The following is a 57,671-nucleotide window of genomic DNA, read 5'->3' on the forward strand; positions in this document are numbered from 1 at the left end:
GTCAAGCTGAGTTTGCAGGAGGTATGGCATGGCTTATTGCTATAATCACACTTATATCAACAATATTATATTCTGTTTATTTAAAAGGAAAGTTAAGTCAACTTCCAATATTATTTGGACTATTAACCGGCTATTTATCAGCTATTATTATTGGAGGTATAACTGGTATACCTTTCATAACCTTTGATACTGTACAAACTGCTTCGATAATTTCTATTCCAAAATTTACTCTTCCTATTCCAAATTTAGCTGCAGTAATCGCAATTATGCCAATAGCTATTGCTACTATACCAGAATCAACAGCACATATTTATCAATTAGATATTTATGTAAATGATTTAGCAAGAAAGAAAGGCTCTGATAAAAAGTATAACATTGAAGATAAACTTGGATTAAATTTAATAGGTGACGGATTAGGAGACATTATTTCTGGTTTTATTGGTGGACCTGCAGGAACAAATTATGGAGAAAATATTTCAGCAATGGCAATTTCTAAGAACTTCTCAGTATCAGTATTAATTCTAGCAGCTATATTTACGATGATTATTTCTTGCTTTACACCATTAATTAATGTTATATATTCGATTCCTAAATGTGTAATTGGTGGATTATCAATTTATTTATTTGGTGTAATTGCTGCTCAAGGTATTACTATTATGATGGATAAAAAGGTTGATATGTTTAACTCTAAAAACTTAGCTGTTATAGCTGTTATATTAATTGTTGGTCTAGGAGGAAGTTTTGGATTCCCTGGAAGCATGATTCCTATGTTTGGGATTCAAATACCAGCAATTGCTACAGCGGCTATTGTAGGAATTATATTAAATTTATTACTTTCATTAGATAACAAATAAATATATATTATATAGAATGCATTTTATGCTATATGAATTATACGAGACACATTTTATACTATAAGCATTGTAGGGGACGCATTTTATGCGTCCCGTTAAAATTTAGAAAAACCAAATCCATAAACCTCTTGAATAGCCCTTACTGTTACAAAAACATTTGGATCAATATTTTTTAATTCATTTTTTAAAATATAATACTCATTTCTGTCTAGTATAGTAACTATAATGTCTTTACTTTCCTTTGTATAACCACCTTCTGCTTTATAAACTGTTACACCTCTGTCTAATTCTTTAAATATATACTCTTTTATATCTTGAGGATTTTTCGAAATGATTACAACCTCATTTTTAACTGAAAATCCATCTATAAAATAATTTACAACTACTCCATTTAAAAACCATCCAAAAGCACCAATTATGCCAGTTTCAATACCATATGTAAAAAAAGCAAATACTACTACTATAACATCTGCTGCCATTAACCCTTTTCCCATATCTAAATTTAAATATTTATTGAATACTTTTGCTAATATATCTGTTCCACCTGTAGAAGCATTTTGATTAAATACTATAGATAGCCCCATTGCTGATATTACTATTCCGCATATAAGATTTAATAAAACTTCATCAGTGACTGGTTTTGTTGCTGGGTAAATTTGCTCCATTATAGACATGGATATTGAAAGAAAAAATACTGAGAAAATAGTTTTTCCACCGAATTCACGACCTAGTAATATAAAACCTATTATTAATAATATAAAATTTAATATGAAGTTTATAAGGGATATGGGAATTGTTACATAATTATTAATTACTATTGCAAGACCCGAAACACCTCCAGATGCTAAATTCTCAGGTACCATGAAATAATAAACACCTAAAGCAACTATAAAGGTTCCTATTGCAATTAATATATATTCTTTTATTGTTTGTTTATATGACATATTCAAAAGCCTCCAAATCTATATTTATAACATTCTAACTCATTAATATTTTATTATCAAGTATATAAAATAACTCAAATGAAAATAATATTGCTAAAATCTACAGTAATTATAAGAAATTTGATGCTGCAAGTGGTAAATACATAATACAAACTTATTTTTTAACCACAATTCAAGTATATAGCGTGAAATTTCTAAAATTTTAATTTGCAGAGTGTAAAAAATAGTGATATACTCTGAAATGTTATGAAAAAAATAAGGAGGTCTCTTTTGGAAAATATTATTGATCAAATAAGTCAAATTGACTCCTTTGCTTTTGAAAATAAAAAAAGAAATGAGAAAATTTTATTGAAGAAAAAGCAAGAGTATGAAGACATAATTTTAAGTTATAAAAAAGAAAAAATTGAAAATGCTAAAATTAGAGCACAAACAATGACTGAAGAAGCTGAGAAGTTTGTACTTGAAAATGAAAAAAAGCAAGAAGATAAAATTAAGAAAATTTCTTCTGAATTAGAAGTTAAGTATTTTAAAGCAGAAAAAAAATTGACTGAAGAAATATTTAATAAATTATTTGTATTGGAGGGTTAATATGAACCCTAACATGTCATATCACGCTGTAAGAACTAAGATAATTACAAAAAAAGGTCATTTTCTTAATAAAAGCACGTGGGATAATATATTAAAGTGTAATTCTGTTGAGCAACTTAAAAATTATTTGTTAAACAATGTTGAATTTCAAAGACTATTAAATGATGTACGAAATGTTAACATAAATAGAGATAGTTTAGAAGGAATACTTAGAAAAATTAAAAATATGGAAATCATAGATTTACTTCATTATTTTTCTGGTGATTATAAAGATTTCCTTAAAACTATATTGATAGAAGACGAATTAGCAGATTTAAACTTAATTTTAAGAAAAATTGCAAGAGATGAAACACTTGAAGATATAGAGAAAAGGTTTGTTCATTCTGATGAATTCACCAACTTACCCTTTAATGATCTATTAGTATCCAAGGATGTTGTTCAATTTATTGAAAGTTTAAGAGATACTCCATATTATATGGAGTTGAAGAATTTAACTAAAGAAGATGCTGTAAAACGAGAGTTTCATATAGAAATGAAGTTATATGTAATATTTTATAAAACTCTTTTAGCAAAAGCAGAAAAATTGGATAAAGAAGATAAAGAAGTTGTGAAAGAAATAATTGGATATAAAATTGATTTATTAAACATCCAATGGATTTACAGAGCGTTAAGTTACTATAAAATTACACCTGAAGAAATATTAATTTATAGTTTAGAAGGTGGAAAGTCAATTAATTTCAAAACATTAAAAAAATTATGTTATTCAAAATCACTAGTTGATTTTAGACAATTAGTTAATAAAACATTAAAATATAAATACTTTAATGATTATATTACTGATGAAGGTAGAACAATGGACTTTTATCTCTTTGAATATCTTAATAAAAAAAGTAATAAAAATATTGGAATAGCAATTTCATTTATATATATGTTAAATATTATTATTAATGATTTAACAACCATTATTGAAGGAATTAAATATAATATGCCAAAAGAAAAGTTAGAAAGTTACTTGGTATATAAAGTAAAGTGAAGGGAGGATTAAATAATGTCTATTGAGAAAATGGTCCTAGTAAAAATAGTTGGTTCTATGGAAGAAATGCCTACAATCTTAAAAGAATTAATAATTAATGATAATGTGCATTTGAATTTAAATATAGAACACAGTAATGCATATGCGAATTACTATATTATTCATCAATATGAATCAGATTTAGTAAGTTCACATTTATTAGATATGGATCCAGACAATTTTATTCAGAGATGTACTGATTGTTTGGACACAGTTAATGAATTGAGTAAGGGATTAGACATAGAATTAAAAGTAGATAGTAAGATTCTTTTAGATAGAAACTTTAGTTTGGAGGAATCTAAAACTGAATTAAATAAAATAAAATCTTCAATTGGTGATAAGGTTAATAAAATTAATAATTATAGACAGCAAATTGAAGAATTATATATTTTTAAAGATAAAATTGATTGTATTTCTGATAAAACTGTTGACTTGAATAAGGTGGCAGATTTAAATTATTTTGATTATGAAATAGGGACATTGTCAAATGAAAACAAAATACGTATTAAAAGAAACTACGAAAATTTAAGTGCAATAGTATTAAGAATAGGTATAATAAAATCTTCTGTTGAGGATATGTATATGATTATATATCCAAAACAATTTAAAGAGGAAACAAACAATCTTTTGAAATCTCTTAACTGGGATAAGTTAAATGTTCCAGATGGTATTGTAGGAACTCCTTCAGAAATGATTGTTCAAATTAACCAACGTATAGAAACTCTTCAAGAAAAAATTAAAGAATTATCTAATGAAATTGAGGGTGACAAAGAATTAAATACTAAAATATTAAATAAATTGTTTAATATTTTTACTCTCGAGGAAAAAATTGCTGAAATTTCTGAAAATGCTGAATTTGGAGATAATATATTTGCTATTAATCTATGGATTCAGGAAAAAGATTTAAATAAACTTAAAGATTCAATATCTACTGTTTCTAATAAATATCTTTTAACAGAAAAAACTGCTGAAGAAATGGGAAATCAAGTAGTTCCTCCTACAAAATTAAAAAATAATTGGTTCACAAAACCTTTTGAAACAATAGTAAGAATGTATGGATTACCCGCCTATAATGAACTTGATCCGACTCCATTTTTAGCTATAACTTTTTGTTTGGCATTTGGTATTATGTTTGGTGATATAGGTCAAGGTTTAGTATATTTTCTAGCTGGTGTATTACTTCTTAAAAAAATGGAATCAGCGGGTCAAATACTTATGCGTCTTGGAGGAAGTTCTATTTTATTTGGTTTTGTATATGGAAGTTTATTTGGATTAGAAAAACATGAGTTACCTTGGTTGCCTAGTTTAATTAATGGTGGTCCATTAAGCCCGGACAATATACCTAAGATACTAGTAGCAGGAATATTATTTGGAATAGCTGTTCTATCTGTATCTTATGTTTATGGAGTAATAAACTCACTGAAAAATGGAAATATTGAAGAAGGTATTTTTGGTAAAAATGGGGTTACTGGTTATATATTCTTTATAAGTTTTATATTAACTATTGTAACTTTAATAGGTATTATAAATTTACCTTTAAGTATTCCGCTGATTGTTCTTTTATTAAGTCTTGTTATTTTAATAATGAAAGAACCAATTACTAACATTATATTAAAGAAAAAACCATTGTTTCATGATGGAGCAGGTTCATATTTAACTGAAAGTATTTTTGAAGCAGTAGAAACTATTTTAGGCGTACTGAGCAATTCTATATCATTTGTTCGTGTTGGAGCCTTTGCACTGAATCATGCAGGATTATTTTTGGCATTTCTGGTAATATCAGAAATGGTAACTAATCCATTGTTGAAAGTTTTAATACTTATTATCGGAAATATATTAATTTTAACACTTGAAGGTTTAATAGTATTTATTCAAGGTCTTCGTCTTCAATATTATGAATTATTCAGCAAGTATTTTAAAGGCGATGGAATAGAGTTTAAACCATTAAATGTAAATAATAAGTAAAATAGTGAAAGAAAAAATTAACTAAATAATTAAAATCAGAAAGGAAGTAAAATAAATGCAAATTATATTAATTTTATTAGCAGCATCAATTGCTGTAGGAACTATAATCTATGGATATAAAGCTATGAAAAATGGTAAAAAGGGAAGTATTAAAAAAGCTATATTAACAACAGTATCTGCATTTGGACTAGTAATGGTTGGAGCTATAATTTCAACAATTTTTGGTGGAAATGTATTCGCAGAAACTGAAGCAGTTGCTTCAGAAGCAGTTGCAGCTGGAAGTTCATTAGGAGATGGGTTAAAGTATTTTTCAGCAGCATTATCAACAGGTATAGCAACAATAGGAACAGGATTAGCAGTTGGTTCAGTTGGTTCATCAGCAGTAGGTGCTATATCAGAGGATTCTTCTATTCTTGGTAAAACTTTAATTTTTGTTGGTATGGCCGAAGGTATTGCAATTTATGGTATGATTATTTCAATTTTAATTTTATTTGTTTAATAAAATCGAAATGAAAAGAGAATGATATGAAATCTTTTTTAATATGTGATAGTAGAGATACATGGGTAGGATTGAGGTTAGCTGGCATTGATGGTGTCATTGTACATGACAGAGCCAACGCTTTGAGTACAATGAAAAAGGTGTTACAGAATAGGGAAATTGGTATATTGATACTTACAGAAAAAATAGCTGATATGATTAGCGAAGAAGTAATGGAATATAAGATTAAGTCAAAAGTACCACTAATAATTGAAATTCCTGATAGACATGGTAGTATTCGAACATATGATGCTATAGAAAAATATATCAGTGATTCAGTTGGAATTCGTATATGAGGTGAATTATGGTTACTATAGAACAAAAATTATTACTTTTTTCTAAATTGCTCAATCAATCTATGGATAAAAAGTTCAATGAAGACTTTAAGGAAATTGAGAAACAAAATGAATTAAGAATACAAAAAAATAAAGAAGAAGTAGATAGAGAAGCAAAAGAAATTGAAGAGAAAGCTAAGAAAAAAGCTGAAACTAAACGTATTGAAAGCTTGAGTAAATCAAAAGTAATTATAAAAAGAGAGATTATTGTATTAAAAGAAAATTATTACAATATTTTTATGGAAAATTTCAAAAATAAATTACAAGAATTTATTAAGTCAAAAATATATAAAACATTTTTAGAAAAAGAAATATTAGAATTTCAAAAATATATAAAAAGTAGTGAAGATTGTAATTTAATTATTTATTTGACAAAAAAAGATAATGATAATTATAGTAGTTTTTTAAAAGAAGAATTTAAAAAGTATCCGAAAATTGAAAACATATCTTTTATAATAAGGGAAGATATATTAGGTGGTTTAATAATTGAAATAGTAGATAAAAATGTTAAAGTAGATTTATCAATAGATGCTATTTTAGAAGAAAATAAATCTTATATAATGCAAACAATATTTGAAGCTTTAGAGGCAGGTGATTACAATGATTAATATTGAGGGAATTGTAAGTGACATAAACGGACCTGTTGTAAAGGGACTAAATATGGGCTCTTTTAAGGTTAATGAAATGGTTACAGTTGGTAATCAAAAACTTATAGGAGAAGTTGTTTCTATTGAAGGGACTATTGCTACTGTTCAAGTGTATGAGGAAACTGAAGGATTAAAAGCTGGAGAAAAAATCTTTTCAACTGGATCACCTTTATCAGTCTCTTTAGGGCCAGGAATGATAGGCAATATTTTTGATGGCATTCAAAGGCCTCTTAATAGAATACAAAATATGTCCCAAGATTTTATTCCTGAAGGTATAGGATTGTTATCTCTTGATGAAAAAAAGAAATGGGATGTTAAAATATTAGTAAAAAAAGGCGACAAGCTTAAAACAGGTGATGTTTATGCAACAGTACAGGAAACTGAAAGAATCCTGCATAAGCTTATAATTCCATACAATGTTAATGGAACAGTTAATGATGTAAAACCAGATGGAAAATATACTTTGAATGATACTGTAGTTGTATTAGAAAATGAAAATAAAAGAAATTTAAATCTTACATTATGTTTTAAATGGCCAGTAAGAAAGGCAAGACCTATAGAAGGAAGATTGCCTATTTACAAGCCACTTATAACTGGACAAAGGGTTATTGATAGTTTTTTTCCAATTGCAAAGGGTGGTACCATAGCTCTTCCTGGTGGATTTGGTACAGGTAAAACCGTAACACAACATCAATTAGCAAAGTGGAGTGATGCAGATATTATTGTATATATTGGTTGTGGTGAACGAGGAAATGAAATGACAGATGTATTGGAAGAATTCCCAAAGCTAATTGACCCTAGAACTAATAGACCATTAATGGAAAGAACAATTTTAATTGCAAATACGTCAAACATGCCAGTTGCTGCTCGTGAAGCAAGTATATATACAGGTATAACAATGGCAGAATATTATCGAGATATGGGCTATGATGTTGCAATAATGGCAGATTCTACTTCTAGATGGGCAGAAGCATTGAGAGAGATATCTGGTCGTTTGGAAGAAATGCCAGCAGAAGAAGGTTATCCTGCATACTTACCATCAAGACTTGCTGAATTTTATGAGAGAGCCGGTTGCGTAGAAAATCTAAGCAAAGAAGAAGCTTCAATAACGATAATTGGTGCTGTTTCACCTCCCGGAGGTGACTTTTCTGAACCTGTTACAGAAAATACAAAAAGATTTGTTACAGCATTTTTAGCATTAGATAAAAAATTAGCATATGCAAGACATTATCCTGCTATCAACTATTTAACTAGTTATAGCGGTTATGTAAGTATGCTTGGAGACTGGTATGAAGAAAATATAGCATCAGATATGTTTAAATTGAGACAAAAAATGATATCTTTATTGCAAGAGGAAGAAAAATTGAACGAAATTGTTCAACTTGTTGGAGAAGATGTACTCCCTAATGACCAAGCATTAGTATTGGAAACAGCAAGAATTATTAAAAAGGGATTCCTACAGCAAAATGCCCTTCATCCACAGGATTCCTTTGTTGTATTGAAAAAGCAATATTTGATGTTACAAGTAATAGATATATTTTACGAAAATGCTATGGAATGTGTTAAAATGGGAATACCTATTTCTGTAATTCGTAAGGAAGATGTTATACAAGATATTTTGAAAATGAAATATGATGTTCCAAATGATAAGTTAGAGATGTTAGATGATTTAATGAAAAAAATAATTGAAACATTCAAAAACTTAAAACAAAAGTATGAATAGGGAGTGTTAAAATGAGAAAAGAATATTTAAAATTACAAAAGATTGATGGTCCTTTAATAGTTCTTTCTGGTATTGAAGATGCTGCCTATGGAGAAACGGTAAATATAAAAATTGACAATGAAGAAATAAGAAAAGGTAAAATTATAAAAATTGAAGGTGACAAAGTTATTGTTCAGGTCTTTGAAGGTACAACAGGAATATCTACTGACAATACTTCAATAAAATTTATGGGCGAAGCCTTAACTATTCCTTTGTCTAAGGAAATGATGGGAAGAACCTTTAATGGAGTAGGTGAGCCTATTGATAAAGCTTATCAAGTTATATCTACTAATAGGCAAAATATAAATGGTAGGCCAATTAACCCTGTTGCTAGAAGATATCCTAGGAACTTTATTCAAACAGGTATATCATCAATAGATGCTCTAATGACATTAATAAGAGGACAAAAATTACCTATTTTTTCTGGTAATGGTATGGCTCATAATGAATTAGCTGCTCAAATTGTAAAGCAAGCTAAAATTAAAGGTGCTACAAAGGATAATTTTGCAGTTGTTTTTGGAGCAATGGGAGTTAGGCATGATGATGCTGACTACTTTAGAAGAAGTTTTGAATCAGCAGGGGTATTAGATCATGTTGTTATGTATATAAATACAGCTGACGATCCAATTATCGAGAGAATTTCTACTCCAAGATGCGCTTTAACAGCAGCAGAATATTTAGCATTTGAGCAAAATATGCATGTTCTAGTAATATTAACAGATATGACTAGCTATGCTGAAGCATTACGTGAAATTTCATCAGCAAAAGAAGAAGTTCCTTCACGTAAAGGATATCCTGGCTATTTGTATAGTGACCTTTCAACTATTTATGAAAGAGCAGGTATGCTTAAAAGCAGTGAGGGTTCTATAACATTAATTCCAATACTTACAATGCCTAATGATGATATTACTCATCCCATACCTGATTTGACAGGTTTTATAACGGAAGGGCAGATTGTTTTAAATAGAGAATTAAATCAAAATGGAATATATCCGCCAATAGACATATTACCATCTTTGTCAAGATTAATGAAAGATGGTATTGGAGCTGATTATACAAGAGAAGATCATGCTGACTTACAAAGTCAATTATTTGCTTCTTACTCTAAAGTTCAAGATATTAGAAGTTTATCACAAATAATTGGTGAAGATGATTTAACTGATGTAGAAAAATTATATATGATATTTGGTCGTGAATTAGAAAACAAATTCATAGCACAAGAAAAAAATGAAAACAGAAGTATTAATGAAACTTTAGATTTAGGATGGTATGTATTATCAATTCTACCAAAAACTGAACTGGATCGTATAGAATCAGAAATAGTAGAAAAATACTATGTTAGCAATAGGGAGCGATAGTTATGGCTGTATTAGTTGCACCTACTAAATCAAACCTTATTAAAGCTAAATCTTCTCTTGAACTGTCAAAAAAGGGATTCGAATTATTAGATAAGAAGAGAAATATTCTTATTAAAGAGATTATGTCTTATGTCGATAAAGCAAGGACAATGCATAACGAAATATATGATGTTTTAAAAGAGGCATATGAGTCTATACAAGAAGCTAATATAACATTAGGGGTTAAAACAGTAGAAGACATGTCATACAGTGTGCCAGTTAATGAGCAATACGATATCATATTAAAAAGTGTGATGGGAGTCGATATTCCTTCTATAAAGTATATAGAAGACGATGGATATACACCAACATATGGATTTTATAGAACAAATGACGCATTAGATAAAGCAAGACAAAAATTTAATGAAGTTAAATATAAAATTTATGAAATAACTGAGTTAGAAAGTTCAATATTTAAACTTGCTAAAGAGATAGAAAAAGTTAAAAAAAGAACTAATGCATTAGAACATGTTCAAATACCAAAATTTGAAGCACAAGTTAAATATATTCAAAATGTATTAGAAGAAAAAGAAAGAGAAGACTTTTTTAGATTAAAAAGATTAAAGAACAAAAAATAAAAGTAGAGTGTGCCTTTAGTGCATACTCTACTTTATAATTTAATCATTTGAATTTAAATTAGTAGTCATTAAATCATAACCAGCTACAGTATTAGAAAATATATTTTTAGCAACATTTATAAATTCTTCTGGATTTTTTAAAGATGGACTATAATGAGTTAGCCATAATTCAGTTACATTAGCATCAAGGGCAATTTTTGCTGCTTCAGAAAATAACATATGTTTTTTTTCAACAGCATTATCGTATTGTTCATCATTACCATACATACCTTCACAAATAAATAAATCAGAATCTTTTACTATTTCTTTTATATGTTTAGTAGGTCTAGTATCTGTTACATATGATATTTTAATACTTTTTCTAGGTATTCCTAAAACCATTTCTGGTGTTATTTTATTATTATTAACTTGAACGCTATTACCATTATGAAGAATACTCCATAATTTTACAGGAATATTTAATTTTTTTGCCTTTTCAGGTTGAAAACGAGGCTTTAATTGTAATTTTAAACTATAACCTAAACAATTTATATGATGCTTTAATGGTATCGAAGTTATTTTAAGTCCTATTTGTTCAAATGTTTGAGGCTTTGTTTCGTGTAATTCTGTAATTATTACTTCATATGGAAGAAACCCACAAACTACTAATAATGTATTAATAATTTTATAACCACCTCTTGGTACTATAATATAAAGGGGCTCAATTCGTCCATTATTGCCTATACTCAATAAAAGCCCAGGAAGTCCTGTTATATGATCAGCATGACAATGGGTTATTAAAATTGTTTCTATTTTTCTTATACTGAATTTACCTTTACTTAAAGAAACCTGAGTACCTTCACCACAATCAATCAATATGGATTTTCCATTATATTCAATTAAACAGGATGATAAAAATCTATTAGGTAAAGGAATCATCCCTCCTGTACCTATTAAAGTTACATCTATCATAATATCTCCTAAATACAATTAATATACAATCATTTATCTACTGTTTTTCTATTATTGATATTATACTTTTTTTTACAATTTTTATCAATATGTATATTTAAATTATAATTAACATTAATGTACAAATAAAAGCAGATATGATACCAAAAATAAACTTACCTTTTAAGTACTTTTTAATATTAAAGTTGAATTCTGAAGTAATTGCAATTGTTTGAAATGTTACAGATATACCAGAAAAACTTATTAGAAAATTTATTATAATTAACTTAACTTCTAAAGGAAGTATCGATGAAGAAATTATACTACAACCATTTGTAATTTCCAATATTCCTACAATAATAGCAAATATTAAGTCTCTAATATTTGTACCTAGTGACATAAATCCCTCAAAAGAAGATAATATATTTGTTAAAAATTGAGAAAATATAGAGAAAATTACAATAACACCTCCAACAGATAATATACTTATTACTGATTTATATATTGATGAACTAAACACTTCATTAAATTGTATTGGTTTATAATCTAATTTTTTATTAGTAGGTAAAACTATTTCATGGTTTTTATATAGAAAGCTTAGGATTATTGCTCCTAAAAAATGTGGAAAAGCAATATACATATATAAGTTAAAATTTCCAAGCATTGAAAAAGCAACTGCACCAGCAATAAATTGAAAACTGCAATTATTTGTGAATATAAGTAGATAATTAGCTTCTCTTTTGCTAATTCTTTTATTTTCAAAGAGTATATTAGTTACCAAACCTCCTGAAGGATAACCTGATATAAAGCTTATAAAATAAGGTATAAAAGCAAATTTGCTTTTAAATATTATTTTTGAAATAAATGAAAATCTTTCAAGAAGGCTATACATAAAATTATATTGAAGTAATATATTAGATAAAATAGACATAGGAAATAAATAAGGAATAATATTATTAACCCATATATTTAATCCAATAAAGGCACCTTCAGACACGGTTTTTGGCTGCATAAGAAATGCTAAAATTATTAATATTATAAAAATCGGTATGATATTTCTTTTAAACATAAAAAACCCTCCATATGATATTTTATTGTACAAGGGTTTTTTATATGCTTGATTTTTTATTTTACATAAATTGCATTTAAGTAATATTCTTCGTTAACTTTTGCATTGTTAAATGGGATATAATAAATATTAGTTGATTTATCTGTTAATTTGAAACAAGTAGAATTTTTAGTATTTATATTACTTTTTTTATAGTCAGCGTAGCGATTGATTATGTAAGTTCCATTATTTTTTGCTTCTTTTATTATTTTTCTACCAATATCATTAAATGCAAGGACTTTAATATAATTAATTTTATTGTTATTATACAAATCTTGAGATATAAGACTTTTAATATCGCTTTTTTGAATTCCCAATAATATATTTAAAAGAATTCTTCTTAATTTAGAATAAGTATATCTTTTAGACTTCAATGACTTAATAAAATCATCAACAGTGACATATTTTAATACATTAGAAAATATCTTATTATTTAATCCTTCTGACACTTCATAAATATTGTTTAATCCTTCTAACCCTAATATTAAAATTGTATAATATATATAATTTAAATAGTTATCAAGACTATTAAATTTACCATACATTTCATAAAATTTATGTAAAGTCTCTATACTTACATCAGTCAAAGAATTAAGGTCTGTTTTCTTTTCATCCATAAGAATACTGCGTCTAATAGCTGAAGCACTATCATAATATCCAGTTATATTTAAATCATTATAACCTTTACCTATACGTTTTATTGGAGCAATTTCGCAGTTTAGGTTTATTTTTATGCAACTTTTAATATATTCAATGCCAAGGATATTATTTGGAGATTTAATTATATTATTAATTTTCTCACCTAATAAGTGGTTTATTGCATTAGTAACAGCTGTAGGGTAGGAAATTCCTTTTGAAATTTCTTTTTTTAAAATTTGATTATACATTTTATTATTCATTTGAGTTTTTGCTATTTCTACTAATAATTTTGTATCATCATTTTCACATCCAAAGCTTAACGTTGAAATAGAAAGTTTCTTTAACTCAGAAATTGCACCTAAAGCAAATAGTTCAGCATTTTGGCATGAATAGGGCATGGGAAGTTCAATTACTAAATCAGCTCCACCATAGATTGCAGCTTCAGCTCTTTTGTATTTATCAATAATTGCTGGTTCACCTCTTTGAACGTAATTGCCACTCATTACAACGGCTATTCCTTCGCATTTTGACTTTTCTCTGGCCTTACTTAATTGATATTCATGTCCTTTATGAAATGGATTATATTCTGCAACAATACCTGTAATATTCATTATTACTCTCCTTGCAATTTAATATAATTTTGATGATTTTCAATAAATATATATGATTTTCATTTTGGTAATTGATTTTTTCTTAATTAATGATATAATAAATAAGGTTAAATGTAAATAAATATGATGTAAAGAGATGAAAAAATGAGTGTAACTTTTGTAATAGGCGGTTCTAGAAGTGGAAAAAGTACTTTTGCAGAAAACAAAGCAAGAGAATATGGACATAAGGTTCTATACATAGCAACAGCTGTAGTAACAGACAAAGCAATGGCTGATCGTGTTAAAAAACATCAAGAGCAAAGGCCAGCAGAATGGCAAACAATTGAGATGTATTCTAATTTCAACACCCTTATTAATTATAATGAATTTAATGAATCTGAAGTAATTCTAATAGACTGTATAACAACTATGATAGGTAATTTCATGGTTGACAGTAAAATTGATTTTGATAATTGCAATATTGAAGAAGTAAATAATTTAGAAAAAAAAATAATTAAGGAAGTACTTTCATTAATTAATATTTGTAATGATAAAAATAAAAAACTTATTATAGTTTCAAATGAAACTGGAATGGGAGTTGTTCCTTCATATTATATGGGAAATTACTTTAGAGATATAAGCGGTAGAATCAATAATAGAATTGGGAAAAAGTCTGACTTTATGTATTTTATCTTTTCAGGAATTCCAATCAAACTTAAACATAGAGGAGAAATGGTTAAATGGCCTCAGGATTTTTAGTTCTTTTATCTTTTTTTACGCAGATTCCTATAGGTAAAAAAATTGAATATAATGAAGAAAATCTTAAAAAGGCTTTGGGCTTATATTCCTTAATGGGAGCAGTAATTGGAATTATCTTGTTTATTATTGCATATATAAGTAATTTAGTTTTTGCAGACTATGTGAAAGGAATTGTATTAACGATTGGATATCTTATTGTAACAGGTGGAATTCATTTAGATGGATCTGCTGACTCTGCTGATGGATTATTTTCAGGAAGGACAGGTAATAGAATTTTTGAAATAATGAGTGATTCTCATATAGGAGCTTTTGGTGTTTTGTGTTTGATAATTATAGTATTAACACAATCTATTTTGTTTTCCAATATTGATATTTTTACAATATTTTTAATGCCGATAGTAGGACGAACATCAGTTATTGTAAGTTCTTTTGATAAAAAGTATGCAAAAAAAACAAAGGGTATGGGTACTGTATTTATTGAAGGAATAACTACTGAAGTTTTTTTGATTAATCTTCTAATTTTAGCCATTTGTTGTATCATTGTTCCTAATCGCTTGGTTGTTTTAATTTCGTCTTTTATTACATTGTTTATTGCGTATTTAATTTCTAATTGGATTGAAAACAAAATAGGCGGAATGACAGGAGATACTTGTGGATTTATTACGGAAATAAGCCAACTGATATTTATGGTTATTGTGCTATTTATGAAAGGTTTGTTATGGTATATTTAGTTCGACATGGAGAATCAACGGCTAATTTAAATAAAAGGTTTAGTGGAATAACTGACGTAGAGCTTTCGTCTTTAGGTAAAAAGCAAGCTCTAGTTGCAGGACTGAATTTAAAAGAATGTAATGTATCAAAGATATATTCTAGTCCATTGATACGTGCATTTGATACGGCTAAAATTATATCAAAAGAAATCTACTATGATATTAATACAATAGACATAGTAGATAATCTTATAGAAGTCAATTTTGGAATATTTGAAAATATGACTTGGGATGAAATGATTGTTGACTATAAAGAAGAAACTGACCAATGGATTAAGGATGGAAATCGGTATAGGTTTCCTAAAGGCGAATCCTATGAGGATATCATTCAACGTATAGCACAATTTATGGACAAAGTGTCAGATGATTCAGTTATAGTTACTCATTTTGGTGTTATACAATCAATACTACTATATTATAAGATAACCGATTATACTAACTTATGGAAGTTTAATATTTCAAATTGTGATATTGTAGTAATAAAAGACCAAAAATTTGAAAGAATAATAAAATGTGAAATTTAGTAATGATAACACGACTAATATTCATTAAAAATAATTATAAGTGAATATTAGTTGATATAAAATTTTAAAAACCTATGGAGGAAAAATATGAATGTATTAATAATTAACTGTGGAAGTTCATCATTGAAATATCAATTAATAAATATGGATGATGAAAGCGTATTAGCAAAAGGATTAGCTGAAAGAATAGGTATCGAAGGCAGTGTTGTAAAACATGAAAAAACTGGACAAGATAAAGTAATAATTAACGATTCAATGGCTAATCACAAGGATGCAATTAATATAGTTTTAAAAGCTTTAGTTGATTCAAAATATGGTGCAGTAAAATCATTAAAGGAAATTGATGCAGTAGGACATAGAGTTGTTCACGGTGGAGAAAAATTTGCAGGTTCAGTAGTAATTACTGATGAAGTTGTAAATACTATGAAAGAATGTACTGATTTAGCTCCATTGCACAATCCTCCAAATATTATTGGAATTGAAGCTTGTAAAGAATTATTGCCAAACATTCCTATGGTAGGAGTATTTGATACAGCATTCCATCAAACAATGCCTGAAGAAGCTTACATCTATCCATTGCCTTATGAATTATATCAAGAACTCGGAATAAGAAGATACGGATTTCATGGAACTTCTCATAAATATGTTTCTGAAAGAGTCTCTGCTTTAACTGGCAAAAGTAACAAAGAGTTAAAAATTATAACATGCCATTTAGGAAATGGAGCTAGTTTAACAGCTATAAAAGACGGTCAATCTGTAGACACTAGTATGGGAATGACACCACTTGAAGGCCTTGTAATGGGTACTAGATGTGGAGACATAGATCCAGCTATAGTCACATTTTTAATGAATAAGAAAAATCTTTCAATTCAAGAAATTGATAATTTAATGAATAAAAAATCAGGAGTTCTTGGAATTTCTGGTGTTAGCAGCGATTTTAGAGATATTGAAGAAGCAGCTGATAAAGGTGATAAAAGAGCTCAGTTAGCTTTAGACAAATTTGCGTATACAGTAAAAAAATACATCGGTTCTTATGCAGCAGCTATGGGTGGAGTTGATGTATTGGTATTTACTGCTGGCTTAGGTGAGAATTCAGGACCAGCTAGAAAACAAATTTGTGAGGGATTAGAATTCTTAGGAATTGAAATTGATGATGATAAAAACAATACTAGAGGAAAAGAAGTAGAAATATCTAAAAGCAGCTCAAAAGTAAAAGTTTTTGTTATTCCAACAAACGAAGAGTTAATGATTGCTAGAGATACTAAGACATTAGCAAAATAGTAAAAGTGTAAAATAAACTACTTGACAAAACTTTTTATTTCTCATATAATTAACTCTGCGAATAAAGAGGGTGGTATTATATTAATTAATTTAAGTAAATTTTTATCTTCGAATGATTTATCTTTAAATATCAACGAAATTTTTCAAATTGAAGATAAAAACTTTTTAGAAAAAACACATCTTGATAATAATATATACTTTAAAGGTAGTTTTTTTAAAGTAGAAGACGATGTATTATTAAATGGTATAGTTAAATATACATATTCAGAAGAATGTGCTAGATGTTTAACTGAATTTAACAATGCTATAGAAACTAAATTTGAAGCAGTTGTTGTTAATTATCTAGAAAATAAAGAAGCTTCAAATGAAATTAAATTAGTTTTGAATGAGGGATGTGTTGAGTTAGAAGAAACAATAAAGCAGTTAATTTATTTGTCTATGCCTATGAAGGCCTTGTGCAAAGAAGACTGTAAAGGCATCTGTCCTACATGCGGAGCTAATTTAAATAATGAAAAATGTAAATGTGATAACAATTTAACAGATCCACGTTTTGATAAATTAAAAGACCTGTTAAATGATTAAGGAGGTGTTAGAATGGCAGTACCAAAAAGAAAAACTTCCAAAGCTAGAAGAGATAGAAGAAGAACAGCTAAAGAAAGATTAACAATTCCAAATGTTATGGAATGCCCTCAATGTCATGAACCAAAATTGCCTCATAGAGTATGTGGAGCATGCGGATATTATAACGGCAAAGAAGTTATGAGCGTAGAATAAAAAATTAGTGCTTAAGGGCACTATTTTTTTATTGCAATAAAAATACTTCTACGATATACTAATTAATGGGTAAAATATACTAAAAACAGAGGTGTCCATATGAAAATTGTAATCGATGCCATGGGAGGGGATAATGCTCCAGAGGCAGTAGTTAAAGGAAGTATACTTGCTAGAGATGAATATAAGTTAAATATAATATTATCTGGCAAAGAAAGACAAATTAAAAATATATTAGATAAATCTACGACAAACTATAAAAACATTGAAATAATAAATGCAGAAGAGGTCATAACAAACGAAGATAAACCAGTTATGGCAATTAGACGAAAAAAGGATTCTTCATTGGTTAAAGCTTTAAACCTTGTAAAAGATAATGAAGCAGACGCCATTGTATCAGCTGGTAGTACAGGAGCCTTGCTAAGTGGTGGTTTATTAGTTATAGGAAGAATAAATGGAATAGAAAGACCTGCTTTAGGCACTATGATTCCTAATATGAGAGGTGGTTTTGCTTTGCTTATCGATTCTGGAGCAAATGTAGATTGCAAACCAGAATTTTTATTTGACTTTGCTTTAATGGGAGATATTTATCTTAAAAAAGTTATGAATATTTCTTCACCAAGAATTGCTTTAGCAAATATTGGAGCAGAAAAAAGTAAGGGAGATAAACTGACTCAAGAAACATATGAACTATTAGAAAATTCAAAATTACCACTTAATTTTATTGGCAATATTGAAGCAAGGGATGTTCTTCAAGGAAAGACAGATATAATAATATGTGATGGATTTGTAGGTAATATGATTCTGAAGACATTAGAAGGCACAGTCTTAGAACTTATGAAAGGTATAAAGACAACATTGATGTCAAGTACAAAGTCCAAAATAGGTGGAATGTTAATAAAACCTGCTTTAAATGACTTTAAAAACAAATTAGATTATAAAGAGCATGGAGGAGCGCCATTATTAGGTGTTAAAGCACCAGTAATTAAAGCACATGGTAGTTCAGATAGTATTGCCATTAAAAATGCAATACGACAGGCTAAAATATGTTGTGAAAGTAATATTAATAGTTTAATAGAAAAAAGTATAATAATGAGGTGATTGTATGTTTGAAAAAATTAGAAGTTTAGTAGCAGAAAAATTAAATGTTGATATTGAAGATATTAAAATGGAAACCTCCTTTTCTGATGATTTAGAAGCAGATTCTATTTCATTATTTGAACTAGTAATGTCAATCGAAGATGAGTTCGACATTGAAATTGATGATGACAATATTGAAAGTATTTCAACAGTAGGGGATATTGTACATTATTTAGAAGAAACTATAGGCAATTAATGATGCAGAATACTTGAAGAATCTACTTATAAATTAAAAAGGAGATTCTTCTACTTTCTTTTGAATTTGTCGATAATTTGGAAAATAAAAATAATTAATACTGATATTATAATTTTTTATTAATTCTATGAAACTTTCATGGCTGTAATAAAAAATTATAACTTACAATAGAAGATGGAGGTAGTTGTGATTATTAACTTAGAAGAACTTAATGAATTTGAAAAAATTTTAAAATATAAATTTAGTAATATAGAAGTATTAGAAAAATCTTTAACCCATAGTTCCTATTCAAATGAGGATAAATCATATTTAAAGGTTAACAATGAAAGATTAGAGTTTTTAGGAGATTCCGTTTTAAGTATTGCTGTAAGTAGATTTATATTTGATAAATTTCCTGATTATCCAGAGGGAGATTTAACAAAGCTTAGGTCACAAGTTGTATGTGAAGATACCCTTAGTTTAGTTGCTGCAAATTTAAATGTAGGCACTTATCTGCTATTAGGTAAAGGAGAAGAAGCTTCAGGAGGAAGAGAACGTAAATCCATACTTGCGGATGCTGTAGAAGCAATTATTGCTGCTATTTATGTAGATGGAGGCTATAAAGAAGCTGAAAAATTTGTTCTTGATAATTTAAGAAGATATATACAGCTTGCCGTAAAAGGAAAAATTATTACTGATTTCAAATCAAATTTACAGGAATATTATCAAGGTATTAAACAAACATGTAAAATTAGGTATATCGTTACAAAGGAAGAAGGACCTGATCATGAAAAAATGTTTCATGTTAGTGTTTTAGTGAATAAAAAGGTAGTTGGTAGTGGTGTTGGTAAAAGTAAAAAATTAGCAGAGCAAGATGCTGCCAAAAACGCATTAATATCTGAAGGGCAATTAAATGAGTAAAAAAATGAAAATAATTCCTGTTTTTGTTCCCCATATAGGATGTCCTAATGACTGTGTATTTTGTAATCAAAGAAGAATTACTGGTAAAGATAATGTAATAGTTAACTCTACCTATGTTAAAAATATTATTGAAGAATATAGAAAAACTATTGATGAAAATACATATACAGAACTTGCATTTTTTGGTGGAAGTTTTACAGCTATAGACTTAAGTTTACAAGAAGAACTATTAAAAGTAGGAAAATATTATAAAGATTCAGGTGTAGTTCATAAAATTAGATGTTCTACAAGACCTGATGCAATAAATGATGAAATATTATATTTACATAAAAAATATGGAATGAATATTATTGAACTTGGAATTCAAAGTTTGGATAATGAGGTGTTGAATTTATCTAACAGAGGACATAGTAAAAATGATGCAAAAAATGCTAGTTTGCTTATCAGAAAACATAATTTTATACTTGGACATCAGATTATGCCCGGTTTACCAGGAAGTACTAAGGAAAACGACATACAAACATGCAAAGAATCAATAGCTATGGAACCAGAAATAGTAAGAATATATCCCACTTTAATAATCAAGGATACAGCCCTTGTTGATATGTACGACAAGGGCATTTACAACCCGCTTACCTTAGAAGAAGCAATTGATATATCAGCAAAAATTTATTCCTTATATAAAGTAAAAAATATTAATGTAATCCGTATAGGTCTTCAAAATACAGAATCAATAAATTCAAATGAAGATGTTGTTGCAGGTCCTTTTCATCCTGCTTTTAGACAACTTGTAGAAGAAAAAATATATTTATCTTCATTAATTAAAATATTGAGTGATACAGAAATAAATAATCATTCTATACAAATATACGCTAATAAAAAAACTATAAATTATATCATTGGACATAAGAAATCAAATTTTATAAATATTAAAAAAATGTTTGGTATTAATAAAATCTCATTTAAAGAGACAAATAATGAAAATTTAATTGAAATATATAATGAATATAATAAGATAGGTAGTTTTGAAAATTCACAAATTTATAAAAACTACTTACGTTAAATTAGGGGGCAATATGTTTTTAAAAAAAATATATGTAAATGGATTTAAATCCTTTGCCGAAAAAACTGATATAATGGTCGAAAAAGGTATAACTGCAATTGTTGGTCCTAACGGAAGTGGAAAAAGCAATATCTCAGATGCTATTAAATGGGTATTAGGTGAACAAAGTGCTAAATCTTTAAGAGGCGGAAAAATGGACGACGTAATTTTTGCTGGAACTCAAAAAAGAATGCCCTTAGGATATGCAGAGGTTAATTTAATTTTCAATAATGAATCAGGTATTATTCCAATTGAATATAAAGAAGTAAGTATAAAAAGAAAGCTTTATAAAACTGGAGAAAGCGAATATTATATAAATAAACAACAATGTAGACTTAAGGACATTAAAGAACTATTCATGGATACAGGTATTGGGAGAGATGGTTATTCATTTATTGGACAAGGTAGGGTTGAAGATATTTTAAGTCCTAATTCCGATACTAGAAGAGAAGTGTTTGAAGAAGCTGCTGGTATCGTAAAATTCAAAACAAGGAAAGAAGAATCAAAAAGGAAACTTGAAAAAACAAATGACAATCTCGACAGAGTTGAAGATATAATACATGAATTAGAAGAACGTTTAGAACCTTTAAAAGAACAAAGTAATATTGCACAAAAATATATTAATTTAAAAAGTGATTTGAAAAAATATGAATTAAATTACTTTGTGAGAGAATATGAAAAACATAATGAAGCTTTAAAATTGTTAGATAATCAAAAAAAACAGACTATAGAAGAAAAAGAGAAACTTCAAAAAAGAAGAGAAGCTTTTTCTGAAACTATAATGAATCAAAAAGAAAAAATTAATAGTCTTCAAGAAAAAATAAAAGAAGTTGAAGAAATTCTTTTAGCTAAAAATAAAGAATATGAAAATTATTTAAGTTTAAGTCATGTGCATAGTGAAAAGAGTCTTTTATACAAAAATAATATCAATAATATTCAAGAAGAAATAGAATCTTTAATTAAAAGAAATCAAGAAATACAAAATTCCATTGAAGAATTAAAAATAGAAAAAGTTAAATATGAGGAAAGTTTAAAAAGCAATACTGATAAATTTAATTCTATGAATTCTGAAATATTGGGATATAAAGCAGAAATAGATAAGATTGTTAATGCAATTGAAAAAGAAAGAAATGATTTATTTGAACTCAACAAAGAAATAAATAAACTTAATAGTACAAAAAGCACAATTGAATCTTTTATGAATAATGATACAGAAAGAATACAACAACTTTCAAATGAAATCACTGAAGAAGAAACAGAAAATAATAATAAAAATGATATAATAATAAAGATTAAAAATGAACAAAATGAAATAAAAGAAAAATTAACTTTAGAAAAACAAGAACTAAAAGAAGAAATTAATAAATTTAAAATTTTTGAAGATAAAAAAAACAATTTAGAAGCAGAAATAAATAGATTAAGAGATGAATTAAGCAGCACAAAATCAAAACATAATATTTTGTCTAATATGGAAGCTTATTATGATGGTTATTTTAAAAGCATTAAAGTTCTAATGAATAAAAAAGATAATAATGCAATGCTTAAAAAAAACATATTAGGAACTGTTGGCGATATAATTAAAACAAAAAAAGAATATGAAACAGCTATTGAAATAGCATTAGGTTCAGCAATACAAAATATTATTGTCAAAGGTGAAAAAGAAGCTGAAGCCATCATAGACTATTTGAAAGAAAGCAAAATAGGAAGAGTAACATTTTTGCCAATTGATTCAATTCAAGAAAGAAGTTTGAATCAATTTGAAAAAGCTGTTTTATATGATCCTTGTGTAATTAATACTGGAGATAAGCTAGTTGAAACAGACACAAAATATAACAAGGTTATAAAACATTTATTAGGCAGAATCCTTATAGTAGATACCTTAAATAATGGATTTAAAATATCAAAAAAAATTGGTGGCTCTATTAAAATTGTAAGTTTACAAGGTGATGTTATTAATTCAGGAGGATCTGTAACTGGTGGACATGTTGGGAGAAATCAAAACTTTTTAGGACGAAAAAGAGAAATTGAAGAATGTAAAATTTTAATTGAAAAGGATTCTAAGAATTTGGAAATTAAAAATAATGAGTTAAGTAAACTTGTTAATGACTTAAAACTATGTAATGAGTCAATTAACAAAATTAATAATGACATTAGTGAAAAGAATAATTTATATAATATGTCAGAATCTAAAAAGAACATGTTACAAGAACAGGTTGAAAAAACATCAGTTGTAATTAATAAATATTTAAAAGAATTAAATTATATTGAGGAAGAAAAAGCAAAACGTGAAAAAGAAATTTTAGATATTGAAAATCAAAAAGAAATATGTAAAGAAAAAATAGACTTAAAAGAAAAGAATATTGAAAATATTGCTTTGCAAAATGACGATAATAAGAAAAAGTATGAAGAGTATAATTCTATTATATTGAAACAGAGAGATCAGGTCTCTCAGATTAATCAAGATATAAAGCTTATTGAAGAAAAAATAAGTAATTTTGAATCTGAAATTCAAAGAAATAAAAATAATAAAAATTCAAAAATAGAAAATTTAGAAAATACTGAAAGAGAAATACAAAAGGCTACTGAATTAATAAATGAATATACTATAAAAATTGAAAAATTGAAAATAGAAATTAATGATATCAATATAAAATACAGTAATGATAAAGAAAATTTATCAAAGATACAAAATGAAATTTATGAATTTCAAAATAAAATCAATGATGCAAACAAGGCTTTAACAGATGCATTAGATGATGAAAATTCAATGAATGTAAAAATTGAAAGAGAAAAGTCTCGTATTGAAGATATTTCAACAAAACTTTGGGAAGAATATGAATTGAATTATGCCATGGCTTTGAATTATAAAGATGATAGTGTCAGTCAATCTAGACTTTATAATGATGTTAACAAATATAAGAAGGCTATAAAAGAGCTCGGTAATATTAATTTAAATGCAATTGAAGAATATAAAGAAGTAAAAGATAGATACCAATTCCTTACTAAACAAAAGAAAGATTTAATAGATGCTAAAGAACAACTTAATGATGTTATAAAAGAACTTGAATTGAAGATGAAAGATAGATTTTTAGAAGAATTTACAAATATTAGATTGAAATTTAATGAAGTTTTTACTAAACTATTTAATGGCGGAAAAGGAGATGTTTATTTAGAAGATGAGGCTGATGCATTAAACAGCAATATTGAAATTGCAATACAACCACCAGGAAAAAAATTAAGCAAGATTTCATTGCTTTCTGGTGGAGAAAAAGCTTTAACTGCTATTGCTTTATTATTTGCAATATTAAAGACAAAACCAACGCCATTCTGTATACTAGATGAAATCGAAGCAGCTTTAGATGATGTAAACATTGTTAGATTTTCTCAATATTTAAAAGAATTTTCAAAGGAAACACAATTTATTGTAATTACTCACAGAAAAGGAACTATGGAAAATTCTGATATTCTATATGGTGTAACTATGGAGGAAAAAGGAGTAACTAAATTAGTATCATTAAAACTATCGGATGTTGATGATAAATTAATTTAGAGGATAGCAATTTGTATTATATATATTTTTAGGAGGAAATAATGAAACCAGAGAAAAAAGGATTTTTTGCTAAACTAAAAGAAGGTTTATCAAAAACAAAGAAAAATCTTACAGAACAAATTGAGAACATTGTTTTTCAACATAAAAAAATAGATGAGGACTTCCTGGATGAGTTAGAAGAAATTCTTATTACATCTGATATGGGAGTTGAAACAACTTTAGATATTATTGAATATATAAAAGGAGAAGTAAAGAAAAATAAAATCGAAGATACTACAGAAATTAAAAATATAATAAAACAATATTTAATTAATATGTTAAAAAAACACGAAAAAAATGAAGATAATATAAAGCAACAAAGGGTAATATTAGTAGTTGGTGTAAATGGTGTAGGTAAAACAACTTCTATAGGTAAAATTGCATATAGATTAAAATCTTCAGGTAATAAAGTAATTGTAGCAGCTGCTGATACATTTAGAGCAGCAGCAGTTGAACAACTTAAAGAGTGGTGCAATAGAGCAGATGTAGATATTATTGCATCAGAGCAAGGTTCAGATCCTGGATCAGTAATTTTTGATGCAATTCATGCTTCTAAAGCTCGTAATAGTGATGTTTTAATATGTGATACAGCTGGTAGATTGCATAATAAGAAAAATTTAATGAATGAATTAAGCAAAATATTTAAGATATTAGATAGAGAATTTTCAGAAGCCAAAATTGATGTTTACTTAGTAATAGATGCAACAACAGGTCAAAATGGTATTATTCAAGCTAAATTATTTAGAGAAACTTGCGATATAAATGGATTGATTTTAACTAAACTAGATGGAACTGCCAAAGGTGGAATAGCCTTTCCTATCGTTAATGAATTACAAATTCCAATAAAATATATTGGTGTTGGAGAACAAATTGATGACTTGCAAAATTTTGATGCAGAAAACTTTGTAAATGCAATTTTCGAATAATTGTTATAACATAATAAAATATTTTAAAAAACTATTGACAAAATCACTATAATGCGGTAGAATTCACTGTCAAGTAAAAAACTTTACAGTAGGTGATTATATGTCAGAGAAAAATTTTATATATAGTATACTTTATGACTATTATAAAGATTTATTGAAAGAAAATCAGGCAAATATAATTGACCTATATTATAATCAGGACTACAGCTTGTCTGAAATTGCTGAAAACATGAACATTAGCAGACAGGGTGTACATGATGCACTTAAGAGAGCTGAAAAGAGCTTGATAGAATATGAAAAGAAAATTAAATTACACTTCAAGTTTAAAAAATACTATAAGGTTGCAGAAAATATAATAAGGCTTACTGCAAGTATAACTGATGAAAAATATAAAGATACAACAGATAATATAATTACAGAAGCGCGTAAAATAATAAATGAAGGGTAGAATTCAATGTTTGAAAATTTATCTGATAAACTTCAAAATACATTAAAGAAATTAAGAGGTAAAGGCAAGCTTACAGAAAAAGACATAGATATAGCAATGAAAGAAGTTAAAATGTCATTGCTTGAAGCTGACGTTAACTATAAAGTAGTTAAAATGTTTGTAAACAATGTAAAAGAAAGAGCCTTGGGCCATGAAGTAATGGATAGTCTATCCCCTGGACAACAAGTTGTTAAAATAGTTCACGATGAACTAGTTAATATAATGGGCGAAGGAGAAAGTAAGCTTAATTTTAGTCCAAATGATATAACATATTTTATGATGTGTGGTCTTCAAGGTGCTGGTAAAACAACAGCAACAGGAAAACTTGCTAAAAAGTTAAAAAAAGAAGGTAAAAGGCCATTGCTTGTTGCTTGTGACATTTACAGACCTGCAGCTATAAAACAGTTAGAGGTCGTTGGTGGAAATGTAGATGTTCCTGTTTTTTCAATGGGTGATAAAACAAGTCCAGTAATTATTGCTCAAGAGGCAATGAAACATGCCTTAAAAAATGGTAATGATATTGTTATTATAGATACAGCTGGTCGTTTACATATAGACGAAGAGCTAATGGAAGAGCTAGTTCAAATTAAAGAAACTGTTAATCCAGAAGAAATTCTTTTGTTATTAGATGCAATGACTGGTCAAGATGCAGTAAAAGTTGCTGAAACATTCAATAAATACTTGGAAATTACAGGTGTAATATTAACAAAAGTAGATGGAGATGCAAGAGGCGGTGCTGCCCTTTCAATTAGAAATGTTGTAGATAAACCTATAAAATTTTTGTCTGTGGGAGAAAAGATGGATCAAATAGAAACTTTTCATCCAGACAGAATGGCATCTAGAATACTTGGCATGGGAGATGTATTATCAATTATTGAAAAGGCTCAAGATGCCTTTGATGAAAAACAAGCCATTGAACTACAAAAAAAATTAAAAACTCAAGAATTCAACTTAGAAGATTTTTTATCACAATTACAACAAATGAAAAACATGGGACCTTTAGACGAAATACTGGAAATGATACCAGGTTTAGGTGGCAATAAGAAACTTAAAGGCTTAAAGGTTGATGAAAAAGAACTAAAACATACTGAAGCTATAATTCAATCAATGACTAAAAAAGAACGCATGAGTCCATCATTAATAAATGGAAGCAGAAGAAAAAGAATTGCTGCTGGAAGTGGAACTTCAGTTCAAAAAGTAAATCAGTTATTAAAACAATATGAAGAAATGCGTAAAATGATGAAGAAGTTTTCTTCTATGGAAAAAATGGGTAAGAAAAAAGGTGGCTTAGGTGGACTTGGTAATTTCAAAATGCCATTTTAACTTGTAGGGTTTGCATATTTGTAAAACATAGGATGTATACAATCGTCCCTACATGCTAAATTCATGTTATGACTGTAGGGTTTGCATTGTATGCAAACCGCAGGGCGTATTACAATGCGTCCTCCTACATCACATATATAAACAAAAGCTTATATACTATAAGGAGGTGACAATAATGTCAGTAAAAATCAGATTAAAAAGAATGGGTTCTAAGAAGAAACCTTTTTACAGAATAGTTGTAGCTGATTCTCGTTCTCCAAGAGATGGACGTTTTATAGAAGAAATCGGATATTACAACCCTGTAGTTGAACCAAAAGTAGTTAAAATTAACGATGAAAGTGCTATTAAATGGTTAAACGATGGAGCAAAACCTACAGATACAGTTAGTATGTTATTTAAAACTAATGGTATTTATGAAAAAAGAGATGAAAACAAATAAGAGGTGATATAAATGGGTGAATTAGTAGAATATATAGCAAAATCACTAGTAGATAATCCGGATCTTGTAACAGTAACTGAAGTAGAAGGAAGTCAATCACTTATAATAGAATTAAAAGTCGCTCCTGATGATATGGGTAAAGTAATTGGTAAACAAGGTAGAATAGCTAAGGCAATAAGAACAGTAGTAAAAGCTGCTGCTACAAAAGATAACAAAAGAGTTATAGTTGAAATTATTCAATAATGCCTACTCAAGGGATTAGAAAACTAATCCCTATATATTTTGACAACAGAGGTAAATATGAAAGATTATATAAAGGTAGGAAAAATAGTTAATACTCATGGTGTAAAAGGTTACTTGAAATGTATACCATTAACTGACGATTTAAATCGATTTGATGAACTCGACTACATCTACACAGAAATGGATGATGTTAAAAGAAAAATCAAAGATGTTTGGTATAGAAAAGGCATGGTTTATATTTATTTAGAGAATATTGAAGATATGGATACTGCTGAAAGTTTTCGAGATACCTATATTTCTATATTGGAAGACCAGTTGAGAAAACTTCCAGAGAGTACATATTATTTATTTGACCTTGAAGGTCTTAAGGTGTACTCAACAGAAGGAAAGTATTTAGGTAATATAAGTACAATTTATCAAACTGGCGCTAATGATGTATATGAAGTGAAAAATAATAATACTTCCTATTTAATACCTGCCATTAAAGATGTTGTTAAAGAAGTAAATTTAAAAAACAATATAATGATTATAAATGTTATAGAGGGGCTTTTGGAATGACATTTGATGTAATAACTTTATTTCCTGAGCTAATAGATGTTTATACTAAAAACGGAATTATTGGCAGAGCAATTGATAATAATACATTTAATTTGAAATATGTTAATCTCAGAGAATATTCTGAAGATAAGCATAAAAAAGTGGATGATTATCCATATGGTGGAGGTCCAGGTATGCTGTTAAAACCTGAACCTATGTTTAATGCTTTGAATGCTATAAAACGAGACAATTCATATATTATTTATTTATCACCAAAAGGCAATTTGTTTACACAAAAAAAGGCCAAGGAGCTTTCTGCTAAAGAACATATAATACTTATCGCTGGACATTATGAAGGCATAGATCAAAGAATCATAGACAAATATGTGGATGAAGAAATTTCTATGGGAGATTATGTGATGACAAGTGGAGAACTTCCAGCTCTTATGATTATTGATGCAGTAGGTAGATTAATACCAGGTGTATTAGGATCTGATGAATCTTCAATAGAAGAATCTCATAGCAATAATTTACTGGAATACCCACAATATACTAGGCCTGAAAGCTACAAAAATATAAAAGTTCCAGATATTCTATTGTCTGGTCATCATAAAAAAATTAAAGAGTGGCGTCGTTTTAAAGCAATTGAAGTTACCCTCGATAGACGTCCAGATTTAATAAAAGATGAAAAAATTATAGAAGAATACAACAAATTAAAAAAAATATACAAATAATTGTTGTAAGCATTATAACAATTATGCTATAATGCATTAGAGTATACGGCGGTCCTCTATACGTTAAAAAGTATTAAGAACGCTTAAGCGAAGGGAGGTATACAAATGGATTTAATAAAATCAATTGAATTAGAACAAGTTAAAAGTGAAGTTACACCTTTTAATGTGGGAGATACAATTAAAGTACACGTTAGAATAAAAGAAGGTAACAGAGAAAGAGTTCAGGTATTCGAAGGTATTGTAATTAAAAAACAAGGCGGAAGTAACCGAGCAACTTTTACCGTAAGAAAACTTTCTTACGGAGTAGGTGTTGAAAGAACTTTCCCAATTCATTCTCCTAAAATTGAAAAAATCGAAGTAGTAAGAAAAGGTAAAGTAAGACGAGCTAGATTGTTCTATCTAAGAGAAAGAACTGGTAAAGCAGCTAAAGTTAAAGAATTAAGGAATTATTAATCAATTGAGGGCATCTGCCCTCAATTTTTGTATGACCTAACCCCATTTTTTCGACCGTAGGGAGAAAAAAATGGTTGGTAGGTCAACCGCAACGAACTCCCAATTTATGCGACCGTAGGGAGCAAATAAATTGGTGAGTGAGACTGCGTATACACTAACCCCATTTTTTCGACCGTAGGGAGAAAAAAATGGTTGGTAGGTCAACCGCAACGAACTCCCAATTTATGCGACCGTAGGGAGCAAATAAATTGGTGAGTGAGACTGCGTATACACTAACCCAAACAGTAGAGAGCGAAAAACAGGGTAGAAGAAAAAAATTACAGGTAATTTAGCCGTAATAGAAAGAGGTATATATGAATATAAATTGGTATCCAGGACATATGAAAAAAACAAAGGAACTGCTTCATGAAAATCTTAAGTTAGTAAATATTGTAATAGAAGTTATTGATGCAAGAATTCCCATAAGTAGTAAAAATCCGGATTTTGATATTCTTTTTAAAGATAAAAAGAGATTAATTGTATTAAATAAATATGATTTAGCTGATCCAGTTGCAAATAAAAATTGGGAAGAATATTATAAAAGTAAGGGATGGACAGTAGTATTATATAATTCTACTAATAATAAAGAACTTAGAAAACTCGAAATGGCCATAGCAGAAGCATCTAGGGAAATAATTGAAAGGTATAAAAAAAGAGGATTATTAAACAAAACAATTAAAGCAATGATAGTAGGAATTCCTAATGTAGGAAAATCAACTCTTATAAATTCTATTGCAAAAAAGAAAAGCGCCAAAACAGGAAACATGCCAGGTGTTACTAAAGGTAAGCAATGGATACGACTATCTGGTAATATTGATTTATTAGATACTCCAGGTATACTTTGGCCAAAATTTGATAACGAAGAAAGTGCATTAAACCTTGCTTTTACTGGAGCAATTAAAGATGAAGTTTTAGTTTTAGAAGAAATAGGATTGAAATTTATAGAAAAAATGCAACACTTAGGTAAAGAAAAAGCGATTATTGAAAAATATGGTGTGGAAAACAATGACAAAGCTCTAAATATAATGGAAAATATTGCTTTGAAGCGAAACTTATTATATAATAAAACTGAAATTGATTATTTAAGAGTTAGCAGTTTAATTTTAAATGATTTTAGAAGTGGAAAGCTAGGTAAAATCACTTTAGAAAAATCTTAATTCTCGATATAAAAATTTAGAAAATATAAACTATTATTTATTATTTTATAATTAAATAACTGAGTTATTGATAATAGTAATAGTAATTGGGGGTACATATGCTTAAAATAGAACAGGAACTTTGGGATAATGGTTATAAAAATATAGCTTGTATTGATGAAGTAGGAAGAGGATGTCTCGCAGGTAGTGTTGTTGCTTGTGCTATTATTATGCCTAGAAACTTACTAATCGACGGTGTGAATGACTCGAAAAAATTAACACCTAAAAAAAGAGATAAGCTCTTTGATATAATAAAACAATCAGCACTTGCCATTGGTATAGGTGAAATTAGTTGTAATACAGTTGATAAAATTAATATTAAAAATGCAACTAAACTTGCTATGAAACAAGCAATAGAAAACCTTAAAAATAAAGAAGGCAATAAGATAGTACCTGATTGTTTGTTAATCGATGCTGAAAAATTAGATTTACATATACCTCAGCATAATATTATAAAAGGTGATGAAAAATGTCATGGCATTGCCGCAGCTTCAATAATTGCAAAAGTTACAAGAGATAGACAAATGACAGTATTAGATAAAACTTTTCCAGAATATAAATTTGCAAAAAATAAGGGTTATGGAACTAAAGACCATGTCCAAGCATTGCAAATTTACGGACCTACTGAAATACATAGAAAATCATTTCTTAAAAAAATATTAAACAGAAATGAACAGATAGAAATGTTATAAAAGATATTTTATTTATCGTTTATTATCAATTAAAGGCGCAAACACCTACTATTATATCTATTTTACCATTAAAGTAATATATTACAACATTTGGTAACTTAGAAAGTCAATAGATTGCTTAGGTGTTATTTTTTTGTTTTAAATTCGAGGTCATTTTATTCATAATGTATGTTAATACCTTTAATATCCACCATTGAAATTAATTGTAAAATATTGTACAATACTGTAGAAAGTTTTTTACTTAAAATTTATTGAATCGGAGGTAAATAAATTGTGTGATTATAAAATCGTAGTATGTGATGATGAAGAATTATGTCGAAGCGAATTAAAATTGCTGCTTGAGGAATATGAAGTAGATAATAACATAAACTTTGAAGTTGATTTTTATGAAAATGGCACAGAGCTACTTAAGAAAAAAGTAAAGAATTATAATATATTTTTATTAGATATAGAAATGGAAGATATTAATGGAATTGAAATTGCAAAGCAAATAATAAAGGAATACCCTGATGCAATAATTATGTTTATCACAGGGTACGATAGTTATATTGATAATGCTTTTGATTTAAAAGTTATGAGATATTTAAATAAACCTGTAGATAAAAAAAGACTATATAGAGCATTAGATATAGCGATTTCCGATATAAATAGACAAAAACAATATGTTAATGTTCGTGATTATAGGGGAGAACATTGTAAAATTAAAATTAATGATATTATAAGAATTTATATTGAAGGTAGAAAAGTTGCTTTAGAAGCATCTAAAGAAATATATGAAACAAATAAAACTTTTTCTGAATTCGAGAAATTAGTTGAAAATTTCGATTTTGTTCATACATATAAAAAACGTCTGGTAAATCTTATGTATGTTTCTGGTTTTGAAGATGATAAATTATTGCTTATTAAAGGTAAAAATGAAATACAAGAATATATTAATCCTAGACTTATGAGCCATGTAAGAACAGAATGGCTTTTATATGGGAGGCGCTTCAGATGATCGAATATATATATAACATTACTGTGTTAAGCACATATATATTTGAAGCATTAGTTGCACATATTTTATATTCATCAGCATTTAAACAAAACATAAATAACTATAAATATTATACTTTGTTATTTGGAAGCTATTTTGTATTATCTATAATTCATTCTTTTAACAATACACTACTTAATTTAAGCTTGTTTGTTGTTATAAATATAATTCTCGCTTTAATTCTTTATGACGGGAAATTTAACACAAAAATTTATTATACTATCTTTTTTACTGTTGTTATGTTGGTAACTGAAGTGATATCTTTGTTTGTTTTGAAAATATACTTTAAAAATGATTTAATACTTTCTATGGCATCAAAAATTATTTTAGCTGTAATATCAAAGACTTTGTTATTTATTTTAATTAAAACCTTTTGCAATACTTTAAATAACAACTCTAACAAAATACCTACAAATAAATTTTTAGCTTTAATTCTAATTTCAGCAACTTTAGTTATGGTATTGTATGTTTTAATTGCTATTACTATTAACATCAAGATAAAAACAACAGAATTAATCACTGCTTTAATATGTGCAATAGGTCTTATGTTCTCAAGTATGATTATATTTTTTTTGTTTGAAGAAAGTATAAGAGAACAGACCGATTTAAAGGAATTCGCATTACTAAAGCAAAAATCTGAACTAGAACATAAACATTACAATATATTAAAAGAGAACTATGATAATATTAAAATAATAGAGCATGACATGAAAAAGCATTTATTGTTATTAAATGAGTATGCAAAACATGGAAGAAATAAAGAAATAATTAATTATACGAGCAGTATTATTGATGATATTAAATATTCTACTTTTAAGCAAATTAGTTATAATAAAGCATTAGATGTAATACTTTATGAAAAAATTCAATCCGCTAAAAATAATAAAATAGCAATTTCAATTAATTCACAGAATGTTAAATTTGACTTTATTGAAGATATTGATATATGTATAATATTTTCTAATATACTAGATAATGCTATAGAAAGCTGTGAAAAAAGCTTAAATAAAGAAATACAACTAAACATTTTTATGGTAAATAACAAAATTATTACAATTGAAATGGAAAATAGCTGTGATGTAAAGCCAATTATTATAAACGAAGAACTAGTTACAAATAAATCTAATAAAGAAAATCATGGATTTGGAATGAAAAGTGTTAAAAAAACAATAAAAAAATATAATGGACAAGTTATTTATTTATATAATGATTTAGAAAAAAAATTCATAACGAATATATCAATCTCTAATAATATATGAAAAATTTTCCAATTTATATTATTTTTACATTAACAGAAGTAATGTTTTCAAATTTTATTGACAATTTACTACAAGATACTATAATTATACAACAAATGAAATTAATGTGAAAGGAGGTCTATTATGAAAAATATAAAAACTATAATAGGGAAAACATTAACTAATGTTATGTTAAAAACAGCAGTAAATAATGCTAATACTACTTCTTGTTGCATTATGCATCAACCAAAAGTACCAACTGAATTGAAGAATCTTAGGAGAAATAAATGATTAAGTTTTTAAGTCAAAACTTAATGAATTGTGTTTTAAAACTTAATTTAATTGAAAAGGAAGATGAAAATTTATATGCATATGGAGCAGAACTGGCTATATCTTATATATTGAATTTAATAGCTATTATTATAATAGGCGCTGTTATGGATATGATGTTTTATACAATTGCTTTTTTAATAATATTCATTCCATTGAAAAGCTATAGTGGAGGATATCATGCACCAAACTATTTAATATGTTTTATAATGTCTTGTATTACTGTTGCAGCAGTATTGTATATTACTAAATATGGTTATGAATATGTACCAAATAATATACTAATTTTAGTAATGGCCTTTATGGGAATGATGATTTACATATTAGGACCGATTGAAGATAAAAATAAACCATTAACCGAAAGTGAATATACTCATTTTAAATATAAGATAAAGATTATATTAGTAGCTGAGTTTATTATAGCATTTGCTTCAAGTATTATTGGATTTGATAAAATGGTGTTCATCTTTTTCTGTAATTTCATTGTCACTCTAGGAGTGAGTAGTGCGGGTTTATTAAAAAATACTTTTGCTAACGTATAAAATCAAATAGAAAAGAGATTACAAATAGTGTAGTCTCTTTTTATGAAAATTAATTTACTAATTTTGCCATAATATGTTATTTTTACATTGTTTAAAGAAAAATGGTAATAGTCAATTGACAAAATTGAATTAAGAAGTATAATTATTGTTACAGTGAAGCGAAACTTATAATGAATAGCATATTGGGTATTGTTTATTAAAAAGTCGGGGGGTTTTTTAATTCGCTATTTTACGTTTTATTTCAAAAGGCATCTATTATGATGCTTTTTTGATTTTTCGTGAATATACTTGACAGCTCTTAATGTAATAGATATATTTATTGTATAATATATTTATTGGAGGAATTATGTATACTGAAGTATCAAATAATTTATTAGAATTTATACAAAAAAGTCCCAGTGTTTTTCATGTTGTTAATAATATTAAGGAAGAATTAAAATTAAATGATTTCATTGAATTATCAGAAGGAATAAAATGGAATATAGAATATGGTAAGAAATATTATGTTACAAGAAATTCTTCTTCTATAATAGCTTTTAAGGTAGGAAAAGATTTAGATGACTATAGTTTTAATATTGTTGCATCTCATTGTGATTCACCAACCTTTAAAATAAAGGATAATTATAATATTGAAATAAATAAAAAATATATACAATTAAATATTGAAAAATATGGCGGAATGATTTATTCTACTTGGTTCGATAGACCACTTTCTGTTGCTGGAAGAATAATAGAAAAAAATAATAATCAATATGTATCTAAATTAATTAATATTGATAAAGATCTTTTATTAATACCAAATGTAGCTATACATTTGAAAAAAGATGTTAATTCTAATTCTAAATATAATGAACAAATCGACTTGCTTCCTTTATATGGTACTCTAGAAAATAAAATTGATTTTATGGATATTGTGGCGGAGTATGGTGGAGTTGAAAAACATAATATTATAAGTAGTGACTTATTTTTATATAATCGTATGAAACCTTCTATTTGGGGAATGTCTGGAGATTTTATTTCGTCACCAAAACTTGATAACTTGCAGTGTGTCTATTCAACATTAAATGGATTTCTAACTGGTGAAAACTCCAAATCAATAAATGTTTACAGTTGTTTTGATAATGAAGAAGTAGGAAGCGGTACAAAACAAGGTGCAGCATCTACTTTTTTAGAAGATACTTTGAAAAGAATTAATGATTGCTTAGGAAAAACTAATGAAGAATATCTTTGTTCGCTTACTTCATCTTTTATGATTTCAGCTGATAATGCTCATGCTGTACATCCAAATCATCCTGAAATAAGTGATCCAACTAATCGTGTGTATATGAATCATGGCATCGTTATAAAACATAATGCTAATCAAAAATATACTACAGATGGAATAAGTTCTGCACTCTTTAAAGAATATTGCAATAAATCTGATATACCATATCAAAATTATACAAACCGTTCTGATGTCCCTGGTGGCAGTACTCTTGGTAATATAGCTTCTTCAAAAGTAAGTATAAAAATGGTTGATGTAGGGTTAGCTCAACTTGCAATGCATTCTTCTTATGAAACAGCTGGATTAAAGGATACTTATTATATGATAAAAGTAGTAGAAGAATTTTTTAATTCTCGTCTTAAAGAAACAGAAAGCGGAGTTTTAAATATTATAAAGTAAGTTAATAAAGAGGTTGTCTATGTATAAAGAAAATAAGGGCTACTTTTATGAAAAAATAGCAAAAAAATACTTGAAAGACAACGGTTATCTAATTTTAGAGGAAAACTTTAAGAATAGATTTGGGGAAATAGATATAATTGCTTCAAAGAATGGAATACTGTCATTTATAGAGGTAAAAGGGCGTAAAAATAAAGAATTTGGTTTACCTAGGGAAGCAGTAACACTTTCCAAACAAAGAAAAATTATTAGTGCTGCAAAGTATTATTTAATGTTAAAAAAAATCGATGATATACAATGTCAGTTTGATGTAATTGAAATAATATTACTAGACAAAACAATCACTTTAATTGAAAATGCATTTTGGATTTAAATTAAACATAACCTTGAAAATGTATATACTATATGATATTATCAAATTACATATTTAAAGTAATAGTTTAGGAGCATTAACTTGAATAAAGAATTAAGCAAAAAAAAGTATACCGTTTCATTTACTACTCTTGGTTGTAAGGTGAATCAATTTGAAACAGAAGCTATGACAGAAATTTTGGAAAAAGAAGGATTCCAAGTTATACCTCATGGTGAAGCAGATATTTATATTATTAATACATGTGCTGTAACCAAGGAAAGTGAAAGAAAATCAAGACAATTTATAAATAAAGCTAAAAGGAAAAATCCAAATGCAATTGTTGTGGCAGTTGGTTGTAGCGTACAGCTAAATAGTGAAAAGATAAATAGTGAAACAAATGTTGACATAATTATAGGGACAAAGAATAAAAGTAATATAGGAAAACTTATTAAAGATAAAATTAATAATATAGAAATTTTTAATAATATAGAAAAATTTGTTGGTAAAGAAGATTTTGAGGAATTAAAAATCAATACAGTTCACGATAAAACTCGAGCTAATATTAAAATTCAAGATGGATGTAGCCAATTTTGTTCCTATTGTATTATTCCATATGTTCGAGGTCCAATCAGAAGTCGAAATCAAGATGATATAATCCAAGAAATTAAAAACATTGCTAGTAATGGATATAAGGAAATTGTATTAAATGGAATACATATTTCATCTTATGGAATTGAAAAAAAAGAGCAAAATTCCTTAATAAAATTAATTGAAGAAATAAATGAAATTCAAGGAATTGAAAGAATAAGACTTGGTTCCTTAGAACCAAATTTAATTACGGAAGATTTTATAAAACGAATATCTAAATTAAATAAAGTATGTGATCACTTTCATTTATCTCTTCAAAGTGGAAGTGATAGCGTATTGAAACGAATGAATAGAAAATATTCAACAACTAAGTATAAAAATAATGTAGAAATTATTAGAAAGTACTTACCATTGGCAGGTATTACTACTGATATAATTGTAGGCTTTCCTGGTGAAACAGAAGAAGAATTTAATTCAACTGTGAAATTTGTTAAGGAAATTAAATTTTCAAGAATACATGTTTTCAAATATTCTATTAGACAAGGCACAAAAGCAGCAGAAATGACAGAACAAGTAGATGATAGTATTAAATCACAAAGAAGTAAAGTTCTAATAGAATTAGGAGAATCCATTGCTTATGAGTTTATGAAACAATATATAGGAAAAACCATTTCTGTACTTATTGAAACAGAAAAAGAAAACAATTTATATGAAGGTTATAGTACAAACTACTTAAAAGTCTTGGTAAAAAGTAATAAAAATATTAAAAACGAATTAATTAATGTTAATGTTAAAAGAATCAGAAACGATTTTTTAATTTGTGAATAATATAGTATAAAGATATTTATACTTAAGATTAGAGGTGACTAAAATGAGTTGTATATTCTGCAAAATAGCAAATCAAGAAATACCATCAGAGTTAGTATATGAAAATGATAATATAGCAGCATTTAAGGATTTAAACCCCCAAGCACCTGTTCATATACTTGTTGTTCCCAAAAAACATATCGGATCAATAAATGAAATTAAAGAAGAAAACAAAAGTATTATAGCAGATATTTTTGAGGCAATCCCTATAATAACGAAACAAGAAGGTATTAATGATTCTGGTTACAGAGTCATTAGCAATTGTGGTGAAAACGGATGTCAGTCTGTTGAGCATATACATTTTCACATATTAGGTGGAAAGAAATTATCAGAAACTTTATCATAAAATGGTTGCATTTAATTATTCTATGTTATATAATAAATAAGTGCTATTTCAAACTCGCTGTTGTCTTGGACATACAGTAGTAGAAGACGAGGGGAGGGTAGCAAAATGACAGAGGTAAAGGTTAAAGAAAATGAGTCTATTGATAATGCTCTAAGAAGATTTAAGAGACAATGTGCACTTACTGGCGTAATGTCAGAAGTAAGAAAAAGAGAGCATTATGAAAAGCCAAGCGTTAAACGTAAAAAGAAGGCAGAAGCGGCTCGCAGAAAGAAAAATAAGAAAACAAGATAAGAGGTGAAAGTATGCCTTTAAAAGAGAAACTCATGGATGATTTAAAAGAATCCATGAAATCTAAAAACAAAGTCAAAAAAAATGTTGTAACTATGATTAGAGCTGCTATTAAACAAAGAGAAGTAGATGATAGAGTAGAACTAGAGGATACTGATATATTAGATATAATAGCAAAGCAAGTTAAACAGAAAAAAGATTCAATATCAGACTTTGAAAAAGGCAATCGACAAGATCTTATTGATCTTACCAATGAAGAAATCAGAATACTTATAGAATATTTACCGCCTCAACTGTCAGACGAAGAGCTTGACTCGATTGTTAAAAATGCAATTGAGCAAACAGGCGCTCAGTCTAAAAAAGACATGGGTAAGCTTATGGCTTATATAATGCCACAAGTCAAAGGTAAGGCTGATGGCAAACATGTAAATGAAATTGTGGCTAAATATTTATAGTAGCTTAAAAACCCTGAAAATTCAGGGTTTTTTTAATGTAAAAAACTTTTATAATTATCCACTTGAATTTTTATACTAATTATTAATTCTTAATTAAATAAACATGCATAATTTATAATATAAAGCTTTAAAGGATACATAAGGGGGAAAGTTATGAGCAAATTCAATAAACTTAGAAGTAAGTTAGCAGATGATTTAGAGATACCAAACGATGCTATTTCTGATAATTTTGATTTAAGAATGCATGGAAACAACAAGGTAATAATTGAAAATCATAGAGGTATAACTATTTACGAAAATGATGTTGTTGGTATCAAAACAAAAGAAAATAATATAATGATAAAAGGTTCAAAATTTAAAATAGAAGAAATAAATGACTATAAAGTTATAATTAAAGGGGTAATAAATGAAATAATAATAAGTTAGGAGAGTAATTATGATAATATTCAGGTTGATTAATTTAATAAGGGGATACGCAATAATTAAACTTGATGTTACTAATTATGAAAAAATATTAAATTTACTCAGAAGAAAAGGTATTTCAATGTGGGATATTGAAAAGACTGAACATGGAATAAATTTTAAAATTTCATATGATGATTACTCTAAATATCAAAATCTTATGAAAGAAATAAATTTACATACAGTGAAAAAAAGTGGATTAGCTATTAATTTAAGAAAAATCATATTTAGAAAAGGATTCGCAACAGGAATTTTAGTTCTAATTATATGTTATTTCGTTTTTGCATCTTTGATATGGCAAGTTGAGATAATAGGAGTTAATCATACTACTTTTAAGGAAATTGTAAAAGTATTAAATGAAAATGATATTAAAACACCAACCTTTTCAACTAATATAAATAAAAATAATATTGAAACACTTTTATATAAATACTTTGATAATTTCAAATTTATTGAAGTGTATATTGAGGGTTCAAAGTTAATAATTTTTGTTAAGGAAAAAGAATCAGCAAAATTTGAAGTTGAGAAAGATACTCCATCAAGTATCATATCTACTAAAAATGCCATAGTTAATAAAGTAATAGCTAAAAGTGGGCAGCCTGTAGTAAAAGAAGGTGATGTTGTTTATGAAGGTCAAACACTTGTCATGGGTATAGTTAAAAACAAAAATTCTGATGACTTTATGATGGTTCCTTCTGAAGGAATAGTATACGGTAAAACATATTACAATTTCATACTTAAGGAAAATAAGCTGAAAGACATTACAGTATCTACAAATAATAGTAAATCAGTTTATTACTTGAAAAATAATGAAAAAAAGGTTAAAATAATTGGTGACATTGAGCCTTTTGAAAATTATAATTATAAAGAGACTTCAATTAAACTTCCTATTATAACGAACTTTTCTAATATTACAATAGAAAAAGGTGTATACTATGAAGAAAAAGCAAAAGAAATTAAAATAGATGAAAATACAGCTAAAAACAAATTAAAGGTTAGCATGTATGATGATTTGCTAAAAAAATGTAATAATAATGCAAGAATTTTGCAATCATCTTTAAAGTTTTCAGAGGATGATGATTATTATTATTTGAATGCACAAATAGAAATTATAGAGGATATAGGAGAAAAAATAAGGATTTATCCTATAGATGACAAAACAACAGAAGAAATTAGGGAGGATTAATGGATTTATTTGAAGAAAAAGTTAACATAATTAGCGAGGACGAAACTATAAAACTTCTTGGTATTCATGACAAAAATTTAAAAATAATTAAAAGTTACTTTGATGTTAACATACTAGTGCGAAATGGAGAAATTAAGGTAACTGGTGATAAAATTTCTACACAAGTAGTTGCTAAAATTCTAAATGAAATGATAGAGGTTATTAAAAACGAAGGAGAAATTAGTGAGCAAAAGGTTGTTTATTTAATAGAAGCAAACAACAATAACTATGATATAAATTATAATGAACTATTGAAAGAAATTATAGTCACGTCTGCATCAGGTCGAGTAATAAAAGCAAAAACAATAGGACAAAAAAGATATGTGGATTTAATTAATACTAAAGACGTAACATTTGGCATAGGCCCTGCTGGAACAGGAAAAACATACTTAGCTGTAGCAGCAGCAGTAAATGCTTTCAGAAAAAAAGAAGTAGAAAGAATTATTTTAACTAGACCTGCCGTTGAAGCTGGAGAGAAACTAGGATTTTTACCTGGAGATTTGCAGGATAAAGTTGATCCATATTTAAGACCTTTGTACGATGCTCTTTTTGATATAATGGGTGTTGAAAACTTTTTAAAAAATGTAGAAAAGCAACTTATTGAAGTAGCACCTTTAGCTTATATGAGAGGACGTACTTTAGATTCATCATTTATAATTCTTGATGAAGCTCAAAATACAACGAACGAACAAATGAAGATGTTTTTAACGCGTTTAGGATATGGGTCAAAAGCTGTTATTACTGGCGATATTACTCAAGTAGACCTACCCTTTGGTAAAAAATCAGGTTTAAAAACTGTAGTTGAAATTTTAAAAAAGGTTGAAGGAATTGGATTTATGTTTTTTGAAACAAAAGATGTTGTTAGGCATAAATTAGTACAAGACATAATTAAAGCCTATGAAAAGTTTGAGGAGAATAAAAAATGATAAATATTTTATTTAATAACAGGCAAGATATAATGGATATAACTGAAAAAAATAAATTAGCTATAGAAAATGCTATTATTACTACACTTAAAGTTGAAAAAGCAAATAATGATTATGAGGTAAGTGTTTCATTTGTAACTAATGAAGAAATTAAAGAACTAAACAGAATTTATAGAAATGTAGACAATGAAACGGATGTATTATCATTTCCGATGGACGATGAATTTGAAGGCTTTTACCTTCTTGGAGATATTGTATTGTCTACACAAAAAATAATTGAACAAGCTAATGATTTTGGTCATAGTTTAGAAAGAGAGATGGTATATTTAACTGTACACAGTACCCTTCATTTATTAGGATATGATCATATGTTTGAAGAAGAAAAAACAGAAATGAGAAATAAAGAAAAAGCAATAATGCAAAAATTACAGCTATATAAGTAAAGCTCAATAAAACTTCGATTGCATAAGATTAAAATTAAGGGGTATAAACAATGAAAAAAAATATATTTATAATTTTTATATTATCTATTATATTATTATCAAGTTGTAATAAGGACAACCCTGTATCTATAAATGATGATATGGATAATACAGTATCAGAAATTGATGATAATATAATAGAATACGATAACAGTGTGGAAGAAGATGATTCTAACAAAATTATATCACCATTAGATGGACAAAAATATTATGAAAGTGATCTATTAAAAAGACCTGTAGCAATATCAATAGACAACCATCCGAATGCAAGATGGCAAGCAGGATTAAAAGATGCTGAAATAATATATGAATGCGAAGTGGAATACCCCTATACGAGATATCTTTGTATTTTTTTAACAAAGGAACCTGGAATTATAGGTCCAGTAAGAAGTGCAAGACCATACTTAATATATTATGCATTAGAATATGACGGAATTTTTGTACATGTTGGTGGCAGCGAAGATGCATTTAGTGAAATTAAAAGACTAATGGTTCCCGATGTTGATGGTTTGTACAGTGGTGCCATGTGGAGATATTATGATACAGATAAATTTGCACCTCATAATATGTATACAACATTGAAATCAATAAGAGATGAAGCCTCTAGTTACGGTTATAAGGAAGAATCGGATTATGAAAGCTATCAATTTAATGAATCTACAAAAGAACTTTCAAAAAAATATGAAGAAGTTTTTACTTCTACAGAAATTAACATTAAATACAATAAATATAATACTACAGATTATAAATATGATGAAGAAAAAAAACTTTATCTTAGATATAAAGATGGTGAAAAACATATAGATGAACTTTATAATGAGCAGTTAACAACAAAAAATTTAATCATCCTTGAAGTTTCAAAAAGTGTTTTAGATAGCGAAGGTAGATTATACTTAGATACTGTTGGTAAAGGCAATGGCATATATATTACAAATAAAGAAGCTATAAAGATTACATGGGAGAAAAATTCAGAAAAATCACGAACAAAATTTTATATTAATAATGAAGAACTTTCATTAAATCCAGGAAATACATGGATTCAAATTGTTAACAGTTTACAAAACGTAAATATTGAGTAAATAATTACATATAATAAATTATTATATGACCTTAAAAATATTGTATATTTTACCATACATGATATAATAAAAATAATAAATTTAAGGTGGTTATATTATGGAAGATAAATTATTAATTAAAATAGCTATGGAAGCTAGAGAGAAATCCTACAGCCCTTATTCTAAGTTTAAAGTAGGAGCAGCAGTCTACACAAAAAGTGGTAAGGTCTTTACAGGTTGTAATATTGAATCTGCATCATACTCTCCTACAATATGTGCCGAAAGAGTTGCTATTTCAAAATGTATTTCTGAAGGACATATGGATATTGAAAAGATAGCTGTTGTAGGAGGAAATAAAAAAATATCTTATCCATGTGGAGTTTGTAGACAATTTATATTAGAATTTGGCAAGGATATAAAAATAATATGTGCAAAAAACTACGAATCATATAAAGTATATACATTAAAAGAGCTTTTGCCAAATAGTTTTGGACCAGAAGACTTAGATTAGAAAGGATAAACATGTTTAAATCAGGATTTGTAACGATTATAGGAAGACCTAATGTAGGAAAATCAACACTTATGAATAGCATGATTGGTGAGAAAATATCAATTATGTCAAATAAACCTCAAACAACTAGAAATAAAATACGAACAGTTTATACAGATGATGAAGTTCAAATTGTTTTTTTAGATACACCTGGTATTCATAGACCAAAAAATCAACTTGGTGAATTTATGAATACAGAAGTAGATTCAGCTCTTGAAGAGATGGATGTATTAATTATGATTACAGATGAATTCAATAAAATAGGACCTGGCGATGAATATATTATTGAAAAAATCAAAGATATAAATTCAAAAAAGATATTAATTATAAATAAAATAGATAAGTTCGATAAAGAAGCTGTAATAAAGATTACAGAAGAATTTAATAAATTCAATGTTTTTGATGATATTTTACCAATATCAGCATTAAATCGTATTGGCGTTGATTCATTAATAGATTTAATTAAAAAGTATTTTAAACCCGGACCAATGTACTTTCCTCAAGATTATATTACAGATAGACCAGAGAGATTTATAGTAGCAGAAATAATAAGAGAAAAAGCACTTATGTATCTTCAAGATGAAGTACCTCATGGTATCGCAATTGAAATTGATGAAATGAAAGAACGTAAAAACAGAAATTTAGTAGATATTAGGGCAAATATTATTTGTGAAAAAAAATCTCATAAAAGTATTGTAATTGGACACAATGGGAGAAAAATAAAGGGAATTGGAAAAAGTTCGAGAGTTGATATTGAAAAACTTTTAGGGAGCCAAGTTAACCTTCAGCTTTGGGTGAAAATTTCTCCGGATTGGAGAGATAATAATTATCTTTTAAATAACTTTGGGTATAATAAAAAATGACAATAGAAGAAGAAGTTCTTATTTTAAAAGAAGTAAATTACAAAGAAAATGATAAAATACTTCATGCTCTTTCAAAAACAAGAGGTAAGATTCAATTATTATCTAAAGGCTGTCGTAAAAATAATTCTCATTTAATTAATGCTTCGCAACTATTTGCTTATTCAAATTGTACATTGTTTAAATCTAGAGATATGTATATATTAACATCTGCTCAGTTAATAAATAGCTTTTACAGCCTTAGAAACAATATGGAAGGTTTTTTCTATGGCAATTACATATTGGAGCTTATTAATTATATCGCTCAAGAAAATAATGTAGAATCTAAAATTTTCAATATGACTATTACAACTTTAGATTTTCTTTCAAAATCTAAAAATAATTATGACAAAATAACAGCTACATACGAATTAAAATTAGTTTCAATGTTAGGTTATAAACCAGATTTTAAACATTGTATGTCTTGTGGAGCTATGATAAATTCAAGTGCAGTATTTTCAATTAAAGATGGTGGCTTTTATTGTAGAAATTGTGTAATATCTGGTAATGGAATAAATGTTAAATATAATGAAATAATAACAATGGATAAAATTTTAAAAATTAAATTTAAAGATCTTAACACAATAGAAGCAGACGGTAAGATATTTAATATAATAAGAAAATACTTATTTTATCATATTGGAAAAGACAATTTCACTACATTAAAATTGTTATAATTATTTAAAGGAGAGGAATATTAATATGGAAAATAGTAAATTGCAAAAAATTGATGATATTATAAAACGTACGAACACAGACTATGGAACAGCAAAGCAAGCATTAGAAGATTCTAACGACGATGTATTAGAAGCTATAATTTTAATTGAAAATATGAATAAGAAAAACACTAAGAATTCATATAGTTTTAATAAAGGCGAACAAATTTTAGACCAAATTAAAGATGTAATATCTAAAGGTAATGCAACTAAGCTTACAATTAAAAAAGGCAATGAAACAATAATAAATTTACCAATAACTGCTGGATTAGTTGGTGCAATAATTGCCCCATTTTTGTCAGCTGCAGGCATAACAGCAGCTTTATTGACTCAGTGTACTGTTGAAATTACTCAAGCTGATGGTAAAATAATAGATGTTAGCCAAAAAGTTGACAAAAGTATGGATGCTGTCAAAGATGCTATGGATAATGTTATGGATGATGTTAAACAAAAAACAGATAATTTGAATAGCAAAACAGATGACTCATTCACACAAAATACTGATGATAGAAATGATATATATCAGTAGTTAATTAAGATTTTACTTGACATTAAAATTATATTTTGATACATTATATTTATTAAGTGACGACTGTGATAGAGAAGAGTAGTCTATATTTTGTTTATAGAGAGTCAGATTAGGTGAAAACTGATACCAAGATATAGATGAAGGGAGCTTTTGAGTCTTCTTTTATTAAAGAGGATAAGGCTATGCCTTGTCAAATAGGGTGGAACCGCGGAATAAATCTTTCGTCCCTATATGGGATGAAGGATTTTTTTTAGTATAATTTAATTTTGTATAATTTAGGAGGATATAATGGCTAAAAAAGAAAAGAACACATTAGAAAAACTTGTTTCATTATCAAAATCAAGGGGTATTATATTTCCAGGTTCAGAGATATATGGTGGATTAGCAAATACATGGGATTATGGACCTTTAGGAGTTGAAATTAAAAATAATGTTAAGAGAGCTTGGTGGAAAAAATTCATTCAAGAAAGTCCATACAACGTAGGATTGGATGCAGCAATACTAATGAATCCTACTACTTGGGTAGCATCAGGTCATGTTGGAGGTTTTAGTGATCCTCTCATGGATTGCAAAGAATGTAAGTCAAGATTTAGAGCGGACAAGTTAATTGAAGATTTTATGCATGATAATGGAGAATCTACAGTTGTTGATGGTTGGGCAGATACAGAAATGGAAAATTACATAATCAATAACAATATTTGTTGTCCTGAATGCGGTAAAACAAACTTTACATCAATAAGAAAATTTAACCTTATGTTTAAAACATTTCAAGGTGTCACTGAAGACTCTAAATCTGAGATATTTTTAAGACCTGAAACAGCTCAGGGGATATTTGTTAACTTTAAAAATGTTGCACGTTCAACAAGAAAAAAAATTCCTTTTGGTATAGGACAAATTGGTAAATCATTTAGAAATGAAATAACTCCGGGTAATTTTACATTTAGAACCAGAGAATTTGAACAAATGGAGCTTGAATTTTTCTGTAAGCCAGGTGAAGACTTAGAATGGTTTAATTATTGGAAAGAATTTTCTATGAATTGGCTTTTAAATTTAGGTATTAATAAAGAAAAAATTCGTTTCAGAGATCATGAACAAGCAGAGTTGTCCCATTATAGTAATGCTACATCAGACATTGAATATATGTTTCCTTTTGGATGGGGTGAACTTTGGGGTATAGCAGATAGAACAGATTTTGACTTAAAATGTCATATGACAACTTCAGGTGAAGACTTATCATATCAAGATCCAGTTACAAATGAAAAATATGTACCATATTGTATAGAACCATCACTTGGAGCTGATCGTGTTGTTTTAGCATTTTTAGTCGATGCATACAATGAAGAAACATTAGAAGATGGAACAAATAGAGTTGTTTTGAAATTACATCCAAACTTAGCTCCTTTTAAAGCAGCAGTATTACCTTTAACAAAAAAATTGAATGAACAAGCAACTGAATTATATCATAATTTACAAAAACATTTTAATGTAGATTATGATGATGCCGGTAGTATAGGAAAAAGATATAGAAGACATGACGAAATTGGAACACCATATTGTATTACATTTGATTTTGATTCATTAGAAGATAAATCTGTTACTATTAGAGATAGAGATACAATGGAGCAAGTAAGAGTTAAAATAGATCATTTAGTAGATTTTATAAATAAAAAAGTATTCTTTTAACAATAGATTAACTATAATGGAACAATTGTTATCCTATTGTTTAATCAATTGTTAGAAATGAGGGGATTAATATCAAACTTTCAGATAGACAAAATATGATAATAGAAATAATTGAAAAACATCAACCTGTAACAGGTGAATCAATAGCTGATAAAATTGGCCTTACAAGAGCTACACTAAGGCCAGATTTAGCTGTTCTTTCAATGTGTGGATTAATAGATGCAAAACCAAAAGTTGGTTATTTCATTTCGAATAAAAAAAATAATAAAGATATATTCGAAAAATTATCTGCAATTAAGGTATCAGATATTAAATCAGTTCCTATAAATATAGGAGAATCGACTAGTGTATATGATGCTATAGTAACTCTTTTTCTTGAAAACGTAGGAACTCTTTTTGTAGTTGAAAAGGACGGATTGAAAGGAGTAGTATCAAGAAAGGACTTGTTAAAAGTCTCAATGAGTGGTGGAGATTTAAATACAATTCCTGTAAGTGTTATAATGACTAGAATGCCTAAAATTATATACTGTACTGAAAATGAATCTATATTAGATGCCACAGAAAAAATTGTAGAAAACGAAGTTGACTGTCTACCTATAGTTGAGATATCAAATAATGGTATAATGAAAGCTGTAGGAAGAATATCAAAATCTAATATAGCTAAAGTATTGTTGGAAATATCAAAATAAAGAGGTACCTTTATGGAAAAAATAAATATTTATGCAGTTTCTGACTCCATGGGAGAAACTGCTGAACAAATAGCAAAAGCAGTAATAAAACAATTCGATATAGCAGAATTTGATATAAGAATAGTTCCATATGTCAATGATAAAGAAGCAATAGATAAATTAATTGCTAAAGCTTCAAAAGAAAATTCCTTTATAGTTTTTACTCTTGTTGTAAAAGAACTTAGAGATTATTTATTAGAAAAGGCCATTAGTAATGACATTGGTGCTGTTGATGTAATGACGCCAGTTCTTTTACCACTTATTAAACAACTTGGTATAATTCCAAAACAAGAACCTGGAATTTTAAGAAAATTGGACGATAAATATTTTAAGAAGGTTGAGGCAGTTGAATTTGCTGTTAAATATGATGATGGTAAAGATACTAGAGGAATACTATTAGCAGATGTAGTGTTGATTGGAGTATCTAGAACGTCAAAAACTCCTTTATCAATGTATCTGGCACATAAAAATATAAAAGTTGCAAATATTCCTTTAGTTCCAGAAGTCAGCCCACCTGAAGAACTTAATTTAATTTCGTCGAAAAAAATTATTGGTTTGACTCTAAAAAGTGATTACTTGATAAAAATTAGAAAAGAAAGATTAAAGGCAATGGGACTTAAAGATACTGCCAATTATGCCAGTTTAGAAAGAATTTTTTCAGAATTAGAATATTCTGAAAAAATAATGAATTCTCTAAAATGTAAAGTTATAGACACTACAGATAAAGCTGTTGAAGAAACAGCAAACATTATACTTGACTATATTGCTGATTATAATAAATAAAAAAGAAGGGTGATATCGTGAACATAAGGGAATCTTATGAACAATTTGAAATAGAACACTTGTCTTCAAAAGCAGCAAAAAGCAGATTTACAAAAGGCAGAAAAATTGAAGAAACTAAATGTGAGATTAGAACTGATTATCAAAGAGACCGAGATAGAATTATTCATTCAAAAGCCTTTAGAAGATTAAAACATAAAACTCAAGTATTCTTATCGCCAGAGAAAGATCACTATAGAACACGTTTAACTCATACTTTAGAAGTTTCACAAATATCAAGAACAATTGCTAGAAGTTTAAAATTAAATGAAGATTTGACTGAAGCTATAGCTTTAGGACATGATTTAGGTCATACACCTTTTGGACATACTGGTGAAAGAATTCTAAATGATTTAATAAAATCAGGTTTTAAACATAATGAACAAAGTTTACGAGTTGTAGATTTTTTAGAAATAAGAAATGGAAAGCAAGGTTTAAATTTGACTTATGAAGTTAGAGATGGTATTCTTAAACATCCAAAAGATTATAAGCCAGAAACCTTAGAAGGTCAAATTGTGAGTATTTCAGATAGAATAGCATATATTAATCACGATATTGATGATGCTATTAGAGCAAATATAATTAATCAAAAACAAATTCCAGATAAATTTTTAAATTTATTAGGAAATACCCACGGTGAAAGAATTAACACAATGATTATAAATATTATAGAAAATAGTAAGAACGAAAGTGATATTAAAATGAGTGAAGAAATAGCAAAAGCTACATCTGAACTCAGAGATTTTTTGTTTGAAAATGTTTATTATAATAAAATTGCTAAAAGTGAAGAAGATAAAACTACTTTTATAGTAGAAAAAATTTTCGAATACTATATCAATCATTTTGATGCACTTCCCGATTATTACTTGAAAATTTATAATGAGAATAACTTTACAAAGAATGAAGTAATTAAAGATTATATAGCAGGTATGACTGATAATTACGCAATGAATATTTTTGAAAAATTATATATTCCTAAGCCATGGCAACAATAAAACCTCCACCTATAAAAGTGGAGGTCTTAAAAAAATAAAGAAGAAATTTCTTTGGCAAATTTCTTTGAAACTTTTTTATTGACAACCACCTATGTATATGTTATAATTTACCTTCAATGTAAGGATAATGGTGATATTATGCCCTATAAATTGGATTCTGAAGTAATAGATAGAATTCTTGATGAAAATAATATTGTAGATTTAATAGAAGAATACTTACCGTTAAAGAAGGCAGGTGCAAATTATAGTACTAACTGTCCCTTTCATAAAGAAAAGACTCCGTCCTTCATTGTTTCTCCGGAGAAACAAATATTTCATTGCTTCGGATGTGGTGAAAGCGGAAATAGCATAAATTTTCTTATGAAATATAAAAATTTTACTTTTGTAGAAGCTTCTGAATATCTAGCTAAAAGAGCAGGAATAGTTTTAGAAGAGGTCGTTCCCCAAAATATTAACAACAGCAATAAAATATTATCTGACAAGCTATATGAAATAAATCGAGAAGCTGCATCATTTTTTTATAGAATCTTAAAAAAACATCCAGAAGTTATCAAGTACCTGCATAGTAGAAAAATTGATGCAAATGTAATAAAAATATTTGGAATTGGATATGCTATCAACGAATGGGATAATTTGTTAAGATATTTGTTGAATAAAGGTTTTAAAGAAGAAGATATATCTAAAACTGGATTAATAATTAAAAGTAAAAATAGAAATAATTACTATGATAGATTTAGAAACAGGGTAATATTTCCTATTTGGGACGTTAAAAGACGCATTGTTGGTTTCGGTGGTAGAGTACTTGATGATTCTTTACCCAAATACTTAAATTCACCTGAAAGTTTAGTATTTAGCAAAGGTAATAATTTATATGGAATTAATATCGCAAAGGAAACCGTACGAGATAAAAGCTTTATTTTAGTTGAAGGTTATATGGATGTAATTAAAATGCATGCTCATGGATATAATACTACAGTTGCAGCATTAGGTACTTCTTTAACTGAAAATCAAGTAAAACTTATGAAGAGATATAGTAAAAATTTTTACATAGCATTTGATGCAGATACTGCAGGACAAAAAGCTGCTCTAAAAGCTATTAACATGATTAAAAAGACTAATCTAAATGGTAGAGTAGTAGTAATCCCAGATGCAAAAGATCCAGATGAATATTTAAATAAATTCGGAAAATCAAAATTCGACAAACTTATAGAAAATTCTTTAGATTATTATAGCTTTTTAGAATTTTATTATAAAGATATATATGAAAATTCTAGTAAAGTTGAATATATAAATAAATATTTTGAAAATATAGTAAATGTAGGAAGTGAAATTGAAAAAGAATTAATTTTTGAAAAATTATCGGAAAAAGTAGGGGTTTCCAAAGATTCTATATTAAAAGAATACAACAAAATAAAAACTAAAAAGAGAAATTATGTTAAAAATGCACCACCTGTTACATATAAACCGCAGGTTAATAAAATTACTACATCACACGAAGAAGAGCTAATTAAACTAATTCTCATTAATAATGATTTTGCATTATACTTAAAAGAGATAGTAAATGAAGATACCTTTAAGGACTTGAATTTCTATAATATATTTAAAGAGATGTATAATTACAAAATCAATAATATGAATTTAAACGAAGAAAGCTTAAAAAAGATAATTAGTGATAAAATGGATGTAAGTGTTTTTGTGCAGAATGACGATGTTGATTACAATAATTTAGAGGCTTTATTCAAAGATTGTATGAAGAGACTTAAAATTAGGTATTATGAAAAAAAGAAAGCTATGCTAACTGATAGCATAAAAGAGTCTAATAATACGTTAGAGAACAATGTCATTATGAATGAAATTTTTAGCCTCGCTAAAAAAATTAAATCAACTAAGGAGGAAGTAAATTAGCCCATGATGGAAAACAAAAATGTACCTGTTAGTAAAGAGGATGAATCTGCTAAAAATGCTGAAGTCTTTCAAAAAATAGAAACAATTAAGAATAGATTATTAGAAAAAGGTAAAAAAAATGGATTTATAACATATAAAGAAGTCCTAAGATCCTTTGAAAAATTAGATATTAACCCTGAATTTATAGATGATTTTTATAAACTAATTGAAGATAATGATCTTGAAATTTTAGGATTTCAAGATGATATGATACCTGAAAAGGTAGAGGATGAAGAAGAAACTGATATAAAAGAAGATGCTGACTTCTTTGTTAGCCAAACCGATGATGATATCTTAAAGGGAGTTAATATAGATGACCCTGTAAGGATGTATTTAAAAGAAATTGGTAAAGTTCCTTTATTAACAGCCCAAGAAGAAGTAGACTTAGCGAAATTAATTCAAGATGGTGATGAGGAAGCAAAAAAAAGATTAGCAGAAGCTAACCTGCGACTAGTTGTCAGTATTGCTAAAAGATACGTTGGTAGAGGAATGCTATTTTTAGACCTTATACAAGAAGGAAATCTAGGTTTAATTAAGGCTGTAGAAAAATTCGATTATACAAAAGGTTTTAAATTTAGTACTTATGCTACATGGTGGATTCGACAAGCAATTACAAGAGCAATTGCTGATCAAGCAAGAACAATAAGAATTCCTGTTCATATGGTAGAGACAATTAATAAGCTTATTAGAATAAAAAGACAGCTTCTCCAAGAACTAGGACGAGATGCAACACCAGAAGAAATTGCACTTGAAATGGATATGGAACCTGATAAAGTTAGAGATATATTAAAAATTGCTCAAGAACCTGTTTCATTAGAAACTCCTATAGGTGAAGAAGAAGATAGTCATTTAGGTGATTTTATACCAGATGATGATGTTCAAGCTCCCTCAGATGTTGCAACATTTACTTTATTAAAAGAACAACTTTCATCAGTACTTCATACTTTAACAGATAGAGAACAAAAAGTTTTAAGATTAAGATTTGGTTTGGATGATGGAAGAGCACGAACACTTGAAGAAGTTGGTAAAGAATTTGAGGTTACAAGGGAAAGAATTAGACAAATTGAAGCAAAAGCTTTAAGAAAATTGAGACATCCAAGTAGAAGTAAAAAATTAAAGGATTATCTTGAGTAGTAGCAAATTTAATTATTGTCATTGTATGAATAAACCAAAAATTAGATTCTACTTCGTAGAATGACAAGGTAATTATGATAAATTAAAATAAATGGAATGTTTACATTCCATTTATTTTATATATATTAAATTATTGAAAAGACTATTAAAAAACATAACTTTCATCAGTCTTGCATTTTTAATTATGTAAAGAATAAGGGGAATAATATGAACCGTTTAGAATGTATAAAATCTATGGTATCAAAGTGTAATACCGCTGCTGATATTGGTACTGATCACGGATACATAGCAGAAATGCTATTACATGACAACACTGCAAAAAAAGTAATTGCTAGTGATATAAACAAAGGACCTTTAAATCGTGCAATAAAATACTTAACATCTAAGAATTTGAACTGCTATTGTGATTTTAGATTAGGTAGCGGTTTAAAAGTATTAAATAAAGAAGAAGCTGAGGCCATTATAATTGCTGGAATGGGTGGAGAGCTAATATCTAATATATTAGAAGAGTCAAAAGATATATCATCTAGTACATATCAATTAATATTACAACCTATGACTGCTGTTGATAAGTTACGGCGGTATTTATATAATAACAACTTTAAAATTATAGATGAAGATATTGTGAAAGAACAACAACATTATTATTTTATTATAAAAGCAGAACCTGGCTTCTCAATAATAGAAGATGAAATTTATTATGAATTTAGTAAAATTTTAATAGGAAACAATAATCAAATTATGAAAAATTATATTATTAAAGTTTTACAAACAAATAATAAAATCATTCGTAATCTTGAATTGACAAATAATTCTTCATATAAAGAAAAAATTAATATATTAAAAAATAAGAATAATAAAATAATGGAGTTGATAAACAATGAAACTAAATTTAATAGTTGAATTATTAGAATCTAAATTAAAAATAAAAACACAAGAAACTTGGGATAACAGTGGTCTACAAATAGGCAATTTAAATAGTGACATAAAAAATATTATGTTAATACTAGATCTAGATTTAGATTCAGTTAAATATGCGATAAAAAGTGGAATAAACTTAATAATAACTCATCATCCATTTATATTTGGGTCATTAAAATCAATAGACTTCAATACTTATGATGGTTTAATCATCAAAAATTTAATTTTAAACAACATTAATTTATATAGTATGCATACAAACTTAGATATGGCAGAATATGGAGTGAATTATAAATTAGCTCAAAAGCTTAGTATTAGAAATTATGCTATTCTACATGAAGTAAATGAAAGTGATAATGGATATGGTGGTATTGGAAATATTGAAGAGCAAAACATCATAAAATATGCTGAATCAGTTAAAGATTCATTGAATTGTAGTAATATTAAACTATATTGTAATGATTTAAATAAAAAAATAAGAAAAATTGCCTTTTGTGGGGGAAGTGGAAGTGATTTTATAGATGACGCAATAAATAAAGGCGCAGATGTTTATATAACTGGAGATATAAAATATCATCAAGCTCAAAATGCTTTAAAAAATAATTTAAGTATAATTGATGCTGGTCACTACAATACAGAATATCACACTTTAGAAACCATAAAAAATATTCTAGAAAATACTAAAGACTTTAAAATAACTATTTTAGAGAAAAACACTGTAAATGAAATAATAATTTAATATAAAAAACACTTGAAATTTTCAAGTGTTTTATTTTCTTTTAAGGAGTAAATACATAAGCCGAGTTCTGTATTAAACAGTCATCTATCTACGCTTACTGTTACCAGTAAGCTCTAGCAACCTACCATTTGGACTGTGACGAGCAGCCACTCCAAAGTCCTATCTTGGTCTTGCTCCAGGTGGGGTTTACATAGCCAATTAGTCGCCTAATTGCTGGTGAGCTCTTACCTCACCTTTCCATCCTTACCACAAAAGTGGCGGTTTCTTTCTGTTGCACTTTCCTTAAGGTCGCCCTCACTGGGTGTTATCCAGCACCTTGCTCTACGGAGCTCGGACTTTCCTCATGCCAAGCATGCGACTGTACAATTTACTCTACACTATATTACATTAAATATAGGTTTAAGTCAACTTATAATATTTTCCTTTACAACCATTCAATTCAATTTACGAATATTATTTGTGAAGAATAGGGGATAGTCTTTTATAAATCAATAATGTGATCGCTGAAACTATAATACCTTTTAATATGTTGAATGGTACTACTGCATATAGTATAAAAGTTTTTAGGTCAATTATATAAGGATTTAAAGCATTTCCCATATCTATAAATGACTGTATTGGCGCACCAAAAACTTTTGCATAAGCTGGCAATAATACCGAATAGTTTAATAATGCTCCCACAATTGCAAGAGAAATAGTACCTACTACCATTCCTATAATTGCTGTTTTCATTGTTTTATGGTGTCTGTAAATATAACCAGCAGGTATTACAAAAGAACAACCTATTAGAAAGTTTGCTAATTCTCCAATTCCTCCTGTAATTGTTCCATTTAACACAAAATTCAATAGTATTTTAACAAATTCAATTGCTATAGCAGCAAAAGGTCCTAAAGCAAATGCTCCGATTAAAACAGGAATTTCACTAAGGTCTAATTTGTAAAAGCTTGGAGCAAACCATAAAGGCATTTCAACTAGCATTAAAACTCCTGCTATTGCTGATAATACTCCAATTTTAGTCAATGTTTTTACACTTTTTTTTTGATTGATTGAAATTTCATTTTTCATATTTTCCTCCTTGTGCTTTGCACTATTAAAGATTTAGAGGCTTCAAATAAATATATTATAAAATAAAAAAGCCTCTGAAATCTTCAGAGGCATAACTTCGATAGAAATTGCTTATATTAGTAATCTCTTCTACCATCCAGACTATACTGTCGGTATTGGAATTCCACCAATTCAACCTTTCGGCTCGCGGACTATAACCGCCGGTAGGGAATTTCACCCTGCCCTGAAGATATTTCACGTCTATATTATAACATGGTATTTTATTTTGTAAAGTAATTTCTAAAAAAAAATTTTTTTTCTTAAAAATAATCCTGTTAATATACATATAATTGATATTAATATTGATAGGAAATTTACAGTTTTAAATTTTATTTCTATTAAAATACCTAAAATACCTATTAATATTAATCCCACCCAAATAAATTTATTAAGTTCCATATTTACCTCCTATACATATTTTTTATTGTAACAAATTTTATGAAAACTTCCAACATTTTTGATTGTAAAGAATTAATTCTTTGTTTCAAATATATGTTTTTATATATATAAAATCTTATCATATTTTTATATATTTTTAATATTATAAAATATAAGCGTGATTCACTCATAGACAAAGGGGATAAATTTATGAAAAATATTATAAAACTATTAAATAGCAACATAAACAAAATACTAAGTAATCACTCTAGATTTTTTGAGTATGATGCAATTGAAATTAGACTAAGAACAAACAGCCCAGTTTTTGTCAAAAGTATAAAAGGGGATTATTTTTTAGGACTAAACGATATATCAAGAAGGTACAATGATAATTACTATAAAATAAAGAAAAAAGATATTGCGGATACAATAGCAAGTCTAACCTTAAACTCGATTCATGCTTTTGAAAAAGAAATTCAAGGAGGATATATTACTATTGAAGGTGGACATAGAGTTGGACTTAGCGGTGATTGTATTTATGAAGGAGACAAATTTAAGGGATTTAAAAATATAACATCACTAAATATAAGAATAGCAAGGGAATTTGTTGGATGTACTAAAAGTTATTT

The 57,671-nt window shown here is 27.6% G+C and carries 65 protein-coding genes, 1 other RNA gene, 1 riboswitch and 1 other annotated feature (2 of these 68 only partly in view); of the genes, 59 read left to right on the plus strand and 7 right to left on the minus strand.

Going from position 1 to position 57,671, the window contains the following annotated elements:
• On the plus strand, positions 1-854 hold the 3' portion of the coding sequence (locus U8307_RS14110) for a uracil-xanthine permease family protein (protein WP_326908875.1). The gene continues 505 nt to the left of window position 1, outside the view; 854 of the gene's 1,359 nt are visible here — the last part of the coding sequence; its start codon lies beyond the left edge, outside the window; the stop codon is at positions 852-854.
• A 95-nt stretch (positions 855-949) separates the two neighbouring features.
• On the opposite strand, the gene U8307_RS14115 is transcribed toward U8307_RS14110, so the two are convergent.
• A complete protein-coding gene (locus tag U8307_RS14115; protein ID WP_326908877.1) occupies positions 950-1,798 on the minus strand; it encodes a YitT family protein in 849 nt (282 codons plus the stop codon).
• A 270-nt stretch (positions 1,799-2,068) separates the two neighbouring features.
• Here U8307_RS14115 and U8307_RS14120 point away from each other — a divergent pair, with 270 nt between their 5' ends.
• Genes U8307_RS14120 through U8307_RS14160 form a run of 9 tightly spaced genes read left to right on the plus strand, consistent with a single transcriptional unit; the run spans position 2,069 to position 10,680 of the window.
• Complete coding sequence (locus U8307_RS14120; RefSeq protein WP_326908878.1) at positions 2,069-2,386, plus strand: hypothetical protein; 318 nt, start codon at positions 2,069-2,071, stop codon at positions 2,384-2,386.
• 1 nt (position 2,387) lies between these two features.
• Positions 2,388-3,419 (plus strand): V-type ATPase subunit, encoded by a 1,032-nt coding sequence (locus U8307_RS14125; protein WP_326908879.1) that lies wholly within the window; start codon positions 2,388-2,390, stop codon positions 3,417-3,419.
• A 15-nt stretch (positions 3,420-3,434) separates the two neighbouring features.
• Positions 3,435-5,423 (plus strand): V-type ATP synthase subunit I, encoded by a 1,989-nt coding sequence (locus U8307_RS14130; RefSeq protein ID WP_326908880.1) that lies wholly within the window; start codon positions 3,435-3,437, stop codon positions 5,421-5,423.
• 55 nt (positions 5,424-5,478) lie between these two features.
• Positions 5,479-5,922 (plus strand): ATP synthase subunit C, encoded by a 444-nt coding sequence (locus tag U8307_RS14135; protein WP_326908882.1) that lies wholly within the window; start codon positions 5,479-5,481, stop codon positions 5,920-5,922.
• Between the two features lie 26 nt (positions 5,923-5,948).
• A complete protein-coding gene (locus tag U8307_RS14140) occupies positions 5,949-6,257 on the plus strand; it encodes a V-type ATP synthase subunit F (protein WP_326908884.1) in 309 nt (102 codons plus the stop codon).
• 8 nt (positions 6,258-6,265) lie between these two features.
• Positions 6,266-6,904 (plus strand): V-type ATP synthase subunit E family protein, encoded by a 639-nt coding sequence (locus U8307_RS14145; protein ID WP_326908886.1) that lies wholly within the window; start codon positions 6,266-6,268, stop codon positions 6,902-6,904.
• Positions 6,897-8,666 (plus strand): V-type ATP synthase subunit A, encoded by a 1,770-nt coding sequence (locus tag U8307_RS14150; RefSeq protein WP_326908888.1) that lies wholly within the window; start codon positions 6,897-6,899, stop codon positions 8,664-8,666. Before U8307_RS14145 ends, U8307_RS14150 begins: the two co-directional genes overlap by 8 nt.
• An 11-nt stretch (positions 8,667-8,677) precedes the next feature.
• On the plus strand, positions 8,678-10,063 hold the full coding sequence (locus U8307_RS14155) for a V-type ATP synthase subunit B (RefSeq protein WP_326908890.1): 1,386 nt from the start codon (positions 8,678-8,680) through the stop codon (positions 10,061-10,063).
• A 2-nt stretch (positions 10,064-10,065) separates the two neighbouring features.
• Positions 10,066-10,680 carry a V-type ATP synthase subunit D gene (locus U8307_RS14160; protein WP_326908891.1) on the plus strand — a complete coding sequence of 205 codons (615 nt, stop codon included), beginning with the start codon at positions 10,066-10,068 and terminating at the stop codon, positions 10,678-10,680.
• 39 nt (positions 10,681-10,719) lie between these two features.
• Here the strand turns inward: U8307_RS14160 and U8307_RS14165 are convergent, their stop codons facing one another.
• The 3 genes from U8307_RS14165 to U8307_RS14175 all read right to left on the minus strand — a co-directional run bounded on the left by U8307_RS14165 (position 10,720) and on the right by U8307_RS14175 (position 13,968).
• The gene (locus U8307_RS14165; protein WP_326908893.1) at positions 10,720-11,631 is read right to left on the minus strand and encodes a ribonuclease Z; all 912 of its coding nucleotides are present in this window, start codon (positions 11,629-11,631) and stop codon (positions 10,720-10,722) included.
• Between the two features lie 97 nt (positions 11,632-11,728).
• Positions 11,729-12,679, minus strand: a complete 951-nt coding sequence (locus U8307_RS14170; RefSeq protein ID WP_326908895.1) for a hypothetical protein — start codon at positions 12,677-12,679, stop codon at positions 11,729-11,731.
• A 56-nt stretch (positions 12,680-12,735) separates the two neighbouring features.
• Complete coding sequence (locus U8307_RS14175) at positions 12,736-13,968, minus strand: nucleotidyltransferase (protein ID WP_326908897.1); 1,233 nt, start codon at positions 13,966-13,968, stop codon at positions 12,736-12,738.
• 144 nt (positions 13,969-14,112) lie between these two features.
• Here U8307_RS14175 and cobU point away from each other — a divergent pair, with 144 nt between their 5' ends.
• The 48 genes from cobU (at position 14,113) to U8307_RS14415 (ending at position 55,560) form a co-directional block, all read left to right on the plus strand.
• Positions 14,113-14,706 carry a bifunctional adenosylcobinamide kinase/adenosylcobinamide-phosphate guanylyltransferase gene (gene cobU / locus U8307_RS14180; RefSeq protein WP_326908899.1) on the plus strand — a complete coding sequence of 198 codons (594 nt, stop codon included), beginning with the start codon at positions 14,113-14,115 and terminating at the stop codon, positions 14,704-14,706.
• Positions 14,688-15,437: an adenosylcobinamide-GDP ribazoletransferase gene (cobS, locus tag U8307_RS14185; RefSeq protein ID WP_326908901.1), complete on the plus strand. Its 750-nt coding sequence runs from the start codon at positions 14,688-14,690 to the stop codon at positions 15,435-15,437. The genes cobU and cobS overlap by 19 nt, the downstream gene beginning before the upstream one ends.
• Entirely contained in the window at positions 15,425-16,000 is a 576-nt protein-coding gene (locus U8307_RS14190; RefSeq protein ID WP_326908902.1) for a histidine phosphatase family protein, read from the plus strand. Before cobS ends, U8307_RS14190 begins: the two co-directional genes overlap by 13 nt.
• Positions 16,001-16,087: 87 nt before the next feature.
• The gene (locus U8307_RS14195; protein WP_326908903.1) at positions 16,088-17,281 is read left to right on the plus strand and encodes an acetate/propionate family kinase; all 1,194 of its coding nucleotides are present in this window, start codon (positions 16,088-16,090) and stop codon (positions 17,279-17,281) included.
• 21 nt (positions 17,282-17,302) lie between these two features.
• Positions 17,303-17,863, plus strand: coding sequence for a YceD family protein (locus U8307_RS14200; protein WP_326908904.1), 561 nt, complete (start codon positions 17,303-17,305; stop codon positions 17,861-17,863).
• 12 nt (positions 17,864-17,875) lie between these two features.
• Positions 17,876-18,055: a 50S ribosomal protein L32 gene (rpmF, locus tag U8307_RS14205; RefSeq protein WP_326908905.1), complete on the plus strand. Its 180-nt coding sequence runs from the start codon at positions 17,876-17,878 to the stop codon at positions 18,053-18,055.
• A 99-nt stretch (positions 18,056-18,154) separates the two neighbouring features.
• Positions 18,155-19,153 (plus strand): phosphate acyltransferase PlsX, encoded by a 999-nt coding sequence (plsX, locus tag U8307_RS14210; RefSeq protein WP_326908907.1) that lies wholly within the window; start codon positions 18,155-18,157, stop codon positions 19,151-19,153.
• Positions 19,154-19,157: 4 nt separating this feature from the next.
• On the plus strand, positions 19,158-19,388 hold the full coding sequence (gene acpP, locus U8307_RS14215) for an acyl carrier protein (RefSeq protein ID WP_326908909.1): 231 nt from the start codon (positions 19,158-19,160) through the stop codon (positions 19,386-19,388).
• 186 nt (positions 19,389-19,574) lie between these two features.
• The gene (rnc, locus tag U8307_RS14220; RefSeq protein WP_326908910.1) at positions 19,575-20,288 is read left to right on the plus strand and encodes a ribonuclease III; all 714 of its coding nucleotides are present in this window, start codon (positions 19,575-19,577) and stop codon (positions 20,286-20,288) included.
• Complete coding sequence (locus tag U8307_RS14225) at positions 20,281-21,351, plus strand: elongator complex protein 3 (RefSeq protein WP_326908912.1); 1,071 nt, start codon at positions 20,281-20,283, stop codon at positions 21,349-21,351. The genes rnc and U8307_RS14225 overlap by 8 nt, the downstream gene beginning before the upstream one ends.
• Positions 21,352-21,364: 13 nt before the next feature.
• Positions 21,365-24,940 carry a chromosome segregation protein SMC gene (gene smc / locus U8307_RS14230; RefSeq protein ID WP_326908915.1) on the plus strand — a complete coding sequence of 1,192 codons (3,576 nt, stop codon included), beginning with the start codon at positions 21,365-21,367 and terminating at the stop codon, positions 24,938-24,940.
• 41 nt (positions 24,941-24,981) lie between these two features.
• Positions 24,982-25,905 carry a signal recognition particle-docking protein FtsY gene (gene ftsY, locus U8307_RS14235; RefSeq protein ID WP_326908917.1) on the plus strand — a complete coding sequence of 308 codons (924 nt, stop codon included), beginning with the start codon at positions 24,982-24,984 and terminating at the stop codon, positions 25,903-25,905.
• A 100-nt stretch (positions 25,906-26,005) separates the two neighbouring features.
• Entirely contained in the window at positions 26,006-26,353 is a 348-nt protein-coding gene (gene ylxM, locus U8307_RS14240; RefSeq protein ID WP_326908920.1) for a YlxM family DNA-binding protein, read from the plus strand.
• Positions 26,354-26,359: 6 nt separating this feature from the next.
• Complete coding sequence (ffh, locus tag U8307_RS14245; protein ID WP_326908921.1) at positions 26,360-27,715, plus strand: signal recognition particle protein; 1,356 nt, start codon at positions 26,360-26,362, stop codon at positions 27,713-27,715.
• 175 nt (positions 27,716-27,890) lie between these two features.
• Positions 27,891-28,154: a 30S ribosomal protein S16 gene (gene rpsP, locus U8307_RS14250; protein ID WP_326908923.1), complete on the plus strand. Its 264-nt coding sequence runs from the start codon at positions 27,891-27,893 to the stop codon at positions 28,152-28,154.
• Between the two features lie 12 nt (positions 28,155-28,166).
• On the plus strand, positions 28,167-28,397 hold the full coding sequence (locus U8307_RS14255) for a KH domain-containing protein (RefSeq protein ID WP_326908925.1): 231 nt from the start codon (positions 28,167-28,169) through the stop codon (positions 28,395-28,397).
• A 57-nt stretch (positions 28,398-28,454) separates the two neighbouring features.
• Positions 28,455-28,955 carry a ribosome maturation factor RimM gene (rimM, locus tag U8307_RS14260; RefSeq protein WP_326908927.1) on the plus strand — a complete coding sequence of 167 codons (501 nt, stop codon included), beginning with the start codon at positions 28,455-28,457 and terminating at the stop codon, positions 28,953-28,955.
• Entirely contained in the window at positions 28,952-29,668 is a 717-nt protein-coding gene (gene trmD, locus U8307_RS14265; RefSeq protein ID WP_326908930.1) for a tRNA (guanosine(37)-N1)-methyltransferase TrmD, read from the plus strand. Before rimM ends, trmD begins: the two co-directional genes overlap by 4 nt.
• 105 nt (positions 29,669-29,773) lie before the next feature.
• Complete coding sequence (gene rplS / locus U8307_RS14270; RefSeq protein ID WP_326908932.1) at positions 29,774-30,121, plus strand: 50S ribosomal protein L19; 348 nt, start codon at positions 29,774-29,776, stop codon at positions 30,119-30,121.
• Between the two features lie 353 nt (positions 30,122-30,474).
• The gene (gene ylqF / locus U8307_RS14275; protein ID WP_326908934.1) at positions 30,475-31,317 is read left to right on the plus strand and encodes a ribosome biogenesis GTPase YlqF; all 843 of its coding nucleotides are present in this window, start codon (positions 30,475-30,477) and stop codon (positions 31,315-31,317) included.
• Positions 31,318-31,415: 98 nt separating this feature from the next.
• Complete coding sequence (locus U8307_RS14280; protein ID WP_326908936.1) at positions 31,416-32,048, plus strand: ribonuclease HII; 633 nt, start codon at positions 31,416-31,418, stop codon at positions 32,046-32,048.
• Positions 32,049-32,319: 271 nt separating this feature from the next.
• Positions 32,320-33,045 carry a LytR/AlgR family response regulator transcription factor gene (locus tag U8307_RS14285; RefSeq protein WP_326908937.1) on the plus strand — a complete coding sequence of 242 codons (726 nt, stop codon included), beginning with the start codon at positions 32,320-32,322 and terminating at the stop codon, positions 33,043-33,045.
• Complete coding sequence (locus U8307_RS14290) at positions 33,042-34,343, plus strand: sensor histidine kinase (protein ID WP_326908940.1); 1,302 nt, start codon at positions 33,042-33,044, stop codon at positions 34,341-34,343. Before U8307_RS14285 ends, U8307_RS14290 begins: the two co-directional genes overlap by 4 nt.
• A 123-nt stretch (positions 34,344-34,466) precedes the next feature.
• Positions 34,467-34,613, plus strand: coding sequence for a cyclic lactone autoinducer peptide (locus U8307_RS14295; RefSeq protein ID WP_326908941.1), 147 nt, complete (start codon positions 34,467-34,469; stop codon positions 34,611-34,613).
• Positions 34,610-35,194: an accessory gene regulator ArgB-like protein gene (locus tag U8307_RS14300; protein WP_326908943.1), complete on the plus strand. Its 585-nt coding sequence runs from the start codon at positions 34,610-34,612 to the stop codon at positions 35,192-35,194. The genes U8307_RS14295 and U8307_RS14300 overlap by 4 nt, the downstream gene beginning before the upstream one ends.
• A 346-nt stretch (positions 35,195-35,540) precedes the next feature.
• Positions 35,541-36,857 (plus strand): M18 family aminopeptidase, encoded by a 1,317-nt coding sequence (locus U8307_RS14305; RefSeq protein WP_326908945.1) that lies wholly within the window; start codon positions 35,541-35,543, stop codon positions 36,855-36,857.
• A gap of 19 nt (positions 36,858-36,876) precedes the next feature.
• Positions 36,877-37,227: a YraN family protein gene (locus U8307_RS14310; RefSeq protein ID WP_326908947.1), complete on the plus strand. Its 351-nt coding sequence runs from the start codon at positions 36,877-36,879 to the stop codon at positions 37,225-37,227.
• Positions 37,228-37,308: 81 nt separating this feature from the next.
• Positions 37,309-38,622: a tRNA (N(6)-L-threonylcarbamoyladenosine(37)-C(2))-methylthiotransferase MtaB gene (mtaB, locus tag U8307_RS14315; RefSeq protein WP_326908949.1), complete on the plus strand. Its 1,314-nt coding sequence runs from the start codon at positions 37,309-37,311 to the stop codon at positions 38,620-38,622.
• A gap of 43 nt (positions 38,623-38,665) precedes the next feature.
• The gene (locus tag U8307_RS14320) at positions 38,666-39,007 is read left to right on the plus strand and encodes a histidine triad nucleotide-binding protein (protein WP_326908952.1); all 342 of its coding nucleotides are present in this window, start codon (positions 38,666-38,668) and stop codon (positions 39,005-39,007) included.
• A gap of 105 nt (positions 39,008-39,112) precedes the next feature.
• On the plus strand, positions 39,113-39,298 hold the full coding sequence (rpsU, locus tag U8307_RS14325; RefSeq protein WP_326908954.1) for a 30S ribosomal protein S21: 186 nt from the start codon (positions 39,113-39,115) through the stop codon (positions 39,296-39,298).
• Positions 39,299-39,309: 11 nt separating this feature from the next.
• On the plus strand, positions 39,310-39,750 hold the full coding sequence (locus U8307_RS14330; RefSeq protein ID WP_326908956.1) for a GatB/YqeY domain-containing protein: 441 nt from the start codon (positions 39,310-39,312) through the stop codon (positions 39,748-39,750).
• A gap of 153 nt (positions 39,751-39,903) precedes the next feature.
• Positions 39,904-40,176 (plus strand): YabP/YqfC family sporulation protein, encoded by a 273-nt coding sequence (locus U8307_RS14335; protein WP_326908958.1) that lies wholly within the window; start codon positions 39,904-39,906, stop codon positions 40,174-40,176.
• A gap of 10 nt (positions 40,177-40,186) precedes the next feature.
• On the plus strand, positions 40,187-41,398 hold the full coding sequence (locus tag U8307_RS14340; protein ID WP_326908960.1) for a sporulation protein YqfD: 1,212 nt from the start codon (positions 40,187-40,189) through the stop codon (positions 41,396-41,398).
• Positions 41,398-42,363: a PhoH family protein gene (locus tag U8307_RS14345; protein ID WP_326908962.1), complete on the plus strand. Its 966-nt coding sequence runs from the start codon at positions 41,398-41,400 to the stop codon at positions 42,361-42,363. The genes U8307_RS14340 and U8307_RS14345 overlap by 1 nt, the downstream gene beginning before the upstream one ends.
• A complete protein-coding gene (ybeY, locus tag U8307_RS14350; RefSeq protein ID WP_326908964.1) occupies positions 42,360-42,806 on the plus strand; it encodes an rRNA maturation RNase YbeY in 447 nt (148 codons plus the stop codon). Before U8307_RS14345 ends, ybeY begins: the two co-directional genes overlap by 4 nt.
• A 50-nt stretch (positions 42,807-42,856) precedes the next feature.
• Positions 42,857-43,924, plus strand: a complete 1,068-nt coding sequence (locus tag U8307_RS14355) for a DUF3048 domain-containing protein (RefSeq protein WP_326908966.1) — start codon at positions 42,857-42,859, stop codon at positions 43,922-43,924.
• 97 nt (positions 43,925-44,021) lie between these two features.
• Positions 44,022-44,414, plus strand: a complete 393-nt coding sequence (gene cdd, locus U8307_RS14360; protein ID WP_326908968.1) for a cytidine deaminase — start codon at positions 44,022-44,024, stop codon at positions 44,412-44,414.
• A gap of 11 nt (positions 44,415-44,425) precedes the next feature.
• Positions 44,426-45,316, plus strand: coding sequence for a GTPase Era (gene era, locus U8307_RS14365; protein ID WP_326908971.1), 891 nt, complete (start codon positions 44,426-44,428; stop codon positions 45,314-45,316).
• On the plus strand, positions 45,313-46,029 hold the full coding sequence (gene recO / locus U8307_RS14370; RefSeq protein WP_326908973.1) for a DNA repair protein RecO: 717 nt from the start codon (positions 45,313-45,315) through the stop codon (positions 46,027-46,029). Before era ends, recO begins: the two co-directional genes overlap by 4 nt.
• A 25-nt stretch (positions 46,030-46,054) precedes the next feature.
• Entirely contained in the window at positions 46,055-46,597 is a 543-nt protein-coding gene (locus U8307_RS14375; protein WP_326908975.1) for a DUF4342 domain-containing protein, read from the plus strand.
• A 56-nt stretch (positions 46,598-46,653) separates the two neighbouring features.
• Positions 46,654-46,829, plus strand: a binding site (T-box leader).
• Between the two features lie 56 nt (positions 46,830-46,885).
• Positions 46,886-48,280: a glycine--tRNA ligase gene (locus tag U8307_RS14380; protein WP_326908977.1), complete on the plus strand. Its 1,395-nt coding sequence runs from the start codon at positions 46,886-46,888 to the stop codon at positions 48,278-48,280.
• 95 nt (positions 48,281-48,375) lie between these two features.
• Complete coding sequence (locus U8307_RS14385) at positions 48,376-48,969, plus strand: helix-turn-helix transcriptional regulator (protein ID WP_326908979.1); 594 nt, start codon at positions 48,376-48,378, stop codon at positions 48,967-48,969.
• Between the two features lie 12 nt (positions 48,970-48,981).
• Positions 48,982-49,791 (plus strand): pyruvate, water dikinase regulatory protein, encoded by an 810-nt coding sequence (locus tag U8307_RS14390; protein ID WP_326908981.1) that lies wholly within the window; start codon positions 48,982-48,984, stop codon positions 49,789-49,791.
• A 17-nt stretch (positions 49,792-49,808) separates the two neighbouring features.
• Positions 49,809-50,822 (plus strand): deoxyguanosinetriphosphate triphosphohydrolase, encoded by a 1,014-nt coding sequence (locus U8307_RS14395; RefSeq protein WP_326908983.1) that lies wholly within the window; start codon positions 49,809-49,811, stop codon positions 50,820-50,822.
• 138 nt (positions 50,823-50,960) lie between these two features.
• Positions 50,961-52,727 (plus strand): DNA primase, encoded by a 1,767-nt coding sequence (gene dnaG / locus U8307_RS14400; RefSeq protein ID WP_326908985.1) that lies wholly within the window; start codon positions 50,961-50,963, stop codon positions 52,725-52,727.
• Between the two features lie 3 nt (positions 52,728-52,730).
• Positions 52,731-53,900: an RNA polymerase sigma factor RpoD gene (gene rpoD / locus U8307_RS14405; protein WP_326908987.1), complete on the plus strand. Its 1,170-nt coding sequence runs from the start codon at positions 52,731-52,733 to the stop codon at positions 53,898-53,900.
• A gap of 207 nt (positions 53,901-54,107) precedes the next feature.
• The gene (locus U8307_RS14410; protein WP_326908989.1) at positions 54,108-54,803 is read left to right on the plus strand and encodes a tRNA (adenine(22)-N(1))-methyltransferase; all 696 of its coding nucleotides are present in this window, start codon (positions 54,108-54,110) and stop codon (positions 54,801-54,803) included.
• Positions 54,781-55,560, plus strand: coding sequence for a Nif3-like dinuclear metal center hexameric protein (locus U8307_RS14415; protein WP_326908991.1), 780 nt, complete (start codon positions 54,781-54,783; stop codon positions 55,558-55,560). Before U8307_RS14410 ends, U8307_RS14415 begins: the two co-directional genes overlap by 23 nt.
• A gap of 40 nt (positions 55,561-55,600) precedes the next feature.
• Here U8307_RS14415 and rnpB read toward each other — a convergent pair.
• The 3 genes from rnpB to U8307_RS14430 all read right to left on the minus strand — a co-directional run bounded on the left by rnpB (position 55,601) and on the right by U8307_RS14430 (position 57,063).
• Positions 55,601-55,934, minus strand: an RNA gene (gene rnpB / locus U8307_RS14420) — RNase P RNA component class A.
• A 79-nt stretch (positions 55,935-56,013) separates the two neighbouring features.
• Positions 56,014-56,625, minus strand: a complete 612-nt coding sequence (locus tag U8307_RS14425) for an ECF transporter S component (RefSeq protein ID WP_326908994.1) — start codon at positions 56,623-56,625, stop codon at positions 56,014-56,016.
• Between the two features lie 120 nt (positions 56,626-56,745).
• Positions 56,746-56,860, minus strand: a riboswitch (FMN riboswitch).
• A 44-nt stretch (positions 56,861-56,904) separates the two neighbouring features.
• Positions 56,905-57,063, minus strand: coding sequence for a hypothetical protein (locus U8307_RS14430; RefSeq protein ID WP_326908995.1), 159 nt, complete (start codon positions 57,061-57,063; stop codon positions 56,905-56,907).
• A gap of 189 nt (positions 57,064-57,252) precedes the next feature.
• On the opposite strand from U8307_RS14430, the gene spoIIIAA reads away from it, so the two are divergent.
• On the plus strand, positions 57,253-57,671 hold the beginning of the coding sequence (gene spoIIIAA, locus U8307_RS14435) for a stage III sporulation protein AA (RefSeq protein ID WP_326908997.1). The gene runs 541 nt beyond the window's last position; 419 of the gene's 960 nt are visible here — the first part of the coding sequence; its start codon is at positions 57,253-57,255; its stop codon lies beyond the right edge, outside the window.

Source organism: Sedimentibacter sp. MB31-C6, assembly GCF_035934735.1.
In the GTDB taxonomy this organism is placed as follows: domain Bacteria; phylum Bacillota; class Clostridia; order Tissierellales; family Sedimentibacteraceae; genus Sedimentibacter.

Excerpts from the sequence above, each read along its gene's own strand:
- U8307_RS14170 (WP_326908895.1), bottom strand. The coding sequence starts at position 12,679 with ATGTTTAAAAGAAATATCATACCGATTTTTATAATATTAATAATTTTA.
- U8307_RS14295 (WP_326908941.1), top strand. The coding sequence starts at position 34,467 with ATGAAAAATATAAAAACTATAATAGGGAAAACATTAACTAATGTTATG.
- ffh (WP_326908921.1), top strand. The coding sequence starts at position 26,360 with ATGTTTGAAAATTTATCTGATAAACTTCAAAATACATTAAAGAAATTA.
- U8307_RS14305 (WP_326908945.1), top strand. The coding sequence starts at position 35,541 with ATGTATACTGAAGTATCAAATAATTTATTAGAATTTATACAAAAAAGT.
- smc (WP_326908915.1), top strand. The coding sequence starts at position 21,365 with ATGTTTTTAAAAAAAATATATGTAAATGGATTTAAATCCTTTGCCGAA.
- U8307_RS14390 (WP_326908981.1), top strand. The coding sequence starts at position 48,982 with ATGGAAAAAATAAATATTTATGCAGTTTCTGACTCCATGGGAGAAACT.
- U8307_RS14375 (WP_326908975.1), top strand. The coding sequence starts at position 46,055 with ATGGAAAATAGTAAATTGCAAAAAATTGATGATATTATAAAACGTACG.
- U8307_RS14385 (WP_326908979.1), top strand. The coding sequence starts at position 48,376 with ATGATAATAGAAATAATTGAAAAACATCAACCTGTAACAGGTGAATCA.
- ylqF (WP_326908934.1), top strand. The coding sequence starts at position 30,475 with ATGAATATAAATTGGTATCCAGGACATATGAAAAAAACAAAGGAACTG.
- rpsP (WP_326908923.1), top strand. The coding sequence starts at position 27,891 with ATGTCAGTAAAAATCAGATTAAAAAGAATGGGTTCTAAGAAGAAACCT.
- era (WP_326908971.1), top strand. The coding sequence starts at position 44,426 with ATGTTTAAATCAGGATTTGTAACGATTATAGGAAGACCTAATGTAGGA.
- U8307_RS14130 (WP_326908880.1), top strand. The coding sequence starts at position 3,435 with ATGTCTATTGAGAAAATGGTCCTAGTAAAAATAGTTGGTTCTATGGAA.
- ybeY (WP_326908964.1), top strand. The coding sequence starts at position 42,360 with ATGATAAATATTTTATTTAATAACAGGCAAGATATAATGGATATAACT.
- U8307_RS14140 (WP_326908884.1), top strand. The coding sequence starts at position 5,949 with ATGAAATCTTTTTTAATATGTGATAGTAGAGATACATGGGTAGGATTG.
- U8307_RS14410 (WP_326908989.1), top strand. The coding sequence starts at position 54,108 with ATGAACCGTTTAGAATGTATAAAATCTATGGTATCAAAGTGTAATACC.
- U8307_RS14415 (WP_326908991.1), top strand. The coding sequence starts at position 54,781 with ATGAAACTAAATTTAATAGTTGAATTATTAGAATCTAAATTAAAAATA.
- U8307_RS14165 (WP_326908893.1), bottom strand. The coding sequence starts at position 11,631 with ATGATAGATGTAACTTTAATAGGTACAGGAGGGATGATTCCTTTACCT.
- recO (WP_326908973.1), top strand. The coding sequence starts at position 45,313 with ATGACAATAGAAGAAGAAGTTCTTATTTTAAAAGAAGTAAATTACAAA.
- U8307_RS14155 (WP_326908890.1), top strand. The coding sequence starts at position 8,678 with ATGAGAAAAGAATATTTAAAATTACAAAAGATTGATGGTCCTTTAATA.
- rpoD (WP_326908987.1), top strand. The coding sequence starts at position 52,731 with ATGATGGAAAACAAAAATGTACCTGTTAGTAAAGAGGATGAATCTGCT.
- U8307_RS14310 (WP_326908947.1), top strand. The coding sequence starts at position 36,877 with ATGTATAAAGAAAATAAGGGCTACTTTTATGAAAAAATAGCAAAAAAA.
- cobS (WP_326908901.1), top strand. The coding sequence starts at position 14,688 with ATGGCCTCAGGATTTTTAGTTCTTTTATCTTTTTTTACGCAGATTCCT.
- U8307_RS14320 (WP_326908952.1), top strand. The coding sequence starts at position 38,666 with ATGAGTTGTATATTCTGCAAAATAGCAAATCAAGAAATACCATCAGAG.
- U8307_RS14345 (WP_326908962.1), top strand. The coding sequence starts at position 41,398 with ATGGATTTATTTGAAGAAAAAGTTAACATAATTAGCGAGGACGAAACT.
- U8307_RS14340 (WP_326908960.1), top strand. The coding sequence starts at position 40,187 with ATGATAATATTCAGGTTGATTAATTTAATAAGGGGATACGCAATAATT.
- rpsU (WP_326908954.1), top strand. The coding sequence starts at position 39,113 with ATGACAGAGGTAAAGGTTAAAGAAAATGAGTCTATTGATAATGCTCTA.
- U8307_RS14145 (WP_326908886.1), top strand. The coding sequence starts at position 6,266 with ATGGTTACTATAGAACAAAAATTATTACTTTTTTCTAAATTGCTCAAT.
- ftsY (WP_326908917.1), top strand. The coding sequence starts at position 24,982 with ATGAAACCAGAGAAAAAAGGATTTTTTGCTAAACTAAAAGAAGGTTTA.
- U8307_RS14150 (WP_326908888.1), top strand. The coding sequence starts at position 6,897 with ATGATTAATATTGAGGGAATTGTAAGTGACATAAACGGACCTGTTGTA.
- U8307_RS14135 (WP_326908882.1), top strand. The coding sequence starts at position 5,479 with ATGCAAATTATATTAATTTTATTAGCAGCATCAATTGCTGTAGGAACT.
- U8307_RS14255 (WP_326908925.1), top strand. The coding sequence starts at position 28,167 with ATGGGTGAATTAGTAGAATATATAGCAAAATCACTAGTAGATAATCCG.
- cobU (WP_326908899.1), top strand. The coding sequence starts at position 14,113 with ATGAGTGTAACTTTTGTAATAGGCGGTTCTAGAAGTGGAAAAAGTACT.
- U8307_RS14280 (WP_326908936.1), top strand. The coding sequence starts at position 31,416 with ATGCTTAAAATAGAACAGGAACTTTGGGATAATGGTTATAAAAATATA.
- U8307_RS14125 (WP_326908879.1), top strand. The coding sequence starts at position 2,388 with ATGAACCCTAACATGTCATATCACGCTGTAAGAACTAAGATAATTACA.
- U8307_RS14195 (WP_326908903.1), top strand. The coding sequence starts at position 16,088 with ATGAATGTATTAATAATTAACTGTGGAAGTTCATCATTGAAATATCAA.
- U8307_RS14300 (WP_326908943.1), top strand. The coding sequence starts at position 34,610 with ATGATTAAGTTTTTAAGTCAAAACTTAATGAATTGTGTTTTAAAACTT.
- U8307_RS14355 (WP_326908966.1), top strand. The coding sequence starts at position 42,857 with ATGAAAAAAAATATATTTATAATTTTTATATTATCTATTATATTATTA.
- U8307_RS14160 (WP_326908891.1), top strand. The coding sequence starts at position 10,066 with ATGGCTGTATTAGTTGCACCTACTAAATCAAACCTTATTAAAGCTAAA.
- U8307_RS14175 (WP_326908897.1), bottom strand. The coding sequence starts at position 13,968 with ATGAATATTACAGGTATTGTTGCAGAATATAATCCATTTCATAAAGGA.
- rpmF (WP_326908905.1), top strand. The coding sequence starts at position 17,876 with ATGGCAGTACCAAAAAGAAAAACTTCCAAAGCTAGAAGAGATAGAAGA.
- U8307_RS14115 (WP_326908877.1), bottom strand. The coding sequence starts at position 1,798 with ATGTCATATAAACAAACAATAAAAGAATATATATTAATTGCAATAGGA.
- acpP (WP_326908909.1), top strand. The coding sequence starts at position 19,158 with ATGTTTGAAAAAATTAGAAGTTTAGTAGCAGAAAAATTAAATGTTGAT.
- dnaG (WP_326908985.1), top strand. The coding sequence starts at position 50,961 with ATGCCCTATAAATTGGATTCTGAAGTAATAGATAGAATTCTTGATGAA.
- U8307_RS14335 (WP_326908958.1), top strand. The coding sequence starts at position 39,904 with ATGAGCAAATTCAATAAACTTAGAAGTAAGTTAGCAGATGATTTAGAG.
- rplS (WP_326908932.1), top strand. The coding sequence starts at position 29,774 with ATGGATTTAATAAAATCAATTGAATTAGAACAAGTTAAAAGTGAAGTT.
- U8307_RS14190 (WP_326908902.1), top strand. The coding sequence starts at position 15,425 with ATGGTATATTTAGTTCGACATGGAGAATCAACGGCTAATTTAAATAAA.
- U8307_RS14430 (WP_326908995.1), bottom strand. The coding sequence starts at position 57,063 with ATGGAACTTAATAAATTTATTTGGGTGGGATTAATATTAATAGGTATT.
- U8307_RS14225 (WP_326908912.1), top strand. The coding sequence starts at position 20,281 with ATGAGTAAAAAAATGAAAATAATTCCTGTTTTTGTTCCCCATATAGGA.
- U8307_RS14380 (WP_326908977.1), top strand. The coding sequence starts at position 46,886 with ATGGCTAAAAAAGAAAAGAACACATTAGAAAAACTTGTTTCATTATCA.
- U8307_RS14330 (WP_326908956.1), top strand. The coding sequence starts at position 39,310 with ATGCCTTTAAAAGAGAAACTCATGGATGATTTAAAAGAATCCATGAAA.
- plsX (WP_326908907.1), top strand. The coding sequence starts at position 18,155 with ATGAAAATTGTAATCGATGCCATGGGAGGGGATAATGCTCCAGAGGCA.
- cdd (WP_326908968.1), top strand. The coding sequence starts at position 44,022 with ATGGAAGATAAATTATTAATTAAAATAGCTATGGAAGCTAGAGAGAAA.
- U8307_RS14425 (WP_326908994.1), bottom strand. The coding sequence starts at position 56,625 with ATGAAAAATGAAATTTCAATCAATCAAAAAAAAAGTGTAAAAACATTG.
- trmD (WP_326908930.1), top strand. The coding sequence starts at position 28,952 with ATGACATTTGATGTAATAACTTTATTTCCTGAGCTAATAGATGTTTAT.
- ylxM (WP_326908920.1), top strand. The coding sequence starts at position 26,006 with ATGTCAGAGAAAAATTTTATATATAGTATACTTTATGACTATTATAAA.
- rimM (WP_326908927.1), top strand. The coding sequence starts at position 28,455 with ATGAAAGATTATATAAAGGTAGGAAAAATAGTTAATACTCATGGTGTA.
- U8307_RS14290 (WP_326908940.1), top strand. The coding sequence starts at position 33,042 with ATGATCGAATATATATATAACATTACTGTGTTAAGCACATATATATTT.